Raw genomic sequence first — 55,162 nt, 5'->3', positions numbered from 1 at the left:
GGCCGGGCGCCCACGGGAACTGTGACACGCGGCAGCGCGAGCGGGTTCTCGGCAGTGATCGCGGGCATCGGGATCTCCTCGGGAGGTCTTGGGACACCCAGGATATTTCAATGTTCAACCGAAGGCCAGTGCCCCGCCGAAGACCAGTGCCCCGCTCCGGCCGCGCGGCCGGTCGCGCCCGGCGTCAGCCGTACATCCGGCGCATCGCGAAGTCGACCATCTCCTCCACCGCCTTGGCGTCGAAGACGATCCGGTGCTCGCCCTCCATGTCCAGCACGAAGCCGTAGCCGGACGGCAGCAGGTCGAGCACCTCCGCGCCGGTGATGACGAAGTACTTGGACTCCTTGCCCGCGTACGCGCGCAGTTCCTTGAGCGTGGTGAACATCGGGATCACCGGCTGCTGGGTGCTGTGCAGCGCCAGAAAGCCGGGGGTGTCACCGCGCGGGCAGTACACCTTGGAGGTGGCGAAGACCGCCTGGAAGTCCTCCGGGGTCAGCACGCCCGTGGTGAAGGCCTTCACCGCCTCGGCCAGCGAGGGCGGCGACGGCTCGGGGTAGAGCGGCTGCTCGCCGTAGGGCGGCTGCTGCTGGGCGTAGTGCTGCTGCTGTCCGGCGTGCGCACCGTGCGCGCCGTGGCCAGAGTGCCCGGAGTGCCCCGGGTGGCCGCCGTGGCCCGGATGACCGGCGTGCCGGCCCGCGTTCCCGGTCTGGTCGTAGCCGTACATGGACGCAAGAGTACTGACTCCCCGGCCGCCCCATGCCCGTACCGGCGGCTTCCGGCCCCGGCTTCGCGATCTGCCCGGACAGCGGCGCGGCGGCCCGGTACGGTCCGGGGGACGAGCCGCACGGGGAGTTGGGTCACAGTCGGGAGGTATGGGGTTGATTCTTATTACCGGCGGGTAGCATGATGGGAGCTACTTATCGGTACGCGTCTGTGAAGAGGACTCCCCTCCTCCCTGTCTATCCCACTACGGAGCCGTCGCCATGGGGCACTACAAGTCGAATCTCCGCGACCTCGAGTTCAACCTCTTCGAGGTCCTCGGCCGTGACACGGTGTACGGCACCGGCCCGTTCGCGGAGATGGACGTCGAGACCGCCAGGAGCGTGCTGTCCGAGGTCGCGCGGCTGGCCGAGAACGAGCTGGCCGCCTCCTTCGAGGACGCCGACCGCAACCCGCCGGTGTTCGACCCGGAGACCGGCACCGCGCCGGTCCCGGCCACCTTCAGGAAGAGCTACCAGGCATACATGGACGCCGAGTGGTGGCGGCTGGGCATCCCGGAGGGCATCGGCGGCACCAACGCCCCGCGCTCCCTGCTGTGGGCCTTCGCCGAGACCATCCTCGGCGCCAACCCGGCGGTGTGGATGTACGCGTCCGGGCCGGCCTTCGCCGGTGTCCTGCACGAGGAGGGCACCGAGGAGCAGCGGAAGATAGCGCAGCTGATGGTGGACCGGCAGTGGGGCTCCACCATGGTGCTCACCGAGCCCGACGCCGGCTCCGACGTCGGCGCCGGCCGTACGAAGGCGGTCCGGCAGGACGACGGCAGCTGGCACATCGAGGGCGTCAAGCGCTTCATCACCTCGGGCGAGCACGACATGTCCGAGAACATCGTGCACTTCGTCCTCGCCCGCCCCGAGGGCCACGGCCCGGGCACCAAGGGCCTGTCGCTGTTCATCGTGCCGAAGTACGACTTCGACTGGTCCACCGGTGAGCTCGGCGGGCGCAACGGCGTCCACGCCACCAACGTCGAGCACAAGATGGGCCTGAAGGCCTCCAACACCTGCGAGCTGACCTTCGGCGCCAACGCCCCCGCCAAGGGCTGGCTGATGGGCGAGAAGCACGACGGCATCCGCCAGATGTTCAAGATCATCGAGTTCGCGCGGATGATGGTCGGCACGAAGGCCATCGCCACCCTCTCCACCGGCTACCTCAACGCGCTGGAGTACGCGAAGGAGCGCGTCCAGGGCGCCGACCTGACCCGGTCCACGGACAAGACCGCCCCGCGCGTCACCATCACCCACCACCCCGACGTGCGCCGCTCGCTGATGCTGCAGAAGGCGTACGCCGAGGGCATGCGCTCCCTGGTGCTCTACACCGCAGCCGTCCAGGACGCGGTGCAGGTCAAGGAGGCGAACGGCGAGGACGCCACCGAAGCCAAGCGCCTCAACGACCTGCTGCTGCCGATCGTCAAGGGCTACGGCTCGGAGAAGTCCTACGAGCAGCTCGCCCAGTCCCTGCAGACCTTCGGCGGCTCCGGCTACCTGCAGGAGTACCCGATCGAGCAGTACATCCGGGACGCCAAGATCGACACCCTCTACGAGGGCACCACGGCGATCCAGGGCCAGGACTACTTCTTCCGCAAGATCGTCCGCGACCAGGGCCAGGCGCTGACCGCCCTGTCCGAGGAGATCAAGAAGTTCCTGGCGGAGGCCGCCGGCGGCGAGGAGCTCGCCGACGCCCGCGACCGGCTCGCCAGGGCCGCGGGCGACCTGGAGGCCATCGTCGGCACCATGCTGACCGACCTGGCCGCCACCGAGAAGGACGTGAAGTCCATCTACAAGGTCGGCCTGAACACCACCGGGCTGCTGATGGCCTCCGGTGACGTCGTCGTCGGCTACCTGCTGCTCAAGGGCGCCGCCGTGGCCGCCGACAAGCTGCCGGACGCCTCCGCCAGGGACAAGGCGTTCTACACGGGCAAGATCGCCGCGGCGAAGTTCTTCGCGGCGAACGTCCTGCCGGGCGTCGCGGTCCAGCGGCAGATCACCGAGGCCACCGACCTGTCGGTGATGGAGCTGGACGAGTCCGCCTTCTGAGCCACTGAGCCGCCGGCCCGCCGCGCGGGCCGGCCGGACCGGTCTCCGGGTGCCGCCCCCGCCGGGGGAGGCACCCGGCGGTGCGGGGCGTCGTTCCCAGGTCAGGGGGGAACGACGCCCCGCACCCATGTCCGGCCCGCCCCGCCCGGGTCCCGGTCCCCTGCGCGTCCGCACGGCCCCGTTCGTATGCTGTGGCCCATGAGCACTTCCCGCCGCTTCGACCGTGGACACACCGACGACCTGGTGTCCTTCCTGACGGCCTCGCCCACCCCGTACCACGCGGTGGCGACCGCCGCCGAGCGGCTGGAGAAGGCCGGTTTCCGGCGGCTCGCCGAGAGCGACGCCTGGGACGGCGGGACCGGCGGGAGGTACGTGCTGCGCGGCGGCGCGATCATCGCCTGGTACGTGCCCGGGGGCTCCTCCCCCGCCACCCCCTTCCGGATCGTCGGCGCGCACACCGACTCCCCGACCCTGCGGGTCAAGCCCGTCCCGGACACCGGCTCGTCCGGCTGGCGCCAGGTGGCCGTCGAGATCTACGGCGGCACCCTGCTCAACACCTGGCTCGACCGCGACCTGGGCCTGGCCGGCCGGCTGGTCCTGCGCGACGGCACCACCCGCCTGGTGAACGTGGACCGCCCGCTGCTGCGCGTCCCGCAGCTCGCCATCCACCTGGACCGGGAGGCCAACAGCGGCCTGAAGCTGGACCGGCAGCGCCACATGACCCCCGTGTGGGGCCTGGGCGAGCCGCGCGAGGGCGAGCTGATCGACTTCCTCGCCGCCGAGGCCGGAGCGGACGCCGCGGACGTCACCGGCTGGGACCTGATGGTCCACCCCGTCGAACCGCCCGCCTACCTCGGCCGCGACCGCGAGCTGCTCGCCGGGCCGCGCATGGACAACCTGCTGTCCGTCCACGCCGGTACGGCGGCGCTGACGGCCGCCGCGGCACACGACCGGGAGACGGGCGGCGCCCTGCCGTACGTCCCGGTGCTGGCCGCCTTCGACCACGAGGAGAACGGCAGCCAGTCCGACACCGGCGCCGAGGGCCCGCTGCTGGGCACCGTGCTGGAACGCTCGGTCCTGACGCGCGGCGGCACCCCGGAGGACCGCGCGCGGGCGTACGCCGACACCGTGTGCATGTCCTCGGACACCGGCCACGCCGTGCACCCCAACTACGCCGAGCGCCACGACCCGGGGCACCACCCGATGCCCAACCGCGGTCCGATCCTCAAGGTCAACGTCAACCAGCGCTACGCCACCGACGGCACCGGCCGCGCGATCTTCGCGGCGGCCTGCGAGCGGGCCGGGGTGCCCTGGCAGTCCTTCGTCTCCAACAACGCCATGCCCTGCGGCACCACCATCGGCCCCATCACCGCCGCCCGGCACGGCATCACCACCGTGGACATCGGGGTGGCGATCCTGTCGATGCACTCCGCCCGGGAGCTGTGCGGCGCCGACGACCCGCACCTGCTGGCGAACGCCCTGACGGCCTTCCTCACCGGCTGACCGGCGGGCGGCGCGGAACGTGCTCTGAATGCCCAGGCCGTACGGGGGTATCCGGCTGATTGAACGAGCCATCAACAGCCAGCCGGACGGAGGCGGTTACCCATGGGGATGGCACTGACCATCGTACTGATCGCAGTGGGCGCGATCCTCACCTTCGCAGTGAGCCTGGACATCTCGGGGGTCAACCTCGATGTGGTCGGTCTGATCCTGATGGCAGTCGGCTTCATCGGACTGGCGTCATACGTGAGCATCTTCAAGCGCCGCCGCATGCAGCCGCCGAGTCCGGCGGCCCCGGTCGTCGAGGAGGCGCACCGCCACGAGTGGTACACCTGACGCCCCGGGGAGCGGCACTCCCCGGCCCGGGAACGGGCACAGCGGAGCAGGAAGCGGATTCGGAATCCCGATGCGGCCCGGTCACCGAGAGGACGACCGGGCCGCATCGGCGTGTGCGCGCCTGCCCGGCGCCCGCCTGACGGCGGTTCAGGGCGCCTCTCGCGCCGGGCGGTACGGCGCCGTGGCCGCCGGATCCCCTACTCCTGATTCCCCCTCGCCTCCTCGCCGTCCAGCCCCGCCAGGACCAGCGGCAGCCGTTCGGCACCGGCCGGGGTGACACGGACCGGCACGCCCCAGTCCTGCTGGTGGACGTGGCAGGCCGGGTATTCGATGTCCGGGTCGTCGTCGCAGGACGCCGCCATCGCCGAGACGTGCAGCACGCCCTCGGCCGCACCACCGTCGAGGGTGTCCGCGAGCACCAGTTCGCGGGTCAGCTCGGTGCCCTGACCCGCGCCGTCCGCCAGCAGCTCCGGCGGGGTGGCGCTGACCAGCAGCCGGGTGGCCGGGCCGTACCGGACGTCGAGCTTCTGGCCGGGCGGGGCCTGGAAGACCACGTCCAGCCGCAGCCGCCCCGGCGCCACCTCGGTCGCCTCGCGCCGGGTGCGGTGGGCGACGGCCTCGACGCGTACCGCCTCCTCCGGCAGCCGCAGCCGGGTCAGCCGGTGCCGGGCGGACTCCACGACCAGGATGTCGTCCCCGACGAGGGCCGCTCCCGAGGGCTCGCGCAGGTCCGTGGCGAGCGTGGTGACCTCGCCGGTGGCCGGGTCGTAGCGGCGCAGCGCGTGGTTGTAGGTGTCGCACACCGCCACGCTCCGGTCGGGCAGGACGGTGACGCCCAGGGGGTGCTGGAGCAGCGCCTGCCCGGCCGGGCCGTCCCGGTGGCCGAAGTCGAACAGTCCGGTGCCGACGGCCGTACGGACCGTGAAGCCGTCGGTGTCGCCGTCACGCTCGACCCACCGCAGGGCCGAGGTCTCGGAGTCGGCCACCCACAGCCGGTCGCCGTCCGCCGCCAGCCCGGACGGCTGCGCGAACCACGCCTCGCCCGACGGGCCGTCCACCAGGCCCTCGTTGGTGGTGCCCGCCGCGACGGACACGGTGCCGGCGGCCGGGTCGTACGCCCAGAGCTGGTGCACCCCGGCCATCGCGATCCACAGCCGGTCCGCCCACCAGGCCACGTCCCACGGCGAGGACAGGTCCGTCTCGCGCGCCGGGCCGGAGACGGACGAGCCCTGCCACCACTGGCGGCCCGTCCCGGCCAGTGTGCTCACCCCGCCGCCGGCCGGGTCGTACGCCCGCAGCGCGTGGTTGACGGTGTCGGCGACGGCGACCCGGCCGTCCGGGAGCAGGGCCAGGCCCTGCGGCTCGCTGAACCGCGCCGTGCCCGCCGGGCCGTCCACCAGCCCGCGCGTGCCGTCGCCGATCCGCCGCACGACGGTCTCGCCGTCCGGCTCCAGCTCCACCAACTGGTGCCGGGTGGTATCGCTGACCAGCACGTTCCCGGTCGGCAGGACGAGCGCCTTGCCGGGGAAGCGCAGATCGGTGGGCTCCGGCTCCGGCGGCACGTACGGGCCCTCGCCGCGCCGCAGCGTGCCCTTGGCGGCGTGCTCGGCTTCCAACTCCGTCACCAGCTTCTCGATGGCGTGGACATGGCCCTCGCCCGCGTGCTGGGCGACGACGTAGCCCTCGGGGTCGATGACGACGAGGGTCGGCCAGGCGCGTACCGCGTACTGCTTCCAGGTGGCCAGCTCGGGGTCGTCCAGCACGGGGTGGTGCACCCCGTAGCGCTCGACGGCGTCCACGACGGCCGCGTGGTCGGCCTCGTGGACGAACTTCGGCGAGTGGACGCCGATCACCACGACGGTGTCCTTGTACTTCTCCTCCAGCTCGCGCAGCTCGTCGATGACGTGCAGGCAGTTGATGCAGCAGAACGTCCAGAAGTCGAGCACGGTGACACGACCTCGGAGGTCCGCCAGGGACAGTTCCTTACCGCCGGTGTTGAGCCAGCCACCCGCCCCGACCAGCTCGGGAGCCCGGACACGTACGCGTTTCGCCATCCATCCATCCTGCCACCGCGCCCGGCGGAGTCCGTGGGCGCGGTGGCCGGAGCGGTGTCGGGCGCCTCAACGGTGGAAGCGCCGGTTGACGCGGCGCAGGGCCGCCGTGACGCGACGGTCACGGGCCCGGTCCGGCGCGCAGCGCGGGCACGCGCACGGCGGGTACGCCATGGTGTCCAGCGCCGGTACGCCGCCGCCGCTCCGGACCACGGTCACCGGCCCCCAGGTACGTCCGCCGTCGCGTGACACCCGCAGCGTCATACGGATGTCGTCGGCCGCGGCGGGTTCGGTGGGCGCGGCGGGCGGATTCACGGCGGTCACCGGCCGACCACCACCAGACGGCGCCGCCTGGGCGCGGGCGCCCACGGCCGCACCAGCGGGGAGTCGACCACTGCGGCGGGACGCGGGCGACCGCCCATGACCGGTGGCAGCGGCGGCGGGAACTCGATGGTCGCCAGCCGTGGCGGGCAGTGACTCGGCGTCCGGCGGTGCTTCCCGTTTCCGGGGCCGAACATTTCGACGAGGCGGCGAATACGATGCCTCATGCTGGTCGCTCCTTTGCAGCGATCGGCCACGCCCCGGGCCGTGCCAGCGGCGCCGGGGTCTCTTTTCTATGTACCACGGTAGACCACGGGCGTTCGCGGCGCACCACGGTCCGCCGATGCAGCCTTCGGTGGACCGCGCAACGCTGGAGACATGGCCGAGTACGAGTGGCAGCGGGTAGCACGGGAGATCGAGCAGGACATCGAGTCCGGACGCATCCCGCCTGGTGGAGCGCTGCCGAGCATCATTCGGCTCGCGGAGATGTACGGCGTCGCCGACCGGACCGTCCGGCGGGCGTTGCGCGATCTCCGCGAGCGCGGGCTCATCGAGACGTTGCCGCACAAGGGATCATTCGTGACCGACGCGGATGGATGACCATGCGTGAGCGGAGCCCCATCGACCACATGTCGCCGGAGTACATCCACCGGCAGGTGGCAGCCGCGATCGTGGCCGATATCAACTCGGGCAGGCTTCCCCTGGGCGCCCGCCTGGCAGGCGAGCGCGCCATGGCAGAGGAGTACGGCGCAGCCATCGGCACTGCACGGCGAGCGATCGCTCTGCTCCGCGAACAGGGCGTGCTGGTCACGATGCCCGCGCGCGGAACGTTCGTCGCGTGGAAGCCGGATGACGACACGGACGAGTAAGCGCCGGAGCCTGCGCAGCCGTCACCGGGTCGGCCGATGACTTCCCGGCCGCCCGCCCGTCCTACCGGGAGCAGAACCGCACACTCCCTGGAGGACGGCATGCTCATCGTGTCCGGCTCGATTCATGTGGACCCCGAGGTCCGCGACGGCTATCTGGACGGCTGCCGGGCCGTCGTCGAACAGGCCCGGAGCACGCCCGGCTGCCTGGACTTCGCACTGTCGGCCGACCCGCTGGACGCCGGGCGGATCAACGTCTACGAGCGCTGGGAGTCCGACGAGGACCTGCACCGCTTCCGCGGCTCCGGTCCGGCCCCGGCCCAGACGGCCGCGATCCGCGAGGCGCAGGTCGCGAAGTACCGGGCGTCGGGCGTCGAGGCGCCCTGAGCGGGAGGTCGCGAGGACCCACGCGCCCTCGGCTCAGACCTTGGCGACTGCGGCGCGACTGCCGCACAGAGTCATCAGATCGTCGGGGTCCGAGGTGAGGATGGTCACCAGCTCAACGACCATGCGTGACAGGGTCCACTCCAGTGCCGGACGCCTGATCCGCGGATGCACGACCTCCACAAGGGTCGCGGCGCTGGTGATCACACGCATGTCGTCCGCGGCCGCGAGAGCCGGCCACCTCGTCACGTCCCGGTCCCGCAGTACCGCCTTGGCGAGACCTTCGCCGTCCAGCACCAGAGTCCCACCCGGTGTGGCGGAGGTACGCGTCACACGGAGTCCGCTCCGGTGGCCTGTTCCCGGCGGAGACGCGTCAGCTCGTCGCGCTTCTGCTGGATCTCCTCATCGGTGACGAGGCCGTGCTCGGCCTCCGCGACGGCGATGAGTTCGTTGAGGTTGTCCCTCTCGATCTGACGGGCGACAGCCGCGGCCACATAGGCGGAGAACCCGGACGGACCGCTGCGGGCACGAGCCGCCTCCGCGATGTCACGCGGCATGGAGTACTTTCCGGTGGCCTCACTCATGCTCTCCATCCTGCCGATACTGCTACCGCCCGGCCTCGGCGTTCCGGGTTCAGCTCCAAGAACACCGCCGGCGAGGGAGCCGACGGGCCACCAGCGGCCGGAGACGGGCATCCGCGCTCACGGACGCTCACGGCCCGGCGCGAGCGGCTCGCCGCATGCGCTCATCCGTGCGGCCTGCTCACGGCGAGTGCGCACCGCCCCGGCGCGTGTCCGCCGGACCTCCTCACCGGTGACGGGACCGCGCCCGGCCGGAACTCCTTGACATTGTTTGGGTTACCAATCAAGATGAAGATGTTGGTAATCCAAACCAATGACGGGATGGCGCCGCGGACGACGGCGGCCGTCTGCGGCTCCGCCGGCTTGTCCGGCGCGCTCGGAGCTTTCGCAGCGGCTGACGACGGCCCGGCCGTCGCCGCGGCCGGAGCTCGGGAGCACACGGCCGTGTGACGACCGGCCGGCGGCGGCGTGCGGAATGCCCGCGGCATCGCAGACCGACACGACGGAACCAGGGTGGGCGACGCCCTCGCCCACCCCTGCCCCAAGGAGGAACCCCATGACCATGTCCCGGAACAGACGCCGAGCGGCGGGCCTGGCCACCGCAGGAGCACTGGTGCTCGGCACGCTCGCCGGTTACTCGGCGCAGGCGACGAGCCCGCCGGCGACACCGAAGGCCCACTCCGCCCCGGCCTCCGCCCCGTCGTCGGGAATCGCGGCGATGGTCGATCCCGCGACGGACCTGGGACGGCATGCGCCCGGAACGGAACGGACCTGGTTCGACTCGGTCTACTTCACCAGTTCGGTGAAGGCGAACGGTCACGACTTCGGGATTCAGGTGCACACGCGCGTTCTCCCGAACATGGGCGAGCTCGGATACCGCTGGACGTTCGCGGTGACCGACAAGACCACCGGATGGCACAAGGACTACGAGGCCGTCGTCGAGCCGGACGACTACCGGTGGACCGAGGGCAAGCTCGACATCAAGGCACCGGGCCTGAGCTGGACGGGTGACCCGGCCCGCCAGAAGGTAAGCGTCACCACGCCCTTCGGGTCCCTCGACGTCCGGCTGGAGTCCACCGGTCCCGCCCTGAACTACGGGTCGACCGGCGTCTTCGAACTGGTCGACGTACCGGCCTACGAGTTCGCGCTTCCGGAGATGCGGACGTCCGGAACGCTCGTCATCGACGATGAGAAGCACGCGATCAGGGGAACCTCCTGGCTGGACAGGCAGTGGGGCGAGATGCCCCTGTCCCTGAAACGGTGGTCGTGGATGAACCTCAGCATGCCCAACGGCGACAAGATCGCCCTCTGGGACGCGGTGGGGGAGGAGTCCCAGCACAGTTGGGCGACGGTTCTCCACCCGGACGGTTCCTACGACGTGGTCGAGGTCGAACCGCTCGCGCGAGGCGCCTCCAAGCCGTGGACCAGCCCGGAAACGGGTCAGAGGTATCCCACCCGCTGGCAGGTCCGCATTCCCCAGCTGCGCACGGAGCTTGCCGTGGAGGTCACCGGCACCCCGGAACAGGAGGTCAGGAGCCAGACCCCCGATGGGGGTTACATGGAAGCCACCGCGGCCTTCGACGGCACGTACGACGGCAAGAAGGTCCGTGGTGAGACCTACGTCGAGCTGAACGGCACCTGGCGCCCCTAGTCCCCGGTGACACCTCGTCCGTGGCGGTGGATCCCGGCTCGTGCGGCCTTGGGTCTCACCGCCGCGTACGGGTGAGGCACCGCATCCGGGTGGTACGGGCGGCCTGTCGGACGCGGTGTTGACGGCAGCGCGCAGGGCGGCCCGGGAAGCTTGTCCGCGATACTGGCAAGTCCACGTTTATTTGGAGTACAAAGCACTGCTCGTATGATGGGGACATGACTTCCGACGCCCTCGTGGACGCCCTCGTGCGCAGCACCTTCCAGGTGGCGGGCGTGCTCACCCGCATCGGAGCCAAGTACGACCTCTCGCTCACCCAACTGCGGGTGCTCGGCCTCCTCCGTGACCGTCGTCCGCGCATGACCGAGCTCGCCGAGTTCCTCGGCCTGGACAAGTCGACCATGTCCGGCCTGATCGACCGTGCCGAACGCCGAGGGCTTGTCGCCAGGGACAGGAACCCCGAGGACCGCCGCGTCGTCGACGTGGTCATCACTCCGGCCGGCCTGGAACTGGCGGAGCAGGTGTACGACGAGGTCCGGCGCGCACTGGCGCCCATGACAAGCCGGCTCGGTCCGGAACACCGCGACCAGCTCGTCGAGCTCCTCGACACCGCCCTGAGTCCCTCCGGCTGAGAGGCGGTGGCGGCTGCTCGGGTCAGCCGACGCTCCCCCCGGGCACCGTTTCGGCGAACAGCGGGCCTGCCGACTCCTCCCCGTGGCCGGTGAGTCCACGGCGACTCCGCCCGGCCGTGCCCCACCGGCCCGGTGATCGCGTCAACTGCTCGGCATCCTCATGAGCGGGGCACCGCGGGAGCCCGACTCACCGGAACGCAATCGGACCAGCCCGTTCCCGCATCACCACACGGCTCGCCGACGTGAGCGGCCGGGGAGCCGGAGAGCCGGAGACGTGCATCCGCGCTCACGACGGGCGCACTTCGGCCCGGCGCGTGCCCGCCGAATCCCTCGCGCGCGATGAACCGGCGGCATGGTTCTTCCGTCCTCCTCCCTGTACACCACTGCACCGACAGGAGGGCCGATGGCCGGCGTCCCGGGTCCCGGCTCCGTCCGTACAAGGAGAGACGCATGAAGTCGTGGCGTTCCCGTGTCGCCGCCGCTGCCGGCATCGCGGCAGTCGTCATCCCGCTGGCCGCGGGCTCGGCGTCCGCCGACGAGGTCGACCACTGGGGCTACCGCCAGGTCGGCGGGTGGCGGGACTACCGGGCGTGCGAGCAGGACGGCCTGTACTACCTCTCCCAGGGCTGGCAGAACTTCTACTGCAAGTGGGAGGCCCCGTACTGGAACCTCTGGGTCCTTCCCTACAAGGACCAGCCGCCCACGAGGGGATGACCGGTCGTCCGGCGTCCCCGCGGGGCGGCCGGGAGTGAGTACCCGCGCTCATGACGCCCGCGGGCCGGGCCGGGAGACTCCTGCCCATGCGTTCATCCGTACTCACGCCCGTCGGACGTACGACTGCGGCAGCCGTCCTCCTCGCGCTCACCGTGGCCGCGTGCGGCGACGAGCGGGCCGGGCAGGCGGGGTCGGCGGGTCCCTCGCCGTCCCTGCCGCCCCCCTCGGCCTCCTCCTCTGCCCCGCCCACGCCGAAGTGCGCACAGGCCGCCGAGCCGCCCGCGGTTCCGCCGTCCCCGTCCACCTCCGCGCCGGGCGCGGACGGCGGTCGGCCGGAGGTCCGCGAGGACATGCCGCCCAACTACCTCGACAACCACGCCTACCGCAGGCAGGCGCCGCTGAGTCCCGAGAACCGCGCCCGGGGCGAGGCGTCGGCCGGACTCGTCCGCAAGGAGCTGGAGAAGGTCCGGGAGGAGGGCGACCTCGGCGACGAACGGATCACGGCGGCGCTGCGCCGACTCGGCTGCGGAGAGGAGCACGGCGTCCACATCGGCCACGGGTTCTACAGCGTGTACACCGGGGACGCGTGCGTGTCGGGGAACGTGTCGGAGGACGAGCTGACCGTCAGGGTGCACGGCCGCTACATCGAGCCGCAGCCCGGCACGGGCCCGTGCGTCAGGAACCAGGGAGGCCACTGACCGGTCCCCGCCCCGGGGCGTCAGGACGGGAGTGCGATCCGCGCCACCACCGGAAGGTGGTCGCTACCGGTGGCGGGCAGGGTGCGCAGGCGGGTGACCGTCGCGCCGCGGGTCAGGACGTGGTCGATGCGGGCGGCGGGGAAGGACGCGGGCCAGCTGAAGGAGAAGCCGTCCGCGGCGCCCGCGTCCGGCGGGTCGACGTGGCGCAGCACGGGGTCCAGACCGCGGTCGTCCAGGGTGCCGTTGAGGTCGCCGAGCACGAGAACCCGGGGCGACTCCTCCGCGCGCAGGGCCGCGCCGAGCAGCTTCGCGCTCTCGTCGCGCCGGGCGGTGTCGAAGCCGCCCGCCCGGACGCGGACCGAGGGCAGGTGGACGACGTGGACGGCGATCTCGCCGTGCGGGGTGCGGACGGTGGCGCGCAGGCCCCGGTTCCAGTCGGGGCCGATGCCCGCAGGGCGGATGTCGAGCCGCCGGACGTCCGTCAGCGGATACCGCGACCACAGGCCGACGGTGCCGACGACCGCGTGGTGCGGGAGGTCCGGGGCCAGCTCCGCCTCGTAGGCGCGGCGGGTGGCGGGGACGACCTCCTGGAGGGCGACGAGGTCCGGTTCGGCCCCGGCCAGGGTGCGGGCGGCGGCGCGGGGGTCGGGGTTCACGTCGCTCACGTTGTGCTGGACGACGGTGAGGCGGGCGGCCCCGGGCGCCGCCTCCGGGGCGGTGCCCGCCAGGGCCCCGTGGAAGAGGCCGAGCCAGACGGCCGACGGCAGCAGCAGCGCCACCAGGGCGAGGGCCGAGCGGCGCAGCAGCGCCACGGCCAGCAGGACGGGGACGGCCAGGCCCGTCCAGGGCAGGAAGGTCTCCAGCAGGCTGCCCAGGCCGAGCAGGGCGTTCGGGACGAGGGAGTGCAGTGCCGTCACGGCGGCGACCGCCGCGGCGAGCGCGGCGGTGATCCGGCCGCGCGTCCAGGCCGTCCGGCCCCGGCCGCCCGTGCCCCAGCGCCGCCGCAGGGCCGCGCGGACCCGCCGTACCCGTGCCACGTGCTTCCTTTCGCCGCTCGCCGCCAGCATGACGTACGGCGGCGGGCGGGCGGTTCCCTCCCTCTCCGACCTGTCCGTGCACGGCACAACCGCCGTAAAAAGAACGGGAGTTCTGCTATAGGCTGTCGGCAAGGAGAGCAGCCGTTCTTTTTACGGGAGGCGTGGTGCCACGGCTCACTGACGCACGCAAGGAGCTCAGGCGCGCCCAGATCGCCGACGCCGCCGTGCGCTGCTTCAGCCGCAACGGGCTGGAGCGGACCTCGATCGCCGAGATCACGGCCGAGTCCGGGCTCTCGGCCGGATCGATCTACACGCACTACCGCAACAAGGCCGATCTGGTCCGGGCCGCCACCCGGGTGGTGCTCGCCAGGCACGCCGAGGTCCTCGGCGAGTACGCGGCCGCCGACACCCCGCCCGACCCCGACGAACTGCTGGCCCGCCTCGTCGCCGCGATCGACCCCGTGGCCGCCCGGGTCGGCGTGCAGACCTGGGGCGAGGCGACGACCGACCCGGCCATCCGCGAGGTCGTCGCCGACATGACGGAACGGATGCGCGCGATGCTGCACGACTGCGTCACGGCATGGCTGGTCAAGGTCGGGCACCACGAGCCGGCCGGGGCCCGGGAGCACGCCGCCCCGATCGCCCACCGGGTGCTGTCGCTCTACCTGGCCGAACTGCTGCACACCGCCCTGCGTTCCACCACCGAGGAGACAGTGTCTTGAACACCCCTGCCACCCCCGCCACCCCGACCGCCGCGCTCGCCGGCCGCACCGTCCTGCGGATCGGCTACGGCGCGCTGCAGCTCGAGCGCCTGCGCGACCGCCGCGACGACGCCGTCGCGCTGCTGCGCCGCGCGGTCGAACTGGGCGTCGACCATGTGGACACCGCCGAGTTCTACGGCTTCGGTTTCGCCAACGACGTGATCCGCGAGGTGCTGCGCCCCGAGGACGACGTGCTGGTGGTCACGAAGGTCGGCGCCGCCCCCGACCCGGACGGGCCCCTGCCGCTGCGCCTGGCGCAGCGGCCCGAGCAACTGCGCGCCGGCGTCGAGGAGAACCTGCGCGGCCTCGGCCTCGACCGGCTCCCGGTGGTCAACCTCCGCCGCCTGGACTCCGGCCCCGGACTGCGTCCCGAGGGCGACCAGGTCGTCGATCTCGAGGACCAGCTCGCGGTGCTGACCGCCCTGCGCGACGAGGGCAAGATCGGGGCGATCGGCCTGAGCTGCGTCACCCTCGACGTCCTGCGCCGCGCCCTGCCGGCCGGCATCGTCTGCGTGCAGAACGCCTACAGCCTCATCTCCCGCGGCGACGAGGACATGCTGGAGCTGTGCGCGGCCGAGGGCATCGCCTGGGTACCGTTCTTCCCGATCGGCGGTGCCTTCCCGGGCGTGCCCAAGGTCACCGACGAGCCGACGGTGCGCGCCGTGGCCGAGTCCCTGGGCGTCACACCCGCCCAGGTCGCCCTCGCCTGGCTGCTGCACCACGCCCCGCACGTGCTGCCCATCCCCGGCACCGCCGACGTCGCCCACCTGGAGGACAACATGGCGGCCGCCGAGATCGCCTTCGACGCCGCGACCCTGGCCACCCTCGACGCCGTCGAGTCCCGCTCCAACGAGGTCGCCCTCGGCTGACGTGCCCGCTCCGGTGGATCCCGGCGACAGACAGGCGGCGCCGGGATCCACCGCCGGCATGACGCGCGGCGACGGCGCGACGACGGCTCAGACGTTCCTGGGGTCGAACGGGTCGTGCTCGTTGATCAGCTTGTCGATGCGGGCCTTGTCCACCCGGGTGGTGACCTCCTGCAACTCCTGCCGGTCCCGGACGACCTTGGCCAGGTTGAAGGAGGAGGAGACCAGGAACAGGACCCCGAGCGCCAGGAAGCCCCGCTCCCACGGCCCCAGCGGCAGATAGGCGACACCGAGGCCGACGGCCAGCAGGGAGAGGCCGAAGGAGAGCACGGACTGGACGAAGAACGCGGCGGTCATGGGCCGCTGTACCTGTGGTGCTGTCATGTCCACAGAGTGGCGCGGGCCGGCCGGAACCACATGAGTACGGCTACTCAGCGGTGGTGAGGGCGGGTGCGGGGCCGGTGCGCCCGGCTCAGCGCAGGACGCGGTCCCGCAGCACCGGGAAGTCCGCGCGGACCTCGTCCGCGTACGCGGGGTCGAACTCGGCCATGACGACCTGCTCCTCCGCGTCCGACGCCTCGGCCAGGGTCTCGCCCCAGGGGTCGATGACCGCGCTGCGGCCGGCCTGGGGCACGCCCGCGTGGGTGCCCGCGGTGCCGCAGGCCAGGACGTAGCACTGGTTCTCCACGGCGCGGGCGCGGGCCAGCAGGCTCCAGTGGGCGGCGCGGCGGTCGGGCCAGCCCGCCGGGATCACCAGCGTGCGGGCGCCGGCCTCGGTCAGGGCCCGGAACAGTTCGGGGAAGCGCAGGTCGTAGCAGGTGGCCAGGCCCAGGGTGGTGTCGGGCAGGACGGCGGTGACCGGTTCGGTGCCGGCGGACAGCAGGGTGGCCTCGCCGCGGTCGAAGCCGAAGCGGTGGATCTTGCGGTAGGTGCGCACCAGGGCGCCCTCGGGGGAGAAGACCAGCGAGGTGTTGTAGAGGGCGGGGGTGCCGGAAGGATCACCGGCGGGCTCGGCGGCGGGCTCGTCGGCGCGCTCGATCACGGAGCCGGCGTGCAGCCACACCCGTGCCTCGCGGGCCGCCCCGGACATCGCCGCGACCGTCTTCGCGGCGGGTCCGCGCAGCGGCTCGGCCCCGGCGGCGAAGGAGTCGAAGTCGAAGGCGCCGACCGTCCACAGTTCGGGCAGGACGACCAGGTCGGCGGCGGACTGCTCGCGGACGAGGGCCGCGGCCCGCACCCGGCGGTCTTCGGCCGTTTCGTCCTGGTTCACCGCGATCTGGATGAGGGAGGCGCGCACGGTACCACCGTCCATGGGGTCGAGGGGGCAAACCCGGGCGGAAAACCCGGGTGAAAACAGCCTACGATCGTCCTTCGAAACTGCTGCCGCGCCGCCCGCGCGCAGCGTAACTTGAGAGTCCCCAAGTCCGCGAACCCACACCTGCCGCACGTACCGAGGGGTCCCGTTGACCGACCACCCGAGCCTTCAGCCCTACGCCGACGCCTGGACCCATTCCATCGAGGCGGTTTCCGAGCTGGTCATGCCGCTCGTCGAGGGCGAGTGGAACCGCGCGACCCCCTGCCCCGGGTGGTCGGTCCGCGATGTCGTCTCGCACATCATCGGCATGGAGTGCGAGATGCTGGGCGACCCCCGGCCGATCCACAGCCTGCCGCGCGACCTGTTCCACGTGAAGGACGAGCTCAGCCGCCGTATCGAGGTGCAGGTGGACGTGCGGCGCTGCCACACGGCGCCGGAGATGACCAGCGAGCTGGAGTACACGATCATCCGCCGGTCGCGCCAGCTGCGGAACGAGAAGCGCGACCCGTCGAAGATGGTCATGTCCCCGCTCGGGGTGGAGATGACGCTGGAGAACGCGCTGCGGATGCGGGCGTTCGACGTGTGGGTGCACGAGCAGGATCTGCGGCGGGCGCTGGGGAAGCCGGGGAACCTGGACTCCCCGGGCGCGCTCGTCGCCCGGGACGTGCTGCTGGAGCGGCTGCCCAAGGTGGTCGCCAAGGACGCCGGGGCGCCGCCGAACTCGGCGGTCGTCTTCGATGTGAGCGGGCCGGTGGAGTTCATGCGCACGGTCCGTGTCGACGGCGAGGGCCGGGGCACGGTGGACGCCAGTGTCTCGCTGGGACCGGCGCTGACCATGGCCATGGACTGGGAGGTCTACTTCCGGCTGGCCTGCGGCCGGGTGCGGCCCGCCGCGGTGCGCGACATCATCAAGACCGAGGGTGACCAGGAGCTCGCGGACGCGGTCCTCGCCCACTTCGCCGTCACCCCGTGAGGCCGTAGGGCGCCCCGCCCCGGGCCGGTCGGTGTCCGGGGCGGCGGGGCGGGGCGGGGCGGGGCGGTGGGGCGGGGGTGTCAGGCCGGTACGTGCACCGTCTCGACGCGGCTGGCCACCACCCGCTCGCGCTCCCGGCGGTGCGCCCGGCCGCGCAGCCGGAGGATCTGTGTGACGCCCAGCGCCTGGAGGGCGAAGACGGAGGCGAACGCGATCCGGTAGTCGCCGCCGGTGACGTCCAGCAGCACGCCCACCGCCAGCAGGGTGGTCATGGAGGCGGTGAAGCCGCCGATGTTGACGATGCCCGAGGCCGTGCCCTGGCGTTCGGGCGGGTTGGCGGGGCGGGCGAAGTCGAAGCCGATCATCGAGCCCGGGCCGCAGGCCCCGAGGACCACGCACAGCACCACCAGCACCGCCAGCGGCGCCCGGCCCGGCCAGACCAGCACCATCGCCCAGGCGCCCGCGGTGGCCAGTACGGTGCCCAGCGCGATCGGGGTCCGCGCGCCGTGGTACCGGGCGATGACCTGGCCGTAGACCAGCCCGATCGCCATGTTGGCGAGCACCACCAGGGTCAGCAGGGTACTGGCCTCGGCCCGGGTGCGGCCCTGGGCCTCGACCAGGTACGGCAGTCCCCACAGCAGCAGGAAGACCATGCCCGGGAACTGGGTGGTGAAGTGCACCCACATGCCCAGCCGGGTGCCCGGCTCCCGCCAGGCGGCGGCGAGCTGGCGGCGCACGTAGCCGTGCCGGTGCCCGTGCTCGTCCGGGGACGGGGCGGGGGCGGGGGACGGGACCGGGGCACCGTCGGGCCGCTCCTTCAGGAAGAACAGGACCAGCACCAGCGCCACCACGCCGAGCACGGCGCTGCCCGCGAAGGTCGGCGTCCAGCCGACGGCGGCCAGCACCCGGGCCAGCACCAGGGTGGTCAGCAGGTTGCCCGCCATCCCGCACAGCGCCGCGATCTGCGCGACCAGCGGCCCGCGCCGGGCCGGGAACCAGCTGGAACCCAGCCGCAGCACGCTGATGAACGTCATCGCGTCACCGCAGCCCAGCAGCCCCCGGGCGGCGAGCGCCATGGCGTACGACTCGGACAGCGCGAAGGCGAACTGGCCGCTGGTGAACAGCACGATGCCCAGGAGGAGCACCTTCCGGGTGCCCCAGCGGTCCACCAGCAGGCCGACGGGTATCTGCATCCCGGCGTAGACCAGCAACTGGAGTATCGAGAAGGACGACAGGGCGGAGGCGTTGATGTCGAAGCGCTCGGCCGCGTCGATGCCGGCGACGCCCAGGCTGGTGCGGAAGGTGACGGCGGCGAAGTAGACGGCGACGCCGATGCCCCACATGAGGGCGGCCCTCGGGCCACCGAGCCGGTACGCGCCGGACCGGGGTGTGTCGCTCACCGGACCTCACCGCGCAGCAGGTGCCGTACCGAGCCGACATGGCGGCGTACCGCCTCGGCGGCGGCCTCGGCGTCCCCGGAGCACAGGGTGCGGTGGATCTCGGCGTGCTCGGTGATGTTCCGGTCGACGCGGTCGGGGTGGGAGTGCATCACGGCGACGCCCATCCGGAGCTGGCGGTCGCGGAGCTGGTCGTAGAGGCGCTCCAGGATCTGGTTCCCGGCGGCCCGCACGATGGTGGCGTGGAAGCAGCGGTCGGTGGCGGCCACGGCCGCCAGATCGCCGGTGGCGGCCTGGCGCCGCTGCTGCTCCAGCAGTTCGGTGAGCCGCTCCAGCAGTCCGGGCGGTACGGGCACGACCTTGCGCACGGCGTGCTCCTCGACCAGCAGCCGGGTCTCGACCACATCGCCGATCTCCTGGGCGGAGACCGGCAGGACGAGCGCGCCCTTCTTCGGGTAGAGCCGGAGCAGGCCCTCCGCCTCCAGCCGCAGCAGCGCCTCGCGCACGGGGGTGCGGGAGACCCCGACCGCGTCGGCCAGCTCGCCCTCGGTGAGGAGGACCCCGCCCTCGTAGCGGCGCTCCAGGACGCCCTGCTTGACGTGGGCGTAGACGCGTTCGGCGGCGGGCGGCGGCTTGGCCGTGCCGGTCGAGATGCCGGTCGAGGTGCCGGTCGAGGCGGTGGTCGGGGCAGCGGTCGAGGCGGTGGTCGGCGGGACGGAATGCATGTCCACACCATAGATACAACAGGGATGCGTTCCCAGCCCGCGTCCGCGATGCGGGACGGACGGGACGAGTGGGACGGAGGGGACGGGCGGGACGGGTGACGTACGGGCCCGGCGCACATGGTGTGCGCCGGGCCCGTACGGTGCCGGATCAGTTCCAGGTGATCAGACGCCGGGGATGCTCCAGCACGGCCGCGGTGTCGGCCAGCACCCTGGAGCCCAGCTCGCCGTCGACCAGGCGGTGGTCGAAGGAGAGCGCCAGGGTGGTGACCTGACGCGGCTTGACCTTGCCCTTGTGGACCCAGGGCTGGAGCCTGACCTGTCCGAAGGCCAGGATCGCCGACTCACCGGGATTCAGGATCGGCGTGCCGGTGTCGACGCCGAAGACGCCGACGTTGGTGATGGTCACCGTGCCGCCGGCCATGTCCCCCGGCGGGGTCCGGCCCTCCTTGGCGGTGGCCACCAGCTCGCCCAGCGCCTTCGCCAGCTCGGGCAGGGTCTTCGCGTGCGCGTCCTTGATGTTCGGCACGATCAGACCGCGCGGGGTGGCCGCGGCGATGCCCAGGTTGACGTAGTCCTTGTAGACGATCTCCTGCCGCTCCTCGTCCCAGGAGGCGTTGACCTCCGGGTGGCGGCGGATGGCCGTCAGGAACGCCCTGGCCACCAGCAGCAGCGGGTTGACCCGCAGCCCGGCCAGGTCCGGGTCCTGCTTGAGCTCCTGCACCAGCTTCATGGTCCGGGTGACGTCGACGGTCACGAACTCGGTGACGTGCGGGGCGGTGAAGGCGCTGGAGACCATCGCCTGCGCGGTCGCCCGGCGCACTCCCTTGACCGGCACCCGGCGCTCCCGCTGCCCCGCCCCCACCGGTTCGGCGGCCGGGGAAGGGACCGGTCCGGCCGCGGGCCCGGCCGCGGGCCCGGCCGCGGGTCCGGCCGCGGGCTCGGGCTCGGTCGCCGGGACGGCCCTGGTGCGCTCGGCCGCGGCGGCGTGCACGTCCTCGCGGGTGATGATCCCGCCCTCGCCGGTGGGCACCACCGCGGCCAGGTCGATGCCCAGGTCCTTGGCGAGCTTGCGCACCGGCGGCTTGGCCAGCGGCCGTTTCCCCGACGGTTCGTCGGCGGCCGGCACCGCGGGGGCGGCGGCGGGCGGGGTGGCGGTGCCGTTCAGCTCCGCCTGTACGGCGGACTGCGCGGCGGCCGGTGCCCGGTCGGCGGCGGAGTCCGCCGCGGCGGGCTGCCGGCGCGGGCGGCGCTTCGTCGGGCCGGTGGCGACCCCGTATCCCACCAGCACCGGCTGGCGCTTGCCGCCGCCCTCCCCGGCCCCGTCCTCCGGCTCGCCCTCGTCCCCGCCCGGGGCGGCGGCGGTGGCCGGTGCGTCGTCGGCGGGTCCGGCGGCCGGGTCGGTGTCCACCGTGATGATGGGGGTGCCCACATCCACGGTGGTGCCCTCGGCGAAGCGCAGCTCGTGCACCACCCCGGTGAACGGGATCGGCAGCTCGACGGCGGCCTTGGCCGTCTCGACCTCGCACACCACCTGCCCGTCGGTCACCTCGTCCCCGGGCCGCACGTGCCAGGTGAGGATCTCGGCCTCGGTGAGCCCCTCGCCCACGTCCGGCATCCGGAACTCGCGGATGCGCGTCGCCTCGGCAGCAGCTGTATCGGTCATCGTCACGACTCTCCTCAGCCCTGTTCTCAGTACGCCAGCGCGCGGTCGACGGCTTCGAGCACCCGGTCCAGACCGGGCAGGTACTCGTCCTCCAGCCGGGCCGGCGGATACGGCGCGTGGAAGCCGCCGACCCGCAGCACCGGCGCCTCCAGGTGGTAGAAGCACCGCTCGGTGATCCGGGCGGCCAGCTCGGCGCCCGAGCCGAAGAACACCGGCGCCTCGTGCACCACGACCAGCCGGCCGGTGCGCTCCACCGAGGCCTGCACGGTGTCGAAGTCGATCGGGGAGACCGACCGCAGGTCGATCACCTCCAGCGAGCGGCCCTCCTCCGCGGCGGCGGCCGCGACCTGCAGACAGGTCTTGACCATCGGCCCGTACGCCACCAGCGTCAGGTCCTCGCCGGAGCGGACGGTGACCGCCTTGTGCAGCGGGCCGGGGATGGCTCCGGGATCGATCTCGCCCTTGTCCCAGTAGCGCCGCTTGGGCTCGAAGAAGATCACCGGGTCGTCGCAGGAGATGGCCTGCTGGAGCATCCAGTACGCGTCCGAGGCGTTGGACGGCGAGACGCACTTGAGTCCGGCGACGTGCGCGAACAGCGCCTCGGGGGACTCGCTGTGGTGCTCCACCGCGCCGATGCCGCCGCCGTAGGGGATGCGGATGACGACCGGCAGCCTGATCTTGCCCAGTGCGCGGGCGTGCATCTTGGCGAGCTGGGTGACGATCTGGTCGTAGGCGGGGAAGACGAAGCCGTCGAACTGGATCTCCACGACCGGGCGGTAGCCGCGCAGGGCCAGGCCGATCGCGGTGCCGACGATGCCGGACTCGGCCAGCGGGGTGTCGATGACCCGGTCCTCGCCGAAGTCCTTCTGCAGTCCGTCGGTGATGCGGAAGACGCCGCCGAGCTTGCCGACGTCCTCGCCCATGATCAGGACCTTGGGGTCGTTCTCCAGGGCCGTGCGCAGCGACTCGTTGAGCGCCTTGGCCATGGGCACGGTCCTCGCGGTGGTGGTCGCGGGGGTGGTGGTCGCGGTCATCTCAGCGGCCCTCCTCGTCGGCGAAGGACGCCTGGTACTCGGCGAACCGGGCGCGCTCCTCGTCCACCAGCGCGTGCCCGTCCGCGTAGACGTGGTCGAACACGGCCATGGTGTCCGGGTCCGGCATGGACCGGATCGCCTCGCGCACCCGGACGGCCAGCGCGTCGCTCTCCTCGTCGAGCCCGGCCAGCCAGCCGGCGTCGGCCAGGCCCTCCTTCTCCAGGTGGGTGCGCAGCCGCAGCAGCGGGTCCTTGGCCTCCCACGCCTCGCGCTCGGCGTCCTTGCGGTAGCGGGTGGGGTCGTCGGAGGTGGTGTGGGCGCCCATGCGGTAGGTGAACGCCTCGACCAGGGTGGGGCCCTCGCCGGCCCGGGCGCGCTCCAGCGCGGCCCGGGTGACGGCCAGCACCGCCAGCACGTCGTTGCCGTCCACCCGCACCCCGGGGAAGCCGAACCCGGCGGCCCGCTGGTAGATCGGCACCCGCGACTGGCGCTCGGCCGGCTCGGAGATCGCCCACTGGTTGTTCTGGCAGAAGAACACCACGGGCGCGTTGTAGACGGCCGAGAAGGTGAAGGCCTCGGCCACGTCGCCCTGGCTGGACGCGCCGTCGCCGAAGTAGGCGATCACCGCGCTGTCCGCGCCGTCCTTGGCCACCCCCATCGCGTAGCCCGTGGCGTGCAGCACCTGGGAGCCGATCACGATGGTGTAGAGGTGGAAGTTGTTGCTGTTCGGATCCCAGCCGCCGTGGTTGACGCCGCGGAACATCCCCAGCAGGTTGGTCGGATCCACCCCGCGGCACCAGGCGACGCCGTGCTCGCGGTAGGTGGGGAAGACGTAGTCGTCGTCCCGCAGGGCCCGGCCGGAGCCGATCTGGGCGGCCTCCTGGCCCAGCAGCGAGGCCCACAGGCCCAGCTCGCCCTGCCGTTGCAGGGCGGTGGCCTCGGCGTCGAAGCGGCGGGTGAGGACCATGTCGCGGTACAGGCCGCGCAGCTCGTCGGGGGTCGGATCCAGGGAGTAGTCCGGGTGCTCGATCCGCTCGCCCTCCGGGGTCAGCAGCTGTACGAGCTCGGGGCGCGCGTTCGCCGACTGCGCGCGTTTCCTGGTGCCGCCCGCCGTCGTGCGCTTTCCGCTGCTGCGACGCGGCTTGCTGCGCGCGGCAGTGCTCTCCACGGTCACGTGTGCTCCTCCGTTGTCCGGCCCCCGGGGTCGCCGGGAGCCTGGGGACTCCCCACGTCCGGTGGGGAGAGGCTCACCCGGCCCGTACGGCCCCACGGGGTTGGGTGCGGCGCGGACGGAACCGAGTGGTGACAGGTGTCCCGTTCGACGGCCCGCTGCAAGCACGTTACCCAGTACCCCCGCATATCCGCGAAGGTGCGCTGACCTGCAATTTTTCTTGGAAATCCAAGTAACTGCCGGATTTTCGGAACACCACTGGTCACAGCCTCGCGAGCCGCTGGGACAAGCGCACGGTATCCCGGTACGCAGATCACGGGAAGAGCCACGGCCGAGTGAGGCCGAACGGTGAGCCGATCGGTACACGAAAAGGATGAAGGCCCGCCAACCCGGCCAAGGGCGCACCGGCGGGCGATCCGGGCCGGGCCGGACTGAGCCGGCCCGGGCCCATCCGGTGTCTCAGCGGCAGAAGGCGTCACGGACCGCCGGGTACCGGTCGGTCCACCACACCACCAGCGCGGCCGCCGCCGGGAACTGCGGATCGGTGCGGCGGTCCCGGAGCCGGTAGCGCCAGCGCAGCATCCAGAAGTCGTTGAGCCGCTCCCACCACACCCGGTGCACGGCCGCGGCCATCTCGTCCGCGCCCGCCCCGGTGGCGGCCCGGTAGGCGGCGGCGTAGGCGCGGATCTTGGCCAGGTCCAGGGCGCCGTCCGGCCGCAGGAAGAAGATGGCGGCGGCCCGTACGGCCTCCTCGGCACGGGGCCGGACGGCGAGCCGGTCCCAGTCCACGATCGCGACCGGCTCCGCGGGCTCCCGGTTCCGGTAGAGCAGGTTGAACGGGTGGAAGTCGCCGTGCACCCAGCCCGCCACCGGTTCGGTCCCGGCGGGCGGGCGGCGGTGGGCGTGGCGGCGCAGCAGGGCGCGGCGCTCGCGCAGCCGGTGCTCGGCCAGTTCGTCGAAGCAGTCGCGCCGCGGACGGGCGCGGATCCTGGCGAGCAGTTCGCCGATGAGCGCGAAGGTGTCCTCGGGATCGGCACTGGGCTCGGCACCGGGCTCGGCGGCGGATTCGGCGGCGGGCCCGGCGGCGGGCTCACCGGCGCGTCCGGCCCCGGGCGCGGCGGTTATGACCTGGCCCAGCCGTACGTGCACCAGCCCCAGCAGCGCCCCGAGCCGGCGGGACTGGGCGCGGGACAGCTCACCGCCGTCCCGGTGCCGGCCGTCCACCCAGGGGTGCAGGGCGTAGCAGCCGCCCGCCACGACGGCGACGGTCCGCCCGGCGGTGTCCCGGAACGGCGGGACGACCGGCAGACCGACGTCGCCGAGGCGCTCGGTGACCCGGTGCTGGTGCTCGATGCGAGCGGGGGCCCCGGAATCGCCGTCGAGGTGGTGCTTGAGGAAGAACCGGCCACGGGTGGTGGACAGCCGGTAGCCCCTGTTCAGCAGCCCCTGGGCCACCGGTTCGCAGGAGAGCGGCTCCCCGGCGCCGAAGCGGCGCACCAGCGTGGTGAGGGTGGTGCCGGGGAGGTGAGGAGACGACTGCACGCCGCGCATCGTAGGTCACACAAAGATACCCGTCGTCACGGTGTGCGACGGATCGCGGGACGTGGTAAAGGGCCGGGGATCAGGCACCGCCGGCGCCGCCGGCCTCCTCGCCCGTGCCCGCCTGGGCGCCCTGGTTCGCGGCGCCCTGCTGGTCGCCGTTGGCGTTGCCGCCACCGTCCTGACCGCCGCTCTCCGTGGTGCCCTCGGTGCCGCCCTGCTCCGCGCCCTCCGTGGTGCCCTGTTCCGTGCCCTCGTCGGTGCCGCCGTTCTCGGTGCCGTCGTCCTGGCCGCCGTCGCCCTCGGTGCCGCCCTCGTCGGCGCCGTTGGTGGGGGCGTCCGTCTGCGGGGGCTCGGAGGTGGGCGGCCGTTCGGGGGTCCAGTTGCCGCCGCCGCTGTTCTCGTACTGACCGCCGCTGGAGCCGCCGGGGTTGGTCTGCTCCTCCCGGGTGGGCTCCTCCGTCCTCTCCTCGGGCGTGGGCTCCCCGGAGCTCTCCCGCTGGGTCGGCGCGGTGGGGCTCTCGCTCGGTTTCTGCGGACTGCCTCCCCCGTCCTCGCCGCCCTGGGCGGCGAGGAAGATGCCGGTGGCGATGGCGAGGACGGAGAAGAAGGCGATCAGTCCGTACTTCAGCCCGCTGCCGCCCCGGCCTCCGTCACCGTGTCCGCCGCCCGAGCCGTAGGGAGGGGTGTCGTACGAGCCGCCGCCGGGGTTGCCCATCACCAGCGGCGGGCCGATCCGGGTGGCGTCGCCACCGGCTCCGCCGCCGTAGCCGGCGTCGCCCTGTGCCGCGTACGCGGCGGGGGCGCCCATGGCGGGCGTGGCGCCGGCGGCGAGTACCGCGCCGGTGTTCCACAGCCCGCCGGTGTGGCCGCCCTGCTCCTGGAGCATGCGCAGCGCGTACTGCACCAGGCCGCGCATCTCCTCGGCGGTCTGGAAACGGTCGTCCGGGTCCTTGGCGAGCGCGCGCATCACCAGGCCGTCGAGCTCCGGCGGCACCGCGTCGGTGACCTGCGACGGCGGCACCGGGTCGTCCTGGACGTGCTGGTAGACCACCGACAGCGGGGTCTCGCCGGTGAACGGCGGGCGCAGCGCGAGCAGTTCGTACAGGAGGCAGCCCACCGCGTACAGGTCGGAGCGGGCGTCCACCGCCTTGCCGAGCGCCTGCTCGGGGGAGAGGTACTGCGGGGTGCCCATGACCATGCCGGTCTGGGTCATGGTGGTGGACGCGCCGTGCAGGGCGCGGGCGATGCCGAAGTCCATCACCTTCACGGCGCCGGCGTCCGTGATGATGACGTTGGCGGGCTTGATGTCGCGGTGCACGATGCCGTGCTGGTGGCTGTAGGCGAGCGCCTCCAGCACCCCGGAGACGATGACCAGTCCCTGGTCGGGCGGCGGCGCCTCGGCGTTCAGGAGGATGTCGCGGATGGTGCGGCCCTCGACCAGCTCCATGACGATGTACGGCACGGTGCTGCCGCCGACCGTGTCCTCGCCGGAGTCGTAGACGGCCACCACGGCATGGTGGTTGAGCCCGGCGACGGACTGCGCCTCGCGGGTGAAGCGCGCCTTGGACACCGGGTCCTCGGCGAGGTCGGAGCGGAGCAGCTTGACGGCGACTATCCGGCCGAGGCGCACGTCCTCGGCGGCGAACACCTCCGCCATGCCGCCGCGGCCGAGCCGGTGGGTGAGCCGGTAGCGTCCGTCGCCCACCACACCGCCGCTGGGCCAGTACTCCGGGGAGTCCGACGATCCCGAGAAGCCGGACGAACCAGGAGATTTCGACGAACCAGATGTGTTGGACACCCCACCAGCTGTCTCATCGGGCTCCGAAGGCCCTCCGGCGGCTTGTGTCTGTGCCATCAGTCCTCGCCGTAGATCAGGTCCGCCTGAACGCGGATCCGTACGCTCTGCTCCTTGTGCACGCTAACAGGGTCCGGGTACCGAACCCCTCGGCGGAGCGAGGAGAGCGGTGCGGGTGACGGTGCGGAGAGCGGTGTGCCGGTAACGGGCCATCCAACCGGTTCGGGCCGCGAACTGGCAAGTTACGATGTCGGACGCCCCGGCCCGGCACCGGCGACACGTATGCGCGCATCCGGTCACGGAACGGGCAAGCGGCTTGACGTGTCGGTGCGCTGGGGCAGACTTGCGGGTGAATTCGCGTGTCCAGGTCAAGCACACGGGCCCGGGCGCCGAAGGGCAGCGACAGAACAACCGTACACGCGCAGGCCCACAGCGGCAGTCGCGGCGCCGAGGGGGAAGCAGTCAGATGAGCGACGACGGCGCACAGGCCGGTCAGCACCGGGGCCGTACGGTAGGCGGCGGACGCTACCAGCTCCGCACACTGCTCGGCGAGGGCGGCATGGCCTCGGTCCACCTCGCACACGACTCCGTGCTCGACCGCCCGGTCGCGGTCAAGACCCTCCACACCGAGCTGGGCCGCGAGGCCTCCTTCCGGGAGCGCTTCCGCCGCGAGGCCCAGTCGGTCGCCAAGCTGACGCACACCAACATCGTCTCGGTCTTCGACTCCGGCGAGGACGTACTGGACGGCGCCCCGGTGCCGTACATCGTCATGGAGTACATCGAGGGCGAGCCGCTGCGCAACGCGCTCGACGAGGACGTGGCGCGGTTCGGCGCGATGCCGAGCGACAAGGCGCTGAAGATCGTCTCCGAGGTGCTGGCCGCCCTGGAGGTCAGCCACGAGATGGGCCTGGTGCACCGGGACATCAAGCCGGGCAACGTGATGCTGAACCGGCGCGGCGTCGTCAAGGTGATGGACTTCGGCATCGCCCGCGCGATGCAGTCCGGGGTCACCTCGATGACCCAGACCGGCATGGTCGTCGGCACCCCGCAGTACCTCTCCCCCGAGCAGGCGCTGGGGCGCGGCGTGGACGCCCGCTCCGACCTGTACTCGGTGGGCGTCATGCTCTTCGAGCTGCTCACCGGACGGCTCCCCTTCGACGCGGACTCGCCGCTGGCCATCGCCTACGCGCACGTCCAGGAGGAGCCGCCCGTCCCGTCCGCCATCAACCGCTCGCTGCCGCCGGCGGTGGACGCGCTGCTCGCCCGGGCCCTGCGGAAGAACCCCGACGAGCGGTTCCCGACGGCCGAGGCGATGCGCGAGGAGTGCGAGCGCGTCCGGAACGCGGTGGCGGCCACGAACACCACCCCGACGATCGTCGGAGGGGTGCCGGGCGGGCAGAGCGGGGCGGCTGTCGCCCAGTCGGTCTTCCCGCCGGTGGACGCGGGCCGTACCCCGCCGCCGCCGAGCGTGCAGCCGTACCAGCCGCAGCCGCAGCCGCAGAACTACGGCTATCCGCAGCAGGGGTACCAGACCCCGACGCCGGGCCCGTACGGCCACCCCCAGGCCGGTGCGGCCACCCCGCCGCCGTACACCATCTCGCCGCAGCCGGGCGGCGGGGGCGGCCGGAAGAACACGAGCATGATCGTCGGCTCGGCCGTCGCGGCGATCATCGTCGTCTCCGCCGTGATCGTCGCGATAGCCCTCAGCAACAACGGCGACGAGGGCGGGAAGCAGGCCGGCGGCGACCCCAAGCCCGACCGGACCACGGAGCAGCCCGCGGGCACCGGCGGCGAGACCGGCGGGCAGCAGACCGACGGTGGCGACGACGACCCCGACGACGGTGGTGACGACGGTGGTGACGACGGCTTCAAGGAAGAGGACCCGTCCAAGACCATCGACCCGGCCAAGTGCACGGACGCCTCGGACAGCTTCATCGAGAAGGGCAAGAAGAGCATGCCCGACCTGACCTTCAAGCACCTGGACTCGGTGAAGGACTGCATCCGCAAGGCGGGCTGGATCCTGGGCGACGTGGAGTACGAGGACGAGAACCTCTACGGCAAGAACACCGTCCTCAAGCAGACCCCGACGGCGTACGGCGCCCTCGACCCGAAGAAGGACCGGATCACCCTGACCGTCTCCACGGGCAAGCCGGCCTCCTGACCCGGGCCCCGGGTTCCGGGCCCCGGCATCCAGGACACGCGGCAGCGGTCACGGGCCGGGCCCGGTACGCGATCGACCGCGTACCGGGCCCGGCCCGTGGGTGTGTACGGCTGTTCACCGTTGAGTCCGTCCGCTCCGGAGACGGGCGGAGGTGGTCGGAAGCGGTCGGGGACGGTCGGATATGGCAGAGATACAGGGGTGCAGAGGTATCAGAGGTATCAGAGATAGGGGCCCGAGCGGATCTGCTGGCCGCGCCCCTCGCTGTCCTTGTCGTCGGGCAGCACACCGGCCGGGAGGGCCCGGCGCATCTGCTCCAGCTGGGCACGGGCGGCCATCTGCTGGGCGAACAACGCCGTCTGGATGCCGTGGAACAGCCCCTCCAGCCAGCCCACCAGCTGGGCCTGCGCGATGCGCAGCTCCGCCTCGGAGGGCAGCGCCTCGTCGGTGAACGGCAGCGAGATCCGCTCCAGCTCCTCGATCAGCTCGGGGGCCAGACCGTCCTCCAGCTCCTTGACCGAGCTGGCGTGGATCTCCTTGAGGCGGGCCCGGCTGGCCTCGTCCAGCGGGGCCGACTTGACCTCCTCCAGGAGCTGCTTGATCATGCTGCCGATCCGCATGACCTTCGCGGGCTGCTCGACCATCTCCGTCACCGGGAGCTCACGCGGCTCCTCGTCGGCCTCCCCTTCACCGCCCGTGCGGCCGGTGCTGCCGAGGGCCATTCCGTCCGGACCGACGACCAGGACGTGCTGACCCTCCTGCGGCCGTTCGTTCATAGGCTGTGTCATACCTCCATTCTGCACGCCCGGCTGCTCCGTCCGTGCGGCGATCCCCGGGGATCGCCGCACGGACGGAGCGACCGGGGCCGGGCGGCGTCGCACCGCTCGGCGACGCTCAGCGGCGCAGGCGCAGGGCCAGGGAGGCGAGCCCGAGACCGATGAAGGCCATACCGGCGCCGAGCGGCAGCACGGGCAGCAACTGCTCGGTGGCGGACGCGGCGGCGTTCCGGGTGCGGTCGGTGTTCCGCCCGTCCCCGGCCCCGTCTTCGTACTGGTAGTCGTCGTAGAGCCGTTCGGCGCCGGTGCCGTTCTCCCGGTGGCCGACCTGCTCGGGCAGGGGCTGCCGGGGGTGCCGCGCCGGCTCGGCGGGCGCGGACCGCCGCTCCGGGGTCCGGCTCTCCTCGGACGCGCCCCCGGTCTCCCGCTCCGACTCCCTGCCGGACGGTTCGCCGGAGGGTTCACCGGTCTCCGTCTCCGGGCCGGAAGGGGGAGCGGGGGTCAGGGTGGCCGACGGCGAGGACGGTCCGGGGGTGCCGGACTCCTCCGACGGCCACGACGGCGAGCCGGGCCGTCCCGGCGACGAGGGCCGAGGGCTGCCGGACTCCTCTTCGTCGGAGGGCGCGGACGCGGAGGGCTCGGCGGACCGGGAGGCCGACGAGGACGACGAGGGCGGCTTCGAGGTCGGCTTCGAGGACGTCGAGGACGACGAGGACGTCGAGGACGACGACGACGACGGTGAGGACTGCTCCGAGGACGACGAGGACGGCTTCGAGGACCTGGAGGGTCCGGAGGACCGCGAGGTCTCGGAGGAGGGGGGCACGGATCTGGGGTCCACCGCGCTCTGACCGAGGTTCGGCACGGCCGCCGGTTGCTGGGCGGCCGCGGCGACGGGCGCGGAGAGCAGCACCGTCGCGCAGACCAGCAGGCTGATCGCGGCTGTTCGCACCGCCTTGCCCCCTCACGTACCAGACATCCGATCGCGTGACAAGCGTCACACGGGCACGTGGTCCCGGCATCCCGGAGAACGGGACCGGCGAACTCAGACCGTGAGAACGACCTTCCCCACGTGACCGCTTCCTCCGAGTACCCGGTGAGCCCCGGATGCATTACTCATCGGCAGTGTCCGGTCCACGACGGGACGCACCCGCCCGTCCGCGAGCAGCGGCCAGACGTGCTCGCGCACGGCCGCGACGATCTCCGCCTTCTCCGCCGCCGGGCGGGCCCGCAGGGAGGTGGCCGCGACCGTGCCGCGCTTGGCGAGCAGCGCTCCCAGGTGCAGTTCGCCCTTCACCCCGCCCTGGAGGCCGATGACGACGATCCGGCCGCCGGTGGCGAGCACCCGCACGTTCCGCTCCAGGTACTTCGCGCCGATGATGTCCAGGACGACGTCGGCGCCCTTCCCGCCGGTGGCCTCCTTCACCTCGGCGGCGAAGTCCTGCTCGCGGTAGTCGACCAGGATGTCCGCGCCCAGCTCGGCGCAGCGCGCCAGCTTCTCCGGGCTCCCCGCGGTGACCGCCACCGTGGCCCCGGCCGCCTTCGCGAGCTGGATCGCCATGGTGCCGATGCCGCTCGCCCCGCCGTGCACCAGCAGGGTCTCCCCGGCCCGCAGCCCGGCGAGCATGAAGACGTTCGACCAGACCGTGCAGGCGACCTCGGGGAGCGCGGCGGCGGTGACGAGGTCGAGCGGTCCGCCGGGGGTGCCGGGCAGCGGCAGCAGTTGCCCGGCCGGCACCGCGACCTTCTCCGCGTACCCGCCGCCGGCCAGCAGCGCGCACACCTCGTCGCCGACCCGCCATCCGGTGCCGGCCGCGTCGGGGCCGAGGGCGGCGATCCGCCCGGAGCACTCCAGCCCGGGGTACGGCGGGGCGCCGGGCGGCGGGTCGTAGTGGCCCTGGCGCTGGAGGAGGTCGGCCCGGTTGACGCCGGCGGCCACCACCTCGACGAGCACCTCGCCCGCGCCGGGCTCGGGATCGTCGACCTCGGTCCAGGTCAGGACGTCGGGGCCGCCGGGTTCGGTGACGGTGATCGCGTGCACGGTGCGGTACTACCTCCGCGGTTCCTGGGGGATGACGGTGGTGGAGGAGGGCGAGGCGCGGCGGATGACGACGAGGCGGTCGGTGAGTTCCAGGGTGGCCGCGTCCGGGTCGTCGAAGCCCAGTACCCGGTGGCCGCGCACCACGGAGACCACCAGGTCCCTGCACTCGCGCGGGGAGTGCCCGGCCTCGGCCTTGGTGACCGGCCGCTCGGTCAGGTTCAGGCCGGTGCCCTGGTGGATCAGGTCCTCCATGACCGCGCCCGCGCTCGGGCTGAGCATCGACATGCCGAGCAGACGGCCCGCGGCGCTGGCGCTGGTGATCACGGAGTCGGCGCCGGACTGCCGCAGCAGCGGTGCGTTCTCCTCCTCCCGCACCGCCGCGACGATGCGCAGGTTGCGGTTGAGCTGGCGGGCGGTGAGCGTCACCAGGACCGCGGTGTCGTCCCGCTGGGTGGCGATGACGACCTGGGTCGCGCGCTGTGTCTCCGCCTTGAGCAGCACGTCGCTGCGGGTGGCGTCGCCGATGACGCCCGTGTAGCCGTCGGCGTTGGCCGCGTCGATGACCTTCCGGCTCGGGTCGACGATCACTATGCGGTCCTGGGGGGTGCCGCTGGAGATCAGCGTCTCGGCGGCGGAACGCCCCTTGGTGCCGAAACCGACGATGACCGTGTGGTCGCGCAAGGAGTACCTCCAACGGGCCAGGCGGATCTGCTCGCGGGTCCGTTCGGCCAGCACCTCCAGGGTGGTGCCGATCAGGATGATCAGGAACAGCACGCGCAGCGGGGTGACGACCAGGACGTTGACCAGGCGGGCGCCGTCGCTGACCGGGGTGATGTCGCCGTATCCGGTGGTGGAGAGCGTGACGGTGGCGTAGTAGAAGGCGTCCAGCAGGGACACCTCGCCGTCCGCGTTGTCCGTGTAGGACTCGCGTTCGAGGTACACCAGCAGGACCGTCGCCAGCAGGACGAACGCCGCCGCCAGCAGCCGCCGCAGCACCTGGCGCAGCGGCCCGGCGACGGGCTCGGGGAGCAGCACCCGGTGCTGCTGCTCATCGGGCGGGGAGATGTCCTTCATGCCGTCACTCACGCCCACGGGAGTCTCAGAAGGGGTACGCCGGCGCCGGTGGCGGCACCGCCGGGCGGTACGGCCGCCAGCGCCGTGGCCGTGGCGATGCCGCGGAGCATCGCGGGACCGGCGAAGCGCAGGGGACGTACGCCGCGGCCATCCTGCACGACCGGCACCAGCCGGGTGTCACGGGGGTGGCCGTGCACCTCCTCCAGGAGCGGGGCGGTGGGGAGGGCGGTGTCCGCGGTGGTGTCCGCGGTGGTGTTCCGGGGCGGCGGGTCCGCGGGCCGGTCGCCGGGCGCGGTGCCGGGCGCGGTGCCGGGGACGGCGCGCAGCAGCGGCTCGGCGAGGGTGAGCAGTCCGGAGACGGCCGCCAGCGGGTTGCCCGGCAGCCCGACCAGCAGCGCCCCGCCGGGCAGCCGGGCCAGCAGCATCGGATGGCCGGGGCGTACGGCCACCCCGTCCACCAGCAGCTCCGCGCCCAGGCGGCGCAGCGCCGGGTGGACGTGGTCGACCGGCCCGGTGGCCGTACCGCCGGTGGTGACCACCACGTCGGCCGCGGTGCCGGCCAGCGCGGCGTCCAGCGCGGCGGCGTCGTCGCCGAGCCGGCGCACGGCCGTGACCTCGGCGCCCAGGGCCGTCAGCCAGGGACCGACCATGGGGCCGAGCGCGTCGCGGACCCGCCCGCCCCGGGGCGGGCCGGAGGTCAGCAGCTCGTCGCCCAGCACCAGCACCTCGGCGCGGGGACGGCGGGCGACCGGCAGCCCGTCCCGGCCCGCGGCGGCGGCCAGCCCCAGCACGGCCGGGGTGACCGGCGTCCCGGCGGGCAGCAGCTCGTCGCCCGTCCGGCACTCCTGGCCGCGCGGGCGGATGTCGGTGCCGTGCGACGGCACCCGGGAGGAGTCCCGGGACGTGCCCCGGGGCAGGCACAGCCGCCGCCCGACGACCTCGCCGTACTCGGAGCGCAGTACGGCGGTGGTGCCCGGCGGCACCCGGGCGCCGGTGGCGATGGGGACGGCGCGGCCGTCCGGCAGCGGGGCCGGGTCGTCGGTGCCGGCCAGCACCCCGGGGCCGCCGTCCGCGGCGAGCTCCCACGGCCCGGGGCCGGAGACGGCCCAGCCGTCCATGGCGGAGGTGTCGAACGCCGGCAGGTCGGTGAGCGCGGTCAGGGGAGCGGCGAGCCGGTGGCCGAGCGCTTCGGCCAGGGAAACGGTGACGGACTCGGGCGGCCGGCGGGACGCGCCGGCCGCCGCGGCGGCGGCCCGGGCCCGGGGCCAGTCGGTGTGGCCCCGGCGGTGTCCGGCACCGGCCTCCTCCTCCGGGTGACCCGGTGCCCTCCCGGATTCCGGGCCGGGGCCGGGGCCGGGTACGGCGGCGGGGTGGCGGCGGCCGTCGGCCAGGGCGAGGGCGTCGGCCAGTTCGTCACCGCTCATCCGGCGTCCGGCCCCCGCTCGGTGGTCCCCGCGGCCCCCGGCTCCGACTCCGGCCCCGCCTGCGTCTCCGCCGCCCAGCGCCGGGCGAGTTCGGCGGCCCGGCGGGCGGTCTCGGCGACGTCCTCGGCGCTGCCGCCCGCGCGGGCCGCCGCGTAGCCGACCAGGAAGGTCGTCAGCGGGGCGGCGGGGCGGGCCACACCGTGTGCGGCGTCGCGCGCCAGATCGAGCAGGAGGGCGTTGTCGACGTCGAGGTCGATGCCGAGTTCGGTCTTGGCCGCGGTCATCCATTCGTTCAGCACACGCCCATGCTCCCTGATCCGGGAGCGGGCCGACGCGAGGTCCCCCCAGGTGTCGCAGTCCCGGGCCGCCTCGGGGTCGGCGGGCACGACGCGGCGCAGCGTCAGCTCGTCGGTGAGCAGGCGCAGCGGGAGGTTGGCCGGGCGGCCGTGCTCGGCGGCGAGCAGGGCCAGCTCACGGCGGAGCGACTCGGTCCGGTAGGCACCCAGCAGGGGCTGGTCACGGCCGTCGGACACGATCACTCCGTCGTCGGTGACGGTGGCGGTGGCGGTGGCGGGACCGGTGGCGCCGTCGAGACCGTCCAGCAGGGCCCGTACGGTGGCGGCCGTCAGGAACGGCAGATCGGCGGAGAGCAGCAGCACCGTGTCCCGCTCGACCCGGCGCAGCCCGGCGTCGAGCGCGGCCAGCGGCCCGCCGCCGGGCGGCTGCTCGCGCGCCCAGTCCACCGGGCGGTACGTGGGCCGCCGGGGGCCGACGACCACGGTCCGCGCCGCGCCCGCGCAGGCGTGCAGCACCCGGTCGAGCAGGGACCGGCCCCCCACGGTGAGGGCCGGTTTGTCCGTCCCGCCGAGCCGGCGGGCCGCGCCGCCCGCGATGACGACGGCGTCGTAGGCGTGGCTCATGCCACGAGTATGGCCTCGGCCTGACCTCCTCCCCGCTCCGGGAAACCCCTCACGAAGTGATCCCCGAGGTGGCCGGACCGCTCCGGGACCGATGATCCGGGAGTGCGGACGACGCGTTCGAGGCCGTGGGAAGCCGGTGACGAGCCGGGGTGGTGGCCGAGCCGCTGCCGCCCGGGACCGGGCGCCGGACTCGGCACTCGGGAGACGGGCGGCATCCGGACCGGCCGGCGTTCCGGAGCGTCGGCCCGTGCCGCACGCCGGGATCCCCCGGGAACGTCTGCCGCGGGAGCCCGGCTCCGGGCCGGGCCCGACCTGCCGGCGTCAGCCGGCCGAGTGGACCGAGGCCGACAGGTGGCCCCGGCCGCACGGCAGTCCCCCCGCCGGGCTCCGGGGCGCGAACGCCCTGAGCCCCTCCCGGGCAGCCGTCGACGGCTGCCGAATCCGGGCACCGAGGGGGAGCCGGGGCCGGACGAAGCCCTGCCGACCGGGGCGGTACGGTCGGCTCCCCGGGATCGCCGGCCCGCCTCCCCCGGGTGAACCGCCCGGCCGCTTGAGCCGTCACTCCTCTCGGAGGTGCTGTCGTTCGGTGCCCGCCTCCTCCGGTGACACCGTGCGGGGCGTGTTCCGGGTCAACAGGGCGGGCAGAGGGCGCGTGGCGGCCGAGGAGGAGTGGCCACCCGGTCCGACGGTGCTCGTTCCGACAGCGGGGTCGGGCCGCATGCGGGTCGCGGCCGTCCCCCGGCAGTGCCAACGCCCACGACGGGAGAACGGCTTGACAGTCCGCACTGTCTCTACCGGTATCAGCCACCCGGCGCCGCATCGGGTGGCCGTTCTGGCCCACGACGGCGTCGGGATCTTCGAGGTGGCGCTGGCCGTGCAGGTGTTCGCCGCGGCGAACGATCACGCCCGCACCGCGCTGTACGAAGTCGCCGTGGCCGGGCCCGAACGCACCGTCGTCACGCGGACCGGTTACGCCACAAGCTTCGGTGTCCTGCCCGATCGCGCCCTGGAGTGGGCGGAGTCGGCACACACCCTGGTCGTGCCCGCGTACCCCGAATACCTCAGCCCGCCGGCCGCGCTCCTCGAGACAGTCCGTCGAGCGCACGCGGGAGGTACCCGCGTCGTGGCGCTGTGCCTGGGAACCTTCGCGGTCGCGGCGACGGGCCTCCTCGACGGTCTGGAAGCCACGACCCACTGGCACTGGGCCGACGAACTCGCAACGCGTCACCCGATGGTGCGGGTCTCCCCGGAACGCCTCTTCGTCGAGGACGGCGGGCTCTTCTCGTCGGGAGGCGGTACGGCGGCCCTGGATCTCGCCCTGCACCTGATCGAACGGGACCACGGATCGGCGCTGGCAGCGGAGATATCGCGGTTCATGGTCGCACCGCTCCGCCGCGACGGTGACCAGTCCCAGTACGCGAGGTTCAATGTCCCCGGCCGGCCGCGCCCCATACAGGACACCCTGCGGTGGGCGGAGGAGCGGCTCGACGGGATATCCACGATCGCCGAACTCGCGGAACACGCCTGCATGAGTCCTCGTACCTTCTCCCGCCGGTTCCGCGAGGTGGTCGGCATCCCACCGATGGAATGGCTGCAGCGCGCCAAGGTGCGCCGGGCGCAGGAACTACTGCAGCGCACCACCTGGACCATCGGCCGGGTCGCCGACGCCAGCGGCTTCGGCTCGGAAGCGGCGATGCGGTACCACTTCGCCCGGATCGCGGCGATGCCGCCCGGCCACTACCGCCGCGTGTTCGGCCTGGCGCGCGGGCGGCGCCCGAGGCCGACCACCATGGCGTGATGTTCAACTTCCGTGTCCGGTGCTTGGTGGCTCGCGCCGGACCGGCGCGCCCACCATGGGGACATGACTGATGGCCAGAAGCGGATCGAGCGGTCGGGCACCGTCCGGATCGGCGATCGGACAGTTCACCGCATGTCCTTCGGTGCGATGCGCCTCGCCGACAAGGAAATCTGGGGACCGCCCGCGGACCGGGAGAACTCGATTCGTGTCGCACGCCGCGCGGTCGATCTCGGAATCGATCACATCGACACCGCGGACAGTTACGCGTTCGGCGTCACCGAGGAGATCCTGCGCGAGGCGCTTCATCCCTACCCCGACGACCTGCTGATCGCGACGAAAGCAGGCCAGACGCAGGTGCGGCCGGGGGAGTGGGCGCCCGTCGGGCGCCCCTCCTACCTGCGCCAGCAGTGCGAGGCGAGCCTGCGCCGCCTGCGCGTGGAACGGATCGGCCTCTTCTATCTTCACCGCGTCGACCCGCAAGTGCCGTTCGACGACCAGCTCGGTGCGATGAAGGAGCTCCAGGAAGAGGGGAAGATCGCTCACTTCGGATTGTCGAGCGTCACCGTCGAGCAGATCGAACAGGCTCGGAGAGTCATCGATGTGGCCGCCGTGCAGAACATCTTCAACGTGGCGGCCCGCATGGGAGAAGACGTCCTCGACCACTGCGAGCAGGAGCGCATACCGTTCGTCGCGTGGTTCCCGATCCTGAGCGGCGGACTGGCCGCACCCGAGGGAGTCGTCGCGGAAGTCGCAGCCGAGCTGGACTCCACACCCGCGCAGGTGGCCCTCGCATGGCTCCTGGCCCGGTCGGACGTACTCTGCCCCATCCCCGGCACGTCGTCGATCGCCCACCTTGAGGAGAACGTCGCCGCGTCCTCGCTGCGGCTCTCCGACGACCACCTCGCCCGGCTTGCGGCACTGCGGCTGCCCGAAGACCAACTCGCGCAGCTCGCCGCGGTCGGCTCGGCCCGGGAGTAACCGGGCGGTCCGGTCATCGGGAGCGCGGTTGCCCGGGGTGCTCCGCGGTGCCGGGCGGCGGAGCCCCGCTGCCGGCCGCCCGGCGGGAGATCGGGCGACGAGGACCTCCGGACCCGGGAACCGGGCGGACGGACGCCGAGGACGCACAGGCCCGCCCTGCGGGGCAGGCCACGCCCGCGGGATCACGGATCACATCTCGCGCAGCAGCACGGCCGGGTGCTCGACGCGGTCGGCCACGTACCGCAGGAAACCGCCCGCCGTGCCGCCGTCGCACACCCGGTGGTCGAAGGTGAGCGAGAGCTGCACGACCCGGCGTACGGCCAGCTCGCCGCCGTGCACCCACGGCTTGGGGGCGATACGGCCGACGCCGAGCATCGCGGCCTCGGGATGGTTGACGATCGGGGTCGAGCCGTCCACCCCGAAGACGCCGTAGTTGTTGAGGGTGAAGGTGCCGCCGGTCAGCTCGGCCGGTTTCAGCCTTCCCGCCCGGGCGGCCGCGGTGAGCCGGGCGATCTCCGCGCTCAGCGCGGCCGTGTCCCGGGCGTGGGCGTCGCGGACCACGGGCACCACCAGCCCCCGTTCGGTCTGGGCGGCGAAGCCCAGGTGGGCGGCGGGCAGCCGGACGATCTCCCGGGCGGCGGTGTCCACGGTGGCGTTCAGCTCGGGGAAGCGGGCCAGGGCGGCGGTGCAGATCCGGGCGAGGAGCGCGAGCAGGGAGATCTCCGGGCCGCCGCCGTGCTCGTTCATGGCCCGGCGGGCGGCGAGCAGCTCGGTGGCGTCCGCGTCCACCCAGCAGGTCGCGTCGGGGATCTCGCGCCGGGAGACGGTCAGCTTGTCGGCGACCGCGCCCCGCAGTCCGCGCAGCGGGATCCGCTCGCCCTGCGGCGCGGGGGCCGGGGCGGCCGTCCGGGCCGCCCGTACCGCCCGCTCGACGTCTGCCCGCAGGATCAGGCCCCGCGGCCCGGAGCCGGGGACGCGGCGCAGGTCGATCCCGTGCTCCCGGGCGAGCCGCCGCACCAGCGGCGAGATCACGGGCACCGTCCCCGGCTCGGGTGCGGTGGACACCGGCGCGGGACCGGTGGCGGGGACGGGCCCGTCCCCGAGCCCGTCCCCATGTCCGTCCCCGAGCGCGGAGCCGGAGGGGACCGGGGCCGGCCGGAGCCGGCGGCGGCGTACCGCGGGGGCGGCCGTGCCGTAGCCCACCAGCACGTTCCCCGACCGCTCGGGCTCCCCGGCCTCGTCCGCACCGGCCGCCCCGTGCACGGCGGACGCCGCCGACGCCCCGACGGCCACCGTGACCAGCGGCGCCCCGACGGGCACCTCGTCCCCTTCCGCGCCGAACCGGGCGGTGACCACCCCGCCGTACGGGCAGGGCACCTCGACCACCGCCTTGGCCGTCTCCACCTCCACCACCGGCTGGTCCACGGCGACGACCTCCCCCACCGCCACCAGCCAGCGGACGATCTCGGCCTCCGTCAGCCCCTCGCCCAGATCGGGCAGGGCGAACTCGCGGACCTCCGGCATCACCGGCCACCCCCCTCGAAGGCCCCGGCGTTCCCGGTCTCCGTCCACTCCGACTCCCACTGCAGCCGGGCGACCGCGTCCAGCACCCGGTCCACCCCGGGCAGGTGGTGGCGCTCCAGCATGGGCGGCGGGTAGGGGATGTCGAAGCCGGCCACCCGCAGCACCGGAGCCTGAAGGTGATGGAAGCAGCGTTCGGTGATCCGGGCGGCCAGCTCGCCGCCGGGCCCGCCGAACTCCCCGGACTCGTGGACGACGACGGCCCGCCCGGTGCGCCGCACCGAGGCGCAGACCGTCTCGTCGTCCAGGGGGACCAGCGAGCGCAGGTCCACGACCTCCAGGTCCCAGCCCTCCGCGCGGGCGGCCTCGGCCACCGCCAGACAGACCGGCAGCGAGGGCCCGTAGGTGACCAGCGTCGCGGACGTGCCGGCGCGGCGGACGACGGCACGTCCGACGGGCGGCACCGGCTCGGGCGCCGCGGGCGACCAGTCGGCCTTCGACCAGTACAGCCGCTTGGGCTCCAGGAAGATCACCGGGTCGTCGGAGGCGACGGCGGCCCGCAGCAGCCCGTAGGCGTCGGCGACGGTCGCCGGGGTCACCACGTGCAGACCGGGGGTGGCCAGGTAGTACGCCTCGGAGGAGTCGCTGTGGTGCTCCACGCCGCCGATCCCGCCGCCGTAGGGCACCCGGACGGTGATCGGCAGCGGCAGCGCGCCCCGGGTGCGGTTGCGCATCTTGGCGACATGGCTGAGGAGCTGCTCGAACGCCGGGTAGGCGAAGGCGTCGAACTGCATCTCCACCACCGGCCGCAGCCCGTACATCGCCATCCCGACGGCCGTGCCCAGGATGCCGGCCTCGGCCAGCGGGGTGTCGGCGCAGCGGTCGTCGCCGAACTCGGCCGCCAGCCCGTCGGTGATCCGGAAGACGCCGCCGAGCGTGCCGACGTCCTCGCCGAGGACGTGGACGGCCGGGTCCTCGGCCATGGCGTCGCGCAGCGCGCGGTTCAGGGCCTGGGCCATGGTGGCGGTCGTGCGGACGGCCGCCCCGGTGCCGCCGGGCCCGCCCGCGGTCCCGGCCGTGGTGGTCGTCACCGTCCCTCGCCTCCCCGCTTCCCCTCGGCGGCCCGCTCGGCCTCGCGCTCGGCCGCCAGTTCGGCACGCAGCCGGGCGGACTGCTCCCGCAGTTGCGCGGTCGGCTCCGCGTAGACGTGGGCGAAGAGGTCCGCCGGGTCGAGCACCGGATCCCGGTGCAGCTCCTCGCGCAGCCGGGCGGCCAGCGCCTCGGCCTCGTGCTCGGCCCCGGACCGCAGCTCGTCGTCGAGCCAGCCGCGGGCGTCCAGCTCGCGCTCCAGCAGCCCCACGGGATCGTGCTCGCGCCACGCCGCCACCTCCGCCTCGTCCCGGTAGCGGGTGGCGTCGTCGGCGTTGGTGTGGGCGTCCAGCCGGTAGGTGACGGCCTCCACCAGGGTGGGGCCGTCGCCGCGCCGGGCGCGGGCGACGGCCTCGGCGAGCACCCGGTGGACGGCGGCGGCGTCGTTGCCGTCCACCAGCCGGCCGGGCATCCCGTAGCCGACGGCCTTGTGGGCCAGCGAGGGGGCGGCGGTCTGCTTCGCCAGCGGCACGGAGATCGCGTAGCCGTTGTTCTGGACGAGGAAGACGACCGGTGCGCGCCAGACGGCGGCGAAGTTCATCGCCTCGTGGAAGTCGCCCTCGCTGGTGCCGCCGTCGCCGGTCAGGGCCAGCGCCACCACGTCCTCGCCCTTGAGGCGGGCGGCCCGGGCCAGCCCGACGGCGTGCGGAAGGTGGGTGGCCAGCGGGGTGCACAGCGGTGCGACGCGGTGGGTGCGGGGGTCGTAGCCGGTGTGCCGGTCGCCGCGCAGCAGCCCCAGCGCCTGTACCGGGTCCACCCCGCGGGCGACGGCGGCGAGGGTGTCGCGGTAGCTGGGAAAGAGCCAGTCCCGCTCCTGCAGGACCAGCGCCGCGGCCACCTGGCAGGCCTCCTGCCCGGTGGAGGAGGGGTAGACGGCGAGCCGCCCCTGCCGGGTGAGCGCGGTGGCCTGCCGGTTGTAGCGGCGGCCCGCCACGAGGTGCCGGTAGAGCCGCCGCAGCAGCCCGGGGTCCAGATCGGCGCCGGTGCCCAGCAGTCGGTACGGCTCGCTCTCCGGCAGCAGCGGCCCGGGGTCGGTGCGCGGGCGGCGGGTCGCGGGGGTGGTGTGGGGCGCGGGGGCGGATGCGGGACGGTGGGCGCCGGACTGCTGCAGGACGGTCATGCGGGGCACCTCCGGTAGGGGGCGTGGCGTGCCGGGAGCCGCGAGGGTGAGGGACTCCCCCTACCGATTGTTCGGTCGCCGTCGCATTCTGGCTATGGGCGGCATCGCCCTGTGGACAAACGGTTCCGGGGCGCGTGGGATGGCGGCAGGGCGTCCAGCGAGGGGAGACAGTGCGGCATGCCGGAAGGACAGATGGCCTCCAGACCCGCACCGGAGTCGGCTCCGGGGACGGCGGAGCCGCCGCCCGGGGCGGCACCGGGGACGGGGCAGGACGCCGGTTCGGCCTCCGTACCGGACACCGACGGCGACCACCGGCCGCCGGCCCGCCCGCTGGACCCGGTCGACCGCGCCATCCTGCGGATGCTCCAGCTGGACGGCCGCGCGTCGGTGCGGTCGGTGGCCGAGCGGGTGCACGTGTCGCGGGCGAACGCGTACGCCCGCATCAACCGGCTCGTCGAGGACGGGGTGATACGCGGCTTCGCGGCCCGGGTGGACCACGAGCGGGCCGGGCAGGGGGCCTCGGCGTACGTGGAGCTGAAGATCGTGCAGAACTCCTGGCGCACGGTGCGCGCCAAACTCCGGGCCCTCCCGGGCGCCGCGCACATCGCGCTGGTCAGTGGCGACTTCGACGTCCTGCTGCTGGTGCACACCCCCGACAACCGGGCGCTGCGGGAACTGGTGCTCACCCGCATCCAGTCGATCCCCGAGGTGCTGGGCACCCGCACGCTGCTGGTCTTCGAGGAGACCGACCTCGAACCGGAGCCCTGAGCGGAAGTCCGGTCACGGGCTGGTGACTCCCGTCGCTCCGGTCCGCCACCTGTTCCACCGCACCTCTTCTCGTGGCGCGGAGGCCGGGAGCGGCGTTGTCCCGCACCGAGAAGCCGCCGGGGTGGATTCTCGGTGTTCACGAAGGGATGCGGCATCCCAGCAAGTGTGCTGCCCGGTTACGGAGGGGACGGTCCAGCAGGAGGTTGTCACCGTAGGTGGTGCTCTCCAGCAGTTCAGTGATGACAGCGAGTTCGGCGAACCGGCCGGTCGGGGTGTCGAGCGTGTCGGCGAACTCACTGCGGACACTGGCGGCCACCTCAGGGACGAGGAGGCTGTAGATGTAGAGCGTGGCGGCGTCGTAGCCGGTCGGTGCCATGCCCCATCCCTCCCAGTCGAGCACCGCGAGCCGAGGTGCACACAGGTTGGCCCAGTGAAGGTCTCCGTGGGCGGTGGACCAGGACAGTACTCGTGTGTCGACGGGGGCCCCCAGGAAGCGGGGCATAGCCCAGTCGAGGTACTGCTGGTCAGTGGTATAGCGGCCGGTGGAGACCGTGGTGACGGCGTCGAGAGTGGTACGCAAGGCGGTCCACCAGGATGGCGGCAAGGCGGGGGCCGTCGTCAGGGTCGCGGAAACGGCGACGGGACGTTCGCCGACATAGTCGTACAGTTCCGCGCGATACCGCCAGGTGTGCTCGGTCCAGTCGTGGATCTCGCGGAGCCGGGGGCGGGGCACGGAACTGGGGATGGCGTCCTTGGCATCGATCGAGCCGTTCCAGAAGGTGGTGATGGTCTGTTCGCTGGGTGCGGCGGCTACACGGAGCCAGGCGGGCCCGTCGGAGGAGGTGACGGCCCCGCCGAGGGTTCGCCCGCGCCAGCCCCATGCCTCGTGCTCGTCCGGGCTGAGGGTGACGTTCAGAGCGGTGCGGGCCCGGTGGTGGGCAGTCCGCATCCGGGCGACGACGGCGGGGCCGTGGGGTTCAGGGTGCGTCACGGGCGGGTGGCGTTGGTGGGCGGGTAATCAGGGCCGCCCGGGCGGCCCGTGCGAGGACGGCCTGAGTGGCGGCGGGCAGACCGAGGCGGTTCCAGTGAAAGATCACTTGGCCGGCGAGGATGTCGCGCAACCCCCGTTCGAGAGCACCGTCGCGGGCGGCGTCGGCTAGGCGCCTGCCGGCGGTGGCGAATGCCTCGGACCACCTGGCCCCGAGGGAGAGGGGACCGTGGGCGGCGAAGAGGGTGCCGGTGGGTGAGGTATCCAGGCTGATGAGCCGCCTCAGGTCGGGGATCATGCCGCGCAGCTTGTCCGGTGAGGGTTCGACGGCCAGGGGGCGCTCGCTCACGACGCGGTGCCAGACGTCGGCCTGTTCGCCCGCGTCCTGGCGGGCACCGCGAAACAGAGTGGTGCACAGCAGGACGGACAACTCGCGCCTACCGACGGTGGATTGGTCCAGCCGTCCGGGGGTGTGCCGCAGGAAGGCGAGGGTTTGGTGGCTGTCGGCATGGAAGAGGTCATGGGTGATGTCCATGCCCACCGGTCCGCCGAAGGCGAGGACTTCGGGTTCGTAGAGGCATTCCCGCCACTTCTCGACCGTGCCGTGAGCAGTCATGGCACCCAGCGCGGCGCCGACGGCGGCGGTCGTCTCGGCCCTGGTGGTCGTGGGGCCTGGGCGGCAACGCAGTCTCCAGCAGGGGTGTTTGCGCAGGAACCACCAGTCGGCGATGGTCCCGGCGTCCTGGGCCTGCTGCAGGCGGGGGCCGAGATGGGCGGCGGCGGCCCGTTCGGCGGTGTTCCAGTCGGTGAACCGGATGCGGACCTGATACCAGTCGCGGGTGCGGGCCTGGGCATCGAGAGCGGCGCGTCCGGCCGCCTTGTACGCCGCGACGGCCTCGGCGAGGTCGCTGACCTCCATGGGGACCTGGGCGGCGGCCTGTTCCATAGGCGTTCCTGCCAGGACGGCCAGGACGTGAGCCTCTGTGACCTGGACGTTCGGGGGCATGGGATCTTCTTTCTCAACGAGCCGGGCAGCGGGGGACCACGGGTGGTCGGCGGTTTCAGCCGGACAGCAGGCAGGCGTCCCAGCCGGAGACCGTCGTGCCGTTCGTCTCGGCGGTCAGCTCGGCGAGAGCGCGCCCGCTCTCGCCGTCGAGGAACCCGTCCCCATCGGCGGCCTGAAGCCCTTGGATCAGGATGTGCAGGCGGGGCAGATGGATGTCGAAGCCGTTCATGGCGGCGTCGTGGGCGACGCGGTGGGTGGTGTGCAGCAGACCGGCGGCGCCATGACAGATCCCGGCATCGCGGATGCGGCCGAGCTGACCGGAATCGCTCAGACAGGCGAGGAGAGCGCGTTCGGCAAGGTGCCGGCGGTTGGTGTCGCCGAGGGCCAGGGCGGCGAGTTGCTGGGCACGGGCCAGGCCGGGGGTGCCGTAGCACCAGCTCGGCCGGAATGGTCCGGGCTGCGTCACCGTGCCGGTGCGATGCTCGGCCAGGGTGATCCACTGCGGCCACCACGGACCGCTGCCGGTGTCCTGCCGCCAGCCGTCCAGCCAGTCGCAGATCCGCTTCATCGCCGTGATCTGGCCGTCCATGACGACTCCCGCCCGAGCGCCGATGGCCAGCAGAGACAGAATCCCGGCGACGCCGTGAGCCATTCCGAGGTTGCCGTGACCTCCTGCGAACTCCTGCGTGCGGCGGCCCGAGGGGTCGGACTGCGTCCACCAGCCGGGAAGTTGGTCCGGGTCGCCGTCGAGGGGGTGCGTCAGCCGCACCAGGTAGGTGAAGACCTCGCGCAGGACGGGGGCGGCCGTCTCGCGGCTGAGGAGGTAGGAGCCCAGGCCGGTGAGGCCGTAGAAGAGATCGAACTCATGGAAGTGGGGTCGTGCGCCGCGGTCGATGCGGGCGTGCGCCGCGACCAGGCGCCGTCGGGTGAGCTGGGTGATCTGGGCATCGAGGGCCTCAAGTGCGCTGGTGTAGCGGCAAGTGCCCTTCGCCGCGGTGTGCAGGGCGAAGGCGACGGCCGGGGCCCCGGCATACAGCGAGGCGGTCTCGTCGGCAACGAGCTGGTGGGTGCAGGACGCGAGGACGGTGTGGGCGTCGGCCCATGGGGCGAGGCTGCGGTGGGCGCGTTCGATGTGCAGCAGTGCGGTGCCGACGGTGCCGTGGGCGAGGGACTGGGCTCGTAGGGCATTGGCGGCGGGACCGTGTCCAGTGGTCAGCGGGGTGTTCACGCGGGGGCTCCTCGGGTTCGGGCGGTCCAGGTCAGGGCGGCGGAGCGGACCAGCCGCGAGCAGATGTCCTCGCCGTGGCGGTCGATCCCGGCCATGCGCAGGAAGGTGAGGTGCATGAGGGACGGCAGCACCGTCTCCGGCCTCGTTCCGGTGGCCGCCAGGGTGGTGCGGTAGTGCGTCAGGGCCTGGCGGCGGGCCGTCCAGGCGGTGGTGAGCGCGTGGCCGCCGGGCAGGGCGCGTACGACGGCGAAGCCGTCCGTCGGGTCGGCCAGGCGCATCGCTTCCTGGTGGAGTGGGCGGGCGGGATGCCCGGCGGTACGGGTGGTGATGTGATCGAGCAGCCAGCGCATCGCGGCGGACATGTCGCCGGTGAAGGCGGTGACCAGGTCGAGGAGACCGGCGGTGGCCAGGGCATGCGGATGAGCGCCACTGCTGGTCGCACAGTCAAGATGCGCGAGGGTGGCGGTGGAGTCGGCGGCGAACACCGCCTCGGCGGCGGCCATGGCCCGCCCGGTGCCGTAGCGGCCGGTCTCGGGGTAGTAGGTGTCCCACTGGAGGCGGCCGAGCAGTCTGCGGTGGCGCAGGCCGACCGCCCAGGCCGCGGCCTTGGTGGCGATGTCGCCGAACGCGTCCGGGTGGGCCAGGCGCAGTCGTAGCCGCAAGTGGTCGTGCGGGTCGCGGTAGCGCACGAACCACCACTCGCTCCCCTGGTCGAGGCTGCCGAGGAGGTGGGGCAGGTGGCGGGTGAGGACATCGTCGGCGCGGTCGGGATGCCCGTACAGCTTGAGGGAGGCCCAGGTCGAGGTGCCGGGCAGGTGGGCGTGGTCCCGGCCGACGGCTGTCGTCGATTGCGCCGTCGGCCGGTGCGGGGCGGGGCGGGCGGTCGAGGCCAGTGCAAGGGTGATCTCGTGGGGTCGCCCGTCGATCCACCCCTGGGCCGTGCCGTCGTCGGCTTCGCGCAAGACGGCGTGCCCGGTGCGGTTCAACTCGCCCCGCAGCAGCATCGCGTCGGCGCCCTGTTCGAGGTCCAGGCGCAGGCGCTGGTCGTCGTTGCCGAGGTGTACGGCGGCCGGGACGCCGATTCGCTGCCGCCACAGGTTCAACTGCTCGGTCCATGCGGCGGACTCGGCGCCGGTTCCGGGGAGGTCGGCGGCGGTGAGACGCCAGGTGGCAGGGGCGAGGACGCTACGGCCGTAGCGGATGCGGGGCAGGAACGGCAGGCGGGCGGCGGCGCCCCAGGCGAACGGTCCGAAGGCGGTGGCGCGGGCCCGGGGCAGCTCGATCAGGAAGCGGGCCAGCGGGTGGGTGAAGGTGCCCAAGTCCACCGCGTTGAGCGCAAACGGCTCGACGGGCCGGCCGGTGGAGAGCTGGATCAGGCGGAAGCCGGTGGCGTCCACGGTGACTGCCAGGTCATCCAGCCGCAGGGTGGTCCCTTCGTGGTGCTCAGCGAGGGATAAGACGTCCGGTTGCACGGCGGGGGCACGGCTGACGTTCTCCGTGCGGGTGTGCAGCGGCGGACTGGAGACCTGGGCCCGGATCGCGTCAGTGGTGAGGGTGGGCAGGGTTGCGTACGCGGTGGTCATGCGGTCGCGGTCGGCGGCGTCGAGGAGGTCGAGGAAGCGGCCTGCGGTGGCCCCTGCGGCCGGGACCATGCCCCCTGTGTGAAGAGTGAAGTCGCCGTTCTCGACGGCCTGGCGGGTGGGGGCCTGCAGGTGGAAGCGAAGGTCGATGTGCGGCAGAGGCGTGCCGGCCGGGTGGTGTGCCAGGGCGTTCAGCATCGTGTCGGTGAGGTGGACCTCGCGGGCCCCGTCCAGGGCGGCGTGCTGAGCGAGCGCGAGGAGCTGTTCGTCGCGACCGGTCAGGGCCGTCACGGGCCGGGCATTCAGGGAGCCGCGGTATCCGGCGGGGAAGTCCAGCCCGGTATCGGGGTCGGTGAGCCGGCCGACGGGGACCAGGGCACCAGGCCCGTACCTCTCCAGGGACCGGGCGTGGAACTCCTGCCACGGGGCCGAACCGGACGGGAACGGCGCCAAGCGGACCAGCACGTCAGCGGCTTTCTCCGCTTCGCGGGCCACCAGGCGGGGCAGAGTCAGCGATGCCCCCAGGCGCAGATCGACGGCCAGGGGCGCCTCATGGCGGGCGAGGACCGTCATCGCAGCGGTGGCCGAGGCCCGCAGGCTCCGCCGCTGCGCTGTGGGAGCCGCATCGTGCCGGGTCAGTATGGCCCGGATATTCCTGAGCGCGGTCAGCGTGGGCCGCACGGTCTCGACGTGCTCGGCCCCCGCGGTCTCCAGCGCGGCGATCACATGCCCTACCGGGTCGGTCGCGGTCATCGGCGGACGCAGAGCGGTGAGCATGACGCGGCGCGCCACCAGCTCGGCCGGCAGGGCCCAGACAACGTGGGCGGGGGCGTCGGGGTACTCAGCGGCGAGCTTGGCCACCAGGTCGCCGAACGCGACGGGCGCCTTGGCGGCGGCCATGACCGTCCGCACCGCGCTGGTGTGCCGCACGCTCATCTCGCCGGGCCCGCGGTCGCTGTCGTGGTCGGGCCGCCAGCACGGCACCACCAGACGGTCGTCGCGGACAAAGACGGTGGTGTCCGCCACCACCAGCAGGCGCGACAGCAGTTCAGGGATCGCCTCCAGGCCGCGGATGACGTCCGCGAGCCAGACGGCGTCCACGCGGGCGGTAGGCCGGTGCTCGTCCGTCCAGTCGAGGGTGAGCGTGTCGGCGATGCGGACGGGGGCGATCCCCGCGAACAAGCCGAACGGGGTGGAGCGGTACGTGTACCGCAGCACGTAGCGGGCCAGCGCGGCAGCGGCCCGCCGGATCTGCTGGTGCCGCCGCGCCCCACCAGCCTGAATCTCCATGATACGGCGGGCGAGGGCGGGGCTGGCCACCTCGACCGCCTCGGCGACTGAAGGGATCGCCCACACCTGGCTGATCCACTCCCGCCACCGCACGCTGTCCGTGGCCGCCTCGCCAGTCGGCTCGGGCCTCGGCGGGATGGTGGTCAGGCCGCTCGGACAGACAGTGGCCCTCAGCAGGGCCGCGTCCACGTACCGGTACATCCGCAGCTCCCTCTTGGCGACGGGACCGGACCGGTGCCGGCCCTCATGGAGCAGGGATCGCGGCACCGGGCTTGGTCGCACCCTTGATCAGTCGGTGATGCAGCCGGCGCAGGCGCTCTCGCTGGTGCTGCCGCAGTTGTCGCTGGTCTTGTTCATCAGCTCCGCGATGACCGTGCCCTTCTCGGCGAAGGTCACGTCCAGGTCGAAATCGCTGCTGGTCGTGCTCACTTCAGCGGTGTCCACTGTTGCCTCCAGGAGTTGGGGATAGATGTGCACTTGCACCTGGCCCGCACGGAAGGTGTCAGCGTCCGACGGGCCAGGAGATCGTGAAGCGGAAGGCGGACGACTCCAGCACCGTCCCGGCAGGCAGCCGCCGGTCACCGGTGCCAACGGGGAAGGCCCGCAGCTCGGGCTTGTGTCCGCGGTGATCACGGTCCCAGGCACGGACCTGTGTGACCAGTTGCTCGGCGACCCTGGCCGCCTTGGGGCCGTGGCCGACGGCGCCGAACTCGAACACCTTCCGCTCGGGCGTGGTCGGGCGCATCGTCAGGTAGGCGAAGGAGCAGGCGCCGCGATCGAGAAGCGTGGCGACCCCGCGACGAGACCAGGAGGCGACCACACCGCGGTCGCGGGCAGCGCGGGTGGCGGCCAGCAGTGCGAACTCGGGCAGTGCGGAGACCAGCCACAGCTCCAAGTCGTCGTAGGGCAGCCCCAGCCCGAGCGTCACCCCCGACCATGCCTCGGCACCGGGGCCGACCAGGGCCTTGCGCATCTGGCCGGCGTCGACCTGGCCCTCATCCAGACGCAGGCCGACCTCTTCGCCCTCGCCGTCATGCAGCACGACCAGATGCTCGTCGCGAGCCCCGGCCCCGCGCATCGGGACGAACCCGCAGACCTCGAAGTCCCGCGCCACCAGGTCGTCGTTCTCACGCTGGAAGGCGACCGACCAGGTCAGGCCCCGCAGCCTGAGCGGTACCACGATCCGCCCGCCCGGGGCGAGCTGGTCCGCCCAGGCCGGGGCGAGGTCGGCCGCCTCGACGGTGACCACGATCCGGTCGTACGGGGCGCGGGTCGGCTCGCCTTCGGCGCCGTCAGCGACCAGGGCGTGCACGCGGCCGTATCCGGCGACGGGCAGCAGCTTCTTGGCGCGGTCGATGACGTCCGGGTCGATGTCGATCGTGGTGACCTCGCCGCCAGGGCCGACCAGTTCGGCGATCAGGGCCGCGTTGTAGCCGCCGCTGCCGATCTCCAGCACCCGCGTACCGGGGCGGATGTCGGCCTGTTCCAGCATGAACGCCTGGATGCGGGCAGCGCTGACCGAACTGAGGGACACTCCGTTCTCGTCCCTCTTCGTGATCAGAGCATGCTCGGCGGCGTACGCCTTCTCCGGCGTCTCCTCGGGCATGAACAGATGCCGGCCGACAGCACGGATCGCCTTCTCGACCGCTTCGGTACGGATCGCACCCAGCTTGCGCAGCTCGGCGATCATCTCCTCGCGCAGGGCGTCGATACGGGCGGGATCGGGAGTGTGAGTGACCATCGGACGGAGTGTAGTCATACTGTTACTCCTTGGTGGCGCATCGTCTGGGTGGCATCTGTTCGTGGGCCAGGAACAGTCCCCGTCCGCCACCTCGGCTGGGCGGAGCAGGACCGGAGCCCGGTCATGCACGGTCGGCACCGGATGTCCGGCCTTCCGGCGGCACTGCTCACGGCGCTGAGCAGGTCGTTCCTCAACTGGCACAGGTCCGGCGGTTCGCTGTCCGCGGGCGCTGCCGTGCTCTCCTCGGTCATGCCGGGCCCCTATGCACCGATGCGCCCGCTCAGGCCGGGAAGCACGGGAGTGCCCTTCACCAGGTACGCGGTCCTGCCCCTGGCGGTCGCGGTCAGTGCCTGCCGGATGCGGCGGGCCTGGTAGGGAGCGGCGAAGTTCTCCAGCTCGGCCGGTGGCACCCACCGGCTTCCCCGGAAGGCCTGGGGAACTTCGACCTCGGTGCCGTCGGGGAACACTCCGCAGTCGAAGACGAAGTTCACTCCCTCGACCGCCCCGTTGAGCGGATCGGCGGGGATGAGGTCCAGCGCCGCGAGGTGCTCGGGCTCGACACGCAGGCCGGTCTCCTCCTCCACGATCCGCACGCAGGCGTCGTGGGGCCACTGTCCGGCCTCGGCGAGCCCGCCCGGCAGGATCCAGCCCGGCTTGTGGACGGGGTCGAGCATGAGGACCGCACCGTCCCGGGCCAGGCACAGGGCGAGGCACCCGTACCGCCGGCCCGGCGGGGAGACGAAAGACACGGGAAGGGACATGGCACTCCTTGTCGAGGGTTCTCGTTCCTGAAAATTCCTGCCTGCCGGGCGACGCAAGGGCGCACACCCGGTACGGCGCGGGGCGGGGGAGGCGGGTGGCGGTTCACGCGGTCGTGCGGCTGCGCCGGTACACCCGCGGCTCTCCGGCGGCCGGCAGTGCCAGGGGTCCGGCGGTCAGGGTGTAGCAGGCCGTCTCGTCGTGGGCGGTGACGGTGTAGGGCCAGCCCTCCCGCAGCACGTCCATGGCCTCTTCCCGGACCGCCTCGGTGTGCGCCCACTCCCGCAGCACCGAGGCGGGGTCCGGTCCGTCCTGCGCCGGGACAAGGCGCAGGGCGGCCGGGGGCAGCCAGGGGGTGCCGGGCCCGGGGTCGAGGGCCCGGGCGACGCGGTCGGCCTGCGCGCACATCCACCGCACCGCGAGCCGTGGCGTGGGAGCCAGGTACCGCCCCAGCACGATCCGGGAAGGGCGGCCGGGATAGCTCGCCGACAGCTCGCACCAGAAGCGCACCCGGGCGCCGTCCCACCTCACCGTCCCCGGCCCGCCGCATGGTTCGCCGCCGCCACCCGGGCACTGAGCGATTCGGCCTGCGTGGCCGGGCGCAGCGCCCCGGGCCGGGCCGTCCACTCCCGGCCCCCGCCGACGGGGCGCAGGAAGTAGCACCCGGCATCCCGGTCCTGGAACTCGCCCACGGTCCCCCGGGCCTCGTCGTAGAACACCTCACCCCTGACGGGCTCCTCAACGGACATGCTCCTCACTCTCCTCGGCATATGACTTCGCCGATCCCGCACAGGCCGGTAACCCTCGCGCCCAGAAGGGAGACATGGACGAATGACGGTCGTTGCCACGGCGACTTCGACTCCTCACCGGCAGTCACTCGATGCTGACCGTTCAAGGGAATCGCTCCGAACAGGCAGACTCCACGGCACCAGTGCGGCAGCCTTGATGCAGAACAGTGCACGGAAGCGCTCTCGCGTGCGCGCCGACCATGCGGGGAAGGAGAAGACGGTGGGCCTTGCTGAGCGGAGAAAAACGCTGGGTTACAGTCAGGAAGGACTTGCCCACGTCATTGGCGTTGACCGCACAACAGTCGGCCGATGGGAGAGCGGAAAGACCGAAATCCAGCCCTCACTGCGCCAGAAGTACGCAGCGGCACTGCAACTCGACCTCGCCGAACTGGACGTCCTGGTCGCCAAGTCTCCGGGTACGCCCCCAGAGCCCGCAGGACCGTCTTCAGACGACGACTACGGCCCGAGGAACATTGACGACATGATCCGACGCGAGTTCTTACGCACACTTACTGTCGCCGGGGCCTGGACCAGTCTGCCCGCCGATGAGGCGGAGGCTCTGGCGGAGGGTGTCCGGCGACAGACTTTCGACGACTTCATCCGCATAAACGGACATCTATGGCAGGTGTACCAGCTCGCCCGGGCCAAGGATTCGGTATACCCCGTAGTCCGCGATCAGCTCTCGTCCCTCACCAAAGCCCTGGAGAGCCGCTCGGGCAGGGAGGTACGGGTCCTCTGCGGCGCGGCGGGAGACCTCTTCCAACTGGCGGGTGAACTGGCCTTCGACCGTAACCGGTATCTGGACGCAGCAGCCGCGTACACACTTGCCGCATCGGCCAGCAAAGACGCCGAGTCGTTCGATCTGTGGGCCTGCTCCCTCACTCGCCACGCCTACGTGGACGTGTATGAGGGGCGTTACCGAGAAGCTGTCGACACGCTGTCGGCGGCTGAATGCATTGCCCGGCGTGGAGACAGCACCCTCTCGACACGGCATTGGGTCGCGGCAGTGCAGGCCGAGGCGTTCGCCGGCCTTGGAGACCTCACAGCGTGTGAGCGTGCGCTCGGCGAAGCGGAGAAGGTCGTGAGTCTGGTCGGGACGGTGCAGAACGGCGGCTGGCTCCGCTTCGACGGCGCCCGGCTTGCGGAGGAGCGCGGCGCCCGGTACGTGCAGCTCGGACGGCTCGACCTGGCAGAGCACGCCCTTCGGAACGCTCTTGGCCAAGGAGACCTCACAGAAGGCCGATCGTTCCGACGGCGAGGCTCTGTCCTGGTGAACCTGGCGGCCATCGGAGCAAAGCGCAAGGACCCGGACCAAGTCATCACGTACGCCGGAGAAGCCCTGCGCCTGGCACGGGAATCTTCCTCCGGCTACATCGCCCGTAGACTCCAGACTCTGGGGTATGGCCTCGGTCCACTGTCTCGGGACACACGTGTCGCCGAACTGAAGGCCGAAATCGGCACGTTGAGCATGGCGTGAGGGAAAGGACGGATATGACCCAGGCCGAGGGTGCACGGCTGTTCCGTGAGTCCTGGATCGCAGGCGTTCACGAGCACTTCCCCGGTGAGCCCAAGCCCGGCTATGTGACTCCCTGGGAGGAGACCCCGCAGTGGGAACGGGAGGCCGCCGGAGCCGTCTACGAGCAGGTGCGGCAGTTCCTCGAACTCAGCGGCGGACACGCCGCGCGCCTGACCCGGGAGCAGAAGGGGCGGTATGTCGCCATCTGCTGGATCGCCCAGATGTTCCAGCACTTCGAGAACCCGAAGCCGGGATACGTGGCCGACTGGCCCGACCTGCCCGAGTGGCAGAAAGAGACCGACGCGGACATCTTTGAAGCCATCGAGAAGTCGCTGAACTGACCGCGCCCGGGGCCCAGGGTCTTTGCGTGTAGTCGATCTGTCTGATTGATCATGTGATGCCGAGCGTGGTGAGTGCTCGTCGGGGGTCACGGCTGGTGTGGCGGCAGGCAGCGGCGATGTTGGTGTGGCCGTCCTGGCGGAACACGCTGATGGCGAGGTTCCGCAAGGTGGCCATGGCGCGGGGCAAGCTGCCGCTGCGGATCCTTGAGGCGTCCTCGGCGAACGTGGCGTCGCGGACGTGATGGAGCTGGTTCTCGATCTTCCAGTGGCCGCGGATCCAGCCGGCCAGCTCGGTGCCGGTGGCGGCGCCGGCGGGGAGGCTGGTGACGAAGTAGAGACGCTGGATCGACAGCTTTCCGCTGGTCAGGTCCTTGCGCCAGCGGACGACCTGAAGGGCCTGGCGGGCGTCGGGATAGTCAAGGTGCCGGAATGCCGCGGTCTTGAGCCGCCGGATCTCGACCCGGTGGTGCCGTGTCGCCTTGTCGTAGTGGTCGAGGCGGATGTCCTTCCATGGCAGCTGTTTCAGCCGGTCCAGCAGACCGGGGTGGTTGGCCTTCACCACGGCGACGTAGTGCGCGTTCTGTTCGCGCAGCCAGGCGCCGTTCGCGTGCTGGGTGTGCGCCGCGTCCGCCGTGACCACGGTGTTCTCCAGATCGATGCCGGTCATCAGCGGGATGAACGAGGGGGTCTCGTTGCTCTTGTCCGCGATCTGTCGCTGCCCCAGGACGGTGCCGGAGTGGTCCATGGCGGCCAGCAGCCACACGGCCTTCCGGCCGGGGAGGCGGGATCCGCGCAGGACCTTTCCGTCCACCGACACAGCCCGCCACCGTGTCCCGGCCTGGCGAGAGTCGTCCCTGGACCGGAGGAACGCGCAGACTGCGGCGTCGAAGGCGTCGCCGTCGAGACGGCTGAGCAGCCGCATCACCGTGGTCGGGTGGGGCACCGGGATCGTCTTGCTGAACGGGTCGGTCCTGAACCCGACAGCGGTGAGGACCCAGCGGGGCGCGTCCGCGATCCACTCGGCGATCGCGGTCAGGGACCGGGCGCCGGCCAGCACACCGGCGGCAGCCGCCGACACGAGGGCGACCAGCGGGAAACGCCGGCCACGGCGGTCACGCGGATCGGGCAGTCCGGACAGGAAACGGGCCAGGCAGACCGCGTCGGGCAGCGGCTGCGGCGAGCGGGTACGGGCCAGTTGCTCCAGCCCTCGAGGCATGGGAGAAGATAGGGACGCAGGCACGGTCTTCGGTTGTGGTCATGCGGATTCGACACCTACATGATCACCGAAGTCGTGCCTGCACCTGCATCCGCCCTCCGCACCGGGCGATCTCGGACCTCGCGGGACAAGCCCACCCAAGCCCCAAACATGCAATGCCCCTGG

General features: G+C 72.6%; 55 protein-coding genes (1 of these 55 cut by a window edge). 20 read left to right on the top strand and 35 right to left on the bottom strand.

The annotated features are described in order from the left end of the window. Together CUT44_RS02765 and CUT44_RS02760 are read right to left on the bottom strand one after the other, a co-directional pair. Positions 1 to 68: the 5' portion of a pirin family protein gene (locus CUT44_RS02765; protein ID WP_100200500.1), read on the bottom strand. The gene continues 886 nt to the left of window position 1, outside the view; the window shows 68 of its 954 coding nt (coding positions 1–68); its start codon is at positions 66 to 68; the stop codon falls past the left edge of the window. Positions 69 to 184: 116 nt separating this feature from the next. After that, on the bottom strand, positions 185 to 724 hold the full coding sequence (locus CUT44_RS02760) for an SseB family protein (protein WP_100200499.1): 540 nt from the start codon (positions 722 to 724) through the stop codon (positions 185 to 187). Between the two features lie 259 nt (positions 725 to 983). On the opposite strand from CUT44_RS02760, the gene CUT44_RS02755 reads away from it, so the two are divergent. From CUT44_RS02755 to CUT44_RS02745, 3 genes are all read left to right on the top strand, one after another. Then, positions 984 to 2,810 (top strand): acyl-CoA dehydrogenase, encoded by a 1,827-nt coding sequence (locus CUT44_RS02755; protein WP_100200498.1) that lies wholly within the window; start codon positions 984 to 986, stop codon positions 2,808 to 2,810. Positions 2,811 to 3,008: 198 nt separating this feature from the next. Then, a complete protein-coding gene (locus CUT44_RS02750) occupies positions 3,009 to 4,313 on the top strand; it encodes a M18 family aminopeptidase (RefSeq protein WP_100200535.1) in 1,305 nt (434 codons plus the stop codon). A 102-nt stretch (positions 4,314 to 4,415) separates the two neighbouring features. Continuing rightward, positions 4,416 to 4,646: a DUF6458 family protein gene (locus CUT44_RS02745; RefSeq protein ID WP_100200497.1), complete on the top strand. Its 231-nt coding sequence runs from the start codon at positions 4,416 to 4,418 to the stop codon at positions 4,644 to 4,646. A gap of 197 nt (positions 4,647 to 4,843) precedes the next feature. Here CUT44_RS02745 and CUT44_RS02740 read toward each other — a convergent pair whose 3' ends face one another. From CUT44_RS02740 to CUT44_RS32655, 3 genes are all read right to left on the bottom strand, one after another. After that, positions 4,844 to 6,700 carry a thioredoxin-like domain-containing protein gene (locus CUT44_RS02740; RefSeq protein ID WP_100200496.1) on the bottom strand — a complete coding sequence of 619 codons (1,857 nt, stop codon included), beginning with the start codon at positions 6,698 to 6,700 and terminating at the stop codon, positions 4,844 to 4,846. Positions 6,701 to 6,766: 66 nt separating this feature from the next. Next, positions 6,767 to 7,021: a hypothetical protein gene (locus CUT44_RS02735; RefSeq protein ID WP_233221179.1), complete on the bottom strand. Its 255-nt coding sequence runs from the start codon at positions 7,019 to 7,021 to the stop codon at positions 6,767 to 6,769. Further along, a complete protein-coding gene (locus CUT44_RS32655; protein ID WP_146252163.1) occupies positions 7,018 to 7,245 on the bottom strand; it encodes a hypothetical protein in 228 nt (75 codons plus the stop codon). The genes CUT44_RS02735 and CUT44_RS32655 overlap by 4 nt, the downstream gene beginning before the upstream one ends. 151 nt (positions 7,246 to 7,396) lie before the next feature. Between CUT44_RS32655 and CUT44_RS02730 the strand changes: the two genes are divergently transcribed. The 3 genes from CUT44_RS02730 (at position 7,397) to CUT44_RS02720 (ending at position 8,271) form a co-directional block, all read left to right on the top strand. Further along, positions 7,397 to 7,618: a winged helix-turn-helix domain-containing protein gene (locus CUT44_RS02730; protein ID WP_100200495.1), complete on the top strand. Its 222-nt coding sequence runs from the start codon at positions 7,397 to 7,399 to the stop codon at positions 7,616 to 7,618. Then, a complete protein-coding gene (locus tag CUT44_RS02725) occupies positions 7,615 to 7,887 on the top strand; it encodes a winged helix-turn-helix domain-containing protein (RefSeq protein WP_100200494.1) in 273 nt (90 codons plus the stop codon). Before CUT44_RS02730 ends, CUT44_RS02725 begins: the two co-directional genes overlap by 4 nt. A 99-nt stretch (positions 7,888 to 7,986) precedes the next feature. Then, positions 7,987 to 8,271: a putative quinol monooxygenase gene (locus tag CUT44_RS02720; protein ID WP_100200493.1), complete on the top strand. Its 285-nt coding sequence runs from the start codon at positions 7,987 to 7,989 to the stop codon at positions 8,269 to 8,271. Positions 8,272 to 8,304: 33 nt separating this feature from the next. On the opposite strand, the gene CUT44_RS02715 is transcribed toward CUT44_RS02720, so the two are convergent. Together CUT44_RS02715 and CUT44_RS02710 are read right to left on the bottom strand one after the other, a co-directional pair. Continuing rightward, positions 8,305 to 8,601, bottom strand: coding sequence for a DNA-binding protein (locus tag CUT44_RS02715; protein WP_100200492.1), 297 nt, complete (start codon positions 8,599 to 8,601; stop codon positions 8,305 to 8,307). After that, complete coding sequence (locus tag CUT44_RS02710) at positions 8,598 to 8,852, bottom strand: CopG family transcriptional regulator (RefSeq protein ID WP_100200491.1); 255 nt, start codon at positions 8,850 to 8,852, stop codon at positions 8,598 to 8,600. Before CUT44_RS02710 ends, CUT44_RS02715 begins: the two co-directional genes overlap by 4 nt. A gap of 553 nt (positions 8,853 to 9,405) precedes the next feature. Between CUT44_RS02710 and CUT44_RS02705 the strand changes: the two genes are divergently transcribed. From CUT44_RS02705 to CUT44_RS33750, 4 genes are all read left to right on the top strand, one after another. Further along, positions 9,406 to 10,500 (top strand): lipocalin family protein, encoded by a 1,095-nt coding sequence (locus CUT44_RS02705; RefSeq protein ID WP_100200490.1) that lies wholly within the window; start codon positions 9,406 to 9,408, stop codon positions 10,498 to 10,500. A gap of 215 nt (positions 10,501 to 10,715) precedes the next feature. Then, positions 10,716 to 11,129: a MarR family winged helix-turn-helix transcriptional regulator gene (locus CUT44_RS02700; RefSeq protein ID WP_100200489.1), complete on the top strand. Its 414-nt coding sequence runs from the start codon at positions 10,716 to 10,718 to the stop codon at positions 11,127 to 11,129. Between the two features lie 450 nt (positions 11,130 to 11,579). After that, positions 11,580 to 11,843 carry a hypothetical protein gene (locus CUT44_RS02695; protein ID WP_100200488.1) on the top strand — a complete coding sequence of 88 codons (264 nt, stop codon included), beginning with the start codon at positions 11,580 to 11,582 and terminating at the stop codon, positions 11,841 to 11,843. An 86-nt stretch (positions 11,844 to 11,929) separates the two neighbouring features. After that, positions 11,930 to 12,541, top strand: a complete 612-nt coding sequence (locus tag CUT44_RS33750) for a hypothetical protein (RefSeq protein ID WP_233221178.1) — start codon at positions 11,930 to 11,932, stop codon at positions 12,539 to 12,541. A 20-nt stretch (positions 12,542 to 12,561) separates the two neighbouring features. On the opposite strand, the gene CUT44_RS02685 is transcribed toward CUT44_RS33750, so the two are convergent. Then, positions 12,562 to 13,608: an endonuclease/exonuclease/phosphatase family protein gene (locus tag CUT44_RS02685; RefSeq protein WP_100200486.1), complete on the bottom strand. Its 1,047-nt coding sequence runs from the start codon at positions 13,606 to 13,608 to the stop codon at positions 12,562 to 12,564. A 134-nt stretch (positions 13,609 to 13,742) separates the two neighbouring features. On the opposite strand from CUT44_RS02685, the gene CUT44_RS02680 reads away from it, so the two are divergent. Beyond that, positions 13,743 to 14,300: a TetR/AcrR family transcriptional regulator gene (locus tag CUT44_RS02680; RefSeq protein WP_158239559.1), complete on the top strand. Its 558-nt coding sequence runs from the start codon at positions 13,743 to 13,745 to the stop codon at positions 14,298 to 14,300. Continuing rightward, entirely contained in the window at positions 14,297 to 15,208 is a 912-nt protein-coding gene (locus tag CUT44_RS02675; RefSeq protein ID WP_199185580.1) for an aldo/keto reductase, read from the top strand. Before CUT44_RS02680 ends, CUT44_RS02675 begins: the two co-directional genes overlap by 4 nt. An 87-nt stretch (positions 15,209 to 15,295) precedes the next feature. Here the strand turns inward: CUT44_RS02675 and CUT44_RS02670 are convergent, their stop codons facing one another. Further along, positions 15,296 to 15,589, bottom strand: a complete 294-nt coding sequence (locus tag CUT44_RS02670) for a YiaA/YiaB family inner membrane protein (protein WP_100200483.1) — start codon at positions 15,587 to 15,589, stop codon at positions 15,296 to 15,298. Between the two features lie 88 nt (positions 15,590 to 15,677). After that, a complete protein-coding gene (locus CUT44_RS02665) occupies positions 15,678 to 16,502 on the bottom strand; it encodes a carbon-nitrogen family hydrolase (RefSeq protein ID WP_100200533.1) in 825 nt (274 codons plus the stop codon). Positions 16,503 to 16,668: 166 nt separating this feature from the next. On the opposite strand from CUT44_RS02665, the gene CUT44_RS02660 reads away from it, so the two are divergent. Further along, positions 16,669 to 17,493 (top strand): maleylpyruvate isomerase family mycothiol-dependent enzyme, encoded by an 825-nt coding sequence (locus CUT44_RS02660; protein ID WP_100200482.1) that lies wholly within the window; start codon positions 16,669 to 16,671, stop codon positions 17,491 to 17,493. A gap of 80 nt (positions 17,494 to 17,573) precedes the next feature. Here the strand turns inward: CUT44_RS02660 and CUT44_RS02655 are convergent, their stop codons facing one another. From CUT44_RS02655 to CUT44_RS02625, 7 genes are all read right to left on the bottom strand, one after another. After that, positions 17,574 to 18,836: an MFS transporter gene (locus tag CUT44_RS02655; protein ID WP_100200532.1), complete on the bottom strand. Its 1,263-nt coding sequence runs from the start codon at positions 18,834 to 18,836 to the stop codon at positions 17,574 to 17,576. A gap of 53 nt (positions 18,837 to 18,889) precedes the next feature. Further along, complete coding sequence (locus tag CUT44_RS02650) at positions 18,890 to 19,615, bottom strand: GntR family transcriptional regulator (RefSeq protein WP_100200481.1); 726 nt, start codon at positions 19,613 to 19,615, stop codon at positions 18,890 to 18,892. Between the two features lie 148 nt (positions 19,616 to 19,763). After that, positions 19,764 to 21,278 carry a dihydrolipoamide acetyltransferase family protein gene (locus tag CUT44_RS02645; protein WP_100200480.1) on the bottom strand — a complete coding sequence of 505 codons (1,515 nt, stop codon included), beginning with the start codon at positions 21,276 to 21,278 and terminating at the stop codon, positions 19,764 to 19,766. Between the two features lie 26 nt (positions 21,279 to 21,304). Continuing rightward, positions 21,305 to 22,312, bottom strand: a complete 1,008-nt coding sequence (locus CUT44_RS02640; protein ID WP_100200479.1) for an alpha-ketoacid dehydrogenase subunit beta — start codon at positions 22,310 to 22,312, stop codon at positions 21,305 to 21,307. Between the two features lies 1 nt (position 22,313). Then, positions 22,314 to 23,486 carry a pyruvate dehydrogenase (acetyl-transferring) E1 component subunit alpha gene (gene pdhA, locus CUT44_RS02635; protein WP_100200478.1) on the bottom strand — a complete coding sequence of 391 codons (1,173 nt, stop codon included), beginning with the start codon at positions 23,484 to 23,486 and terminating at the stop codon, positions 22,314 to 22,316. A 456-nt stretch (positions 23,487 to 23,942) separates the two neighbouring features. Beyond that, positions 23,943 to 25,025: a phosphotransferase gene (locus CUT44_RS02630; protein WP_233221176.1), complete on the bottom strand. Its 1,083-nt coding sequence runs from the start codon at positions 25,023 to 25,025 to the stop codon at positions 23,943 to 23,945. A 79-nt stretch (positions 25,026 to 25,104) separates the two neighbouring features. After that, positions 25,105 to 26,880: a protein kinase domain-containing protein gene (locus CUT44_RS02625; RefSeq protein WP_100200476.1), complete on the bottom strand. Its 1,776-nt coding sequence runs from the start codon at positions 26,878 to 26,880 to the stop codon at positions 25,105 to 25,107. 406 nt (positions 26,881 to 27,286) lie between these two features. On the opposite strand from CUT44_RS02625, the gene CUT44_RS02620 reads away from it, so the two are divergent. Beyond that, a complete protein-coding gene (locus CUT44_RS02620; protein ID WP_100200475.1) occupies positions 27,287 to 28,981 on the top strand; it encodes a protein kinase domain-containing protein in 1,695 nt (564 codons plus the stop codon). A 218-nt stretch (positions 28,982 to 29,199) separates the two neighbouring features. Here CUT44_RS02620 and CUT44_RS02615 read toward each other — a convergent pair whose 3' ends face one another. Continuing rightward, on the bottom strand, positions 29,200 to 29,766 hold the full coding sequence (locus tag CUT44_RS02615) for a bacterial proteasome activator family protein (RefSeq protein WP_100200474.1): 567 nt from the start codon (positions 29,764 to 29,766) through the stop codon (positions 29,200 to 29,202). A 494-nt stretch (positions 29,767 to 30,260) separates the two neighbouring features. On the opposite strand from CUT44_RS02615, the gene CUT44_RS32650 reads away from it, so the two are divergent. Continuing rightward, positions 30,261 to 30,602: a hypothetical protein gene (locus CUT44_RS32650; protein WP_146252162.1), complete on the top strand. Its 342-nt coding sequence runs from the start codon at positions 30,261 to 30,263 to the stop codon at positions 30,600 to 30,602. A 194-nt stretch (positions 30,603 to 30,796) separates the two neighbouring features. On the opposite strand, the gene CUT44_RS02605 is transcribed toward CUT44_RS32650, so the two are convergent. From CUT44_RS02605 to CUT44_RS02590, 4 genes are read right to left on the bottom strand one after another with little or no spacing between them, the layout of a single operon-like run. Beyond that, positions 30,797 to 31,792, bottom strand: coding sequence for an NAD(P)H-quinone oxidoreductase (locus CUT44_RS02605; protein ID WP_100200472.1), 996 nt, complete (start codon positions 31,790 to 31,792; stop codon positions 30,797 to 30,799). 9 nt (positions 31,793 to 31,801) lie between these two features. Next, positions 31,802 to 32,866 carry a potassium channel family protein gene (locus CUT44_RS02600; RefSeq protein ID WP_100200471.1) on the bottom strand — a complete coding sequence of 355 codons (1,065 nt, stop codon included), beginning with the start codon at positions 32,864 to 32,866 and terminating at the stop codon, positions 31,802 to 31,804. 8 nt (positions 32,867 to 32,874) lie between these two features. Beyond that, on the bottom strand, positions 32,875 to 34,290 hold the full coding sequence (locus CUT44_RS02595; protein ID WP_100200470.1) for a molybdopterin molybdotransferase MoeA: 1,416 nt from the start codon (positions 34,288 to 34,290) through the stop codon (positions 32,875 to 32,877). Continuing rightward, entirely contained in the window at positions 34,287 to 35,210 is a 924-nt protein-coding gene (locus tag CUT44_RS02590) for an NTP transferase domain-containing protein (protein ID WP_100200469.1), read from the bottom strand. Before CUT44_RS02590 ends, CUT44_RS02595 begins: the two co-directional genes overlap by 4 nt. Positions 35,211 to 36,033: 823 nt before the next feature. Here CUT44_RS02590 and CUT44_RS32960 point away from each other — a divergent pair. Continuing rightward, positions 36,034 to 37,008, top strand: coding sequence for a GlxA family transcriptional regulator (locus CUT44_RS32960; RefSeq protein WP_158239558.1), 975 nt, complete (start codon positions 36,034 to 36,036; stop codon positions 37,006 to 37,008). A 63-nt stretch (positions 37,009 to 37,071) separates the two neighbouring features. After that, positions 37,072 to 37,986 (top strand): aldo/keto reductase, encoded by a 915-nt coding sequence (locus CUT44_RS02580; protein WP_100200467.1) that lies wholly within the window; start codon positions 37,072 to 37,074, stop codon positions 37,984 to 37,986. Between the two features lie 189 nt (positions 37,987 to 38,175). On the opposite strand, the gene CUT44_RS02575 is transcribed toward CUT44_RS02580, so the two are convergent. From CUT44_RS02575 to pdhA (CUT44_RS02565), 3 genes are all read right to left on the bottom strand, one after another. Further along, positions 38,176 to 39,510 (bottom strand): dihydrolipoamide acetyltransferase family protein, encoded by a 1,335-nt coding sequence (locus CUT44_RS02575; RefSeq protein ID WP_100200466.1) that lies wholly within the window; start codon positions 39,508 to 39,510, stop codon positions 38,176 to 38,178. Then, positions 39,510 to 40,526, bottom strand: coding sequence for an alpha-ketoacid dehydrogenase subunit beta (locus CUT44_RS02570; RefSeq protein ID WP_100200531.1), 1,017 nt, complete (start codon positions 40,524 to 40,526; stop codon positions 39,510 to 39,512). The genes CUT44_RS02575 and CUT44_RS02570 overlap by 1 nt, the downstream gene beginning before the upstream one ends. Before the next feature lie 68 nt (positions 40,527 to 40,594). Next, complete coding sequence (pdhA, locus tag CUT44_RS02565; RefSeq protein WP_100200465.1) at positions 40,595 to 41,776, bottom strand: pyruvate dehydrogenase (acetyl-transferring) E1 component subunit alpha; 1,182 nt, start codon at positions 41,774 to 41,776, stop codon at positions 40,595 to 40,597. A gap of 177 nt (positions 41,777 to 41,953) precedes the next feature. On the opposite strand from pdhA (CUT44_RS02565), the gene CUT44_RS02560 reads away from it, so the two are divergent. Next, positions 41,954 to 42,544: an Lrp/AsnC family transcriptional regulator gene (locus tag CUT44_RS02560; protein WP_100200464.1), complete on the top strand. Its 591-nt coding sequence runs from the start codon at positions 41,954 to 41,956 to the stop codon at positions 42,542 to 42,544. A 136-nt stretch (positions 42,545 to 42,680) separates the two neighbouring features. Here the strand turns inward: CUT44_RS02560 and CUT44_RS02555 are convergent, their stop codons facing one another. The 9 genes from CUT44_RS02555 to CUT44_RS02515 form a co-directional block, all read right to left on the bottom strand. Further along, the gene (locus tag CUT44_RS02555) at positions 42,681 to 43,535 is read right to left on the bottom strand and encodes a phosphotransferase (protein WP_233221173.1); all 855 of its coding nucleotides are present in this window, start codon (positions 43,533 to 43,535) and stop codon (positions 42,681 to 42,683) included. Then, a complete protein-coding gene (locus CUT44_RS02550; protein ID WP_233221164.1) occupies positions 43,522 to 44,478 on the bottom strand; it encodes a thiopeptide-type bacteriocin biosynthesis protein in 957 nt (318 codons plus the stop codon). The genes CUT44_RS02555 and CUT44_RS02550 overlap by 14 nt, the downstream gene beginning before the upstream one ends. A gap of 115 nt (positions 44,479 to 44,593) precedes the next feature. Then, on the bottom strand, positions 44,594 to 45,766 hold the full coding sequence (locus CUT44_RS02545) for a lanthionine synthetase C family protein (RefSeq protein WP_158239557.1): 1,173 nt from the start codon (positions 45,764 to 45,766) through the stop codon (positions 44,594 to 44,596). Beyond that, a complete protein-coding gene (locus CUT44_RS02540; RefSeq protein WP_100200461.1) occupies positions 45,763 to 48,837 on the bottom strand; it encodes a lantibiotic dehydratase in 3,075 nt (1,024 codons plus the stop codon). The genes CUT44_RS02545 and CUT44_RS02540 overlap by 4 nt, the downstream gene beginning before the upstream one ends. 87 nt (positions 48,838 to 48,924) lie before the next feature. Then, positions 48,925 to 49,065, bottom strand: a complete 141-nt coding sequence (locus CUT44_RS02535; protein ID WP_233221162.1) for an FxLD family lanthipeptide — start codon at positions 49,063 to 49,065, stop codon at positions 48,925 to 48,927. Positions 49,066 to 49,138: 73 nt separating this feature from the next. After that, positions 49,139 to 50,377 (bottom strand): methyltransferase, FxLD system, encoded by a 1,239-nt coding sequence (fxlM, locus tag CUT44_RS02530; RefSeq protein ID WP_233221160.1) that lies wholly within the window; start codon positions 50,375 to 50,377, stop codon positions 49,139 to 49,141. Positions 50,378 to 50,637: 260 nt separating this feature from the next. Then, positions 50,638 to 51,138 (bottom strand): NUDIX domain-containing protein, encoded by a 501-nt coding sequence (locus tag CUT44_RS02525; RefSeq protein WP_100200459.1) that lies wholly within the window; start codon positions 51,136 to 51,138, stop codon positions 50,638 to 50,640. A gap of 103 nt (positions 51,139 to 51,241) precedes the next feature. Further along, complete coding sequence (locus CUT44_RS02520; protein ID WP_100200458.1) at positions 51,242 to 51,667, bottom strand: hypothetical protein; 426 nt, start codon at positions 51,665 to 51,667, stop codon at positions 51,242 to 51,244. After that, complete coding sequence (locus tag CUT44_RS02515; RefSeq protein WP_100200457.1) at positions 51,664 to 51,885, bottom strand: hypothetical protein; 222 nt, start codon at positions 51,883 to 51,885, stop codon at positions 51,664 to 51,666. The genes CUT44_RS02520 and CUT44_RS02515 overlap by 4 nt, the downstream gene beginning before the upstream one ends. 259 nt (positions 51,886 to 52,144) lie before the next feature. Here CUT44_RS02515 and CUT44_RS02510 point away from each other — a divergent pair, with 259 nt between their 5' ends. Together CUT44_RS02510 and CUT44_RS02505 are read left to right on the top strand one after the other, a co-directional pair. Next, the gene (locus tag CUT44_RS02510) at positions 52,145 to 53,401 is read left to right on the top strand and encodes a helix-turn-helix domain-containing protein (RefSeq protein WP_199185581.1); all 1,257 of its coding nucleotides are present in this window, start codon (positions 52,145 to 52,147) and stop codon (positions 53,399 to 53,401) included. A 14-nt stretch (positions 53,402 to 53,415) separates the two neighbouring features. Beyond that, complete coding sequence (locus CUT44_RS02505; protein ID WP_100200455.1) at positions 53,416 to 53,781, top strand: hypothetical protein; 366 nt, start codon at positions 53,416 to 53,418, stop codon at positions 53,779 to 53,781. A gap of 49 nt (positions 53,782 to 53,830) precedes the next feature. On the opposite strand, the gene CUT44_RS02500 is transcribed toward CUT44_RS02505, so the two are convergent. Continuing rightward, positions 53,831 to 54,997 (bottom strand): ISAs1 family transposase, encoded by a 1,167-nt coding sequence (locus tag CUT44_RS02500; RefSeq protein WP_100200406.1) that lies wholly within the window; start codon positions 54,995 to 54,997, stop codon positions 53,831 to 53,833. Positions 54,998 to 55,162: the final 165 nt, after the last annotated feature.

Origin of the sequence: Streptomyces carminius (genome assembly GCF_002794255.1) — a bacterium.
In the GTDB taxonomy this organism is placed as follows: domain Bacteria; phylum Actinomycetota; class Actinomycetes; order Streptomycetales; family Streptomycetaceae; genus Streptomyces; species Streptomyces carminius.
The sequence above is the reverse complement of the archived record's forward strand: the minus strand, read 5'-3'. Positions and strand labels throughout refer to the sequence as shown.

Excerpts from the sequence above, each read along its gene's own strand:
- CUT44_RS02615 (WP_100200474.1), bottom strand. The coding sequence starts at position 29,766 with ATGACACAGCCTATGAACGAACGGCCGCAGGAGGGTCAGCACGTCCTG.
- CUT44_RS02760 (WP_100200499.1), bottom strand. The coding sequence starts at position 724 with ATGTACGGCTACGACCAGACCGGGAACGCGGGCCGGCACGCCGGTCAT.
- CUT44_RS32655 (WP_146252163.1), bottom strand. The coding sequence starts at position 7,245 with ATGAGGCATCGTATTCGCCGCCTCGTCGAAATGTTCGGCCCCGGAAAC.
- CUT44_RS02755 (WP_100200498.1), top strand. The coding sequence starts at position 984 with ATGGGGCACTACAAGTCGAATCTCCGCGACCTCGAGTTCAACCTCTTC.
- CUT44_RS02540 (WP_100200461.1), bottom strand. The coding sequence starts at position 48,837 with ATGTACCGGTACGTGGACGCGGCCCTGCTGAGGGCCACTGTCTGTCCG.
- CUT44_RS02580 (WP_100200467.1), top strand. The coding sequence starts at position 37,072 with ATGACTGATGGCCAGAAGCGGATCGAGCGGTCGGGCACCGTCCGGATC.
- CUT44_RS02645 (WP_100200480.1), bottom strand. The coding sequence starts at position 21,278 with ATGACCGATACAGCTGCTGCCGAGGCGACGCGCATCCGCGAGTTCCGG.
- CUT44_RS02570 (WP_100200531.1), bottom strand. The coding sequence starts at position 40,526 with ATGGCCCAGGCCCTGAACCGCGCGCTGCGCGACGCCATGGCCGAGGAC.
- CUT44_RS02650 (WP_100200481.1), bottom strand. The coding sequence starts at position 19,615 with ATGCATTCCGTCCCGCCGACCACCGCCTCGACCGCTGCCCCGACCACC.
- CUT44_RS02750 (WP_100200535.1), top strand. The coding sequence starts at position 3,009 with ATGAGCACTTCCCGCCGCTTCGACCGTGGACACACCGACGACCTGGTG.
- CUT44_RS02575 (WP_100200466.1), bottom strand. The coding sequence starts at position 39,510 with ATGCCGGAGGTCCGCGAGTTCGCCCTGCCCGATCTGGGCGAGGGGCTG.
- CUT44_RS02705 (WP_100200490.1), top strand. The coding sequence starts at position 9,406 with ATGACCATGTCCCGGAACAGACGCCGAGCGGCGGGCCTGGCCACCGCA.
- CUT44_RS02515 (WP_100200457.1), bottom strand. The coding sequence starts at position 51,885 with ATGTCCGTTGAGGAGCCCGTCAGGGGTGAGGTGTTCTACGACGAGGCC.
- CUT44_RS02740 (WP_100200496.1), bottom strand. The coding sequence starts at position 6,700 with ATGGCGAAACGCGTACGTGTCCGGGCTCCCGAGCTGGTCGGGGCGGGT.
- CUT44_RS02500 (WP_100200406.1), bottom strand. The coding sequence starts at position 54,997 with ATGCCTCGAGGGCTGGAGCAACTGGCCCGTACCCGCTCGCCGCAGCCG.
- CUT44_RS02670 (WP_100200483.1), bottom strand. The coding sequence starts at position 15,589 with ATGACAGCACCACAGGTACAGCGGCCCATGACCGCCGCGTTCTTCGTC.
- CUT44_RS02655 (WP_100200532.1), bottom strand. The coding sequence starts at position 18,836 with ATGTGGGGCATCGGCGTCGCCGTCTACTTCGCCGCCGTCACCTTCCGC.
- CUT44_RS02745 (WP_100200497.1), top strand. The coding sequence starts at position 4,416 with ATGGGGATGGCACTGACCATCGTACTGATCGCAGTGGGCGCGATCCTC.
- CUT44_RS02640 (WP_100200479.1), bottom strand. The coding sequence starts at position 22,312 with ATGACCGCGACCACCACCCCCGCGACCACCACCGCGAGGACCGTGCCC.
- CUT44_RS02710 (WP_100200491.1), bottom strand. The coding sequence starts at position 8,852 with ATGAGTGAGGCCACCGGAAAGTACTCCATGCCGCGTGACATCGCGGAG.
- CUT44_RS02730 (WP_100200495.1), top strand. The coding sequence starts at position 7,397 with ATGGCCGAGTACGAGTGGCAGCGGGTAGCACGGGAGATCGAGCAGGAC.
- CUT44_RS02700 (WP_100200489.1), top strand. The coding sequence starts at position 10,716 with ATGACTTCCGACGCCCTCGTGGACGCCCTCGTGCGCAGCACCTTCCAG.
- CUT44_RS02505 (WP_100200455.1), top strand. The coding sequence starts at position 53,416 with ATGACCCAGGCCGAGGGTGCACGGCTGTTCCGTGAGTCCTGGATCGCA.
- CUT44_RS02525 (WP_100200459.1), bottom strand. The coding sequence starts at position 51,138 with ATGTCCCTTCCCGTGTCTTTCGTCTCCCCGCCGGGCCGGCGGTACGGG.
- CUT44_RS02600 (WP_100200471.1), bottom strand. The coding sequence starts at position 32,866 with ATGAAGGACATCTCCCCGCCCGATGAGCAGCAGCACCGGGTGCTGCTC.
- CUT44_RS02620 (WP_100200475.1), top strand. The coding sequence starts at position 27,287 with ATGAGCGACGACGGCGCACAGGCCGGTCAGCACCGGGGCCGTACGGTA.
- CUT44_RS33750 (WP_233221178.1), top strand. The coding sequence starts at position 11,930 with ATGCGTTCATCCGTACTCACGCCCGTCGGACGTACGACTGCGGCAGCC.
- CUT44_RS02550 (WP_233221164.1), bottom strand. The coding sequence starts at position 44,478 with ATGGAACAGGCCGCCGCCCAGGTCCCCATGGAGGTCAGCGACCTCGCC.
- fxlM (WP_233221160.1), bottom strand. The coding sequence starts at position 50,377 with ATGGTCACTCACACTCCCGATCCCGCCCGTATCGACGCCCTGCGCGAG.
- CUT44_RS02625 (WP_100200476.1), bottom strand. The coding sequence starts at position 26,880 with ATGGCACAGACACAAGCCGCCGGAGGGCCTTCGGAGCCCGATGAGACA.
- CUT44_RS02725 (WP_100200494.1), top strand. The coding sequence starts at position 7,615 with ATGACCATGCGTGAGCGGAGCCCCATCGACCACATGTCGCCGGAGTAC.
- CUT44_RS02560 (WP_100200464.1), top strand. The coding sequence starts at position 41,954 with ATGCCGGAAGGACAGATGGCCTCCAGACCCGCACCGGAGTCGGCTCCG.
- pdhA (WP_100200465.1), bottom strand. The coding sequence starts at position 41,776 with ATGACCGTCCTGCAGCAGTCCGGCGCCCACCGTCCCGCATCCGCCCCC.
- CUT44_RS02590 (WP_100200469.1), bottom strand. The coding sequence starts at position 35,210 with ATGAGCCACGCCTACGACGCCGTCGTCATCGCGGGCGGCGCGGCCCGC.
- CUT44_RS02595 (WP_100200470.1), bottom strand. The coding sequence starts at position 34,290 with ATGAGCGGTGACGAACTGGCCGACGCCCTCGCCCTGGCCGACGGCCGC.
- CUT44_RS02720 (WP_100200493.1), top strand. The coding sequence starts at position 7,987 with ATGCTCATCGTGTCCGGCTCGATTCATGTGGACCCCGAGGTCCGCGAC.
- CUT44_RS02685 (WP_100200486.1), bottom strand. The coding sequence starts at position 13,608 with ATGCTGGCGGCGAGCGGCGAAAGGAAGCACGTGGCACGGGTACGGCGG.
- CUT44_RS02695 (WP_100200488.1), top strand. The coding sequence starts at position 11,580 with ATGAAGTCGTGGCGTTCCCGTGTCGCCGCCGCTGCCGGCATCGCGGCA.